Consider the following 56,775-nt stretch of genomic DNA (forward strand, 5'->3'; position numbering starts at 1 on the left):
CCGGGATGCGGATCGGCATCATGCACGACCTGGCCGTCGGCGCCCACCCGCAGGGTGCGGACGCCTGGGCGCACCGCGACGTGCTGGCCCGCGACGTGTCCGTCGGCGCGCCGCCGGACATGTACAACCAGCAGGGGCAGGCCTGGTCGCAGCCGCCGTGGAACCCGCGGGCGCTCGCGCGTGCCGGCTACGCGCCGTACCGCGACATGCTGCGCACCGTGCTGCGGCACGCGGGCGCGCTGCGGGTCGACCACGTGCTCGGGCTCTTCCGCCAGTGGTGGGTGCCGGAGGGCGCCTCGCCCGCGGCCGGCGCGTACGTGCGCTACGACCACGAGGCGCTGCTCGGCATCCTGTGCCTGGAGGCGCACCGCGCGGGCGCGGTCGTCGTGGGGGAGGACCTGGGCGTCTTCGAGCCGTGGGTGCGCGACGAGCTCGCCGACCGCGGCGTCCTCGGCACCTCCGTGCTGTGGTTCGAGAAGGAGGACGGCCGGCCGCTCGAGCCGGAGAAGTACCGGCGCGCGTCGCTCGCCACCGTCGGCACGCACGACATGCCGCCCGCCGCGGGGTACCTGGCGGGCGAGCATGTGGACCTGCGCGAGCGGCTCGGCCTGCTGACCGAGGACGCGCAGGAGCTGCGCGCCGCCGCGCGCGCCGAGCGGGACCAGGCGGTGCTCGCGCTCGCGATGCGCGGGCTGGTCGGCGACCACCCGTCCGAGCGCGAGATCGTCGAGGGGCTGCACCGGTACCTGCGGAAGTCGCCGGCCGCGCTGGTGGGCGTGCAGCTCACGGACGCCGTCGGCGAGCGGCGCACGCAGAACCAGCCCGGCACGGACACCGAGTACCCGAACTGGAAGGTGCCGCTGGCCGACGGGTCGGGGAACGTCGTCCTCGTCGACGACCTCTTCGACAACGCGCGACTGCGGTCCCTCGTCCAGGCGGTCCGCACCGCCCGCTAGGCGCGACCTCGCTGGGTGAGCTTGTCGAGACCCGTCGCCGTTGGTTGAGCTTGTCGAAACCCGGTGAGGTGTCGACAAGCTCAACCGACGAGTGCCATCAGGCGTCGGCGGCCTGCGCGGCGAGCGCCCGCTCGGTGCCGGCGAGCTGCTCGACGACCATGCGCCGCAGGGCCGCGGGGGCGTCGGCGTTCGCGTCCAGCCAGCCGCGGACGGCGTCGCGGAGCTCGACCGAGGCGAGCGGGGCCGGGTACAGCCCCTCGATGAGCTCCTCGGCGATGTGGTAGCTGCGCGTCGTCCAGATGGGCAGCAGCGCGTCGACGTACCGGGCGGCGAACGGCTCCAGCACGGCCGGGTCGGTCACGTGCACGAAGCCGGACGCGGTGGACCGGATGATCGCGTTGGGCACGTCCGCCTGGTCGACGACGGACGCGAACGCGGCCTCCTTGCCCTCGACGGTCGGCGTCGCCGCGCGGGCGCGGGCGGCGGCCTGCCGGCCGGTGGCCGTGTCGTCCTGCGCGAGCGCCGCGTCGATCTCCGCGCCGTCGGCGGCGCCGAGCAGCACGAGGCTCTCCAGCAGCTCCCACCGCAGGTCGGTGTCCACCGTGAGCCCGTCGAGGGCGACGGAGCCGTCGAGCAGGCCGCGCAGCGGGGCGACGTGGTCCGGCGTGGAGGCGAGCTGCGCGAAGAACTTCACGAGCTGCAGCTGCAGGTCGGAGCCCGCGGCCGCCTCCTGCGCGAGGACCCACAGCCGGTCGGCGATGCGCGCCAGCGTGGCGGCCCGGCGCTCGGGCGCCACGTACGAGCGGGCGGCCAGGCCGAGCTGATTGAGCGTGGTGCGGACCGTCGTCGACTCCGTCTCGGCGGCGATGTTGCCGAGCACGAGGTCCACGTACGCCGACGCCGGGGTCTCGCCGTCGCGCACGGCGTCCCACACGGAGCCCCACACGAGGGAGCGGGCCAGCGGGTCGGAGATGCGCGACAGGTGCTCGACCGCGGCGGCGAGCGAGGCGTCGTCGAGGCGGATCTTCGCGTACGCGAGGTCCTCGTCGTTGAGCAGCACGAGGTCGGGACGCTCGCGGCCGACGAGCTCGGCCACGTCGGTGCGCTCGCCGTCGACGTCGATGACGACCTGGTGCGTGCGGGTGAGCGCGCCGTCGACGAGGTCGTAGAAGCCGATGCCGAGACGGTGCGGCCGGATGGTCGGGTAGTCGGCGGGGGCGGACTGCAGGACGGCGAAGGCGCTGATCCGGCCTGCGTCGTCGAGCTCGATCTCGGGGCGCAGCGTGTTCACGCCCGCCGTCTCGAGCCACGCCTTCGACCAGGCGGCGAGGTCGCGGCCGCTGGTGGCCTCGAGCTCGACGAGCAGGTCGCGCAGCTCGGTGTTCGACCAGGCGTGCTTGCGGAAGTACGCCGACACGCCACCGAGGAACTCGTCGCGGCCGACCCACGCGGCAAGCTGCTTGAGCACGGAGGCGCCCTTGGCGTAGGTGATGCCGTCGAAGTTGACCTGCACGTCCTCGAGGTCGCGGATCTCGGCGACGATCGGGTGCGTGGAGGGCAGCTGGTCCTGCCGGTAGGCCCACGTCTTCTCCATCGCGGAGAACGTGGTCCAGGCGGCCTCCCACTCGGTGGCCTCGGCGGTGGCGAGCGTGGACGCGTACTCGGCGAACGACTCGTTGAGCCACAGGTCGTTCCACCACTTCATGGTGACCAGGTCGCCGAACCACATGTGCGCCAGCTCGTGCAGGATCGTCACGACGCGGCGCTCGCGCACGGCGTCGGTCACCTGGGAGCGGAAGACGTAGGACTCGGTGAACGTGACGCAGCCCGGGTTCTCCATCGCGCCCATGTTGTACTCGGGCACGAACAGCTGGTCGTACTTGTCGAACGGGTACGGCACGCCGAAGGTCGACTCGTAGAAGGCGAAGCCCTTGCGGGTGGTCTCCATGATGTAGTCGGCGTCCAGGTGCTCGGCGAGCGACGAGCGGCAGAACACGCCGAGCGGGATCGTGCGGCCGTCGGACGACGTCAGCTCGCCGCGCTGCACGGCGTACGGGCCGGCGACGAGGGCGACGAGGTAGGACGAGATGCGCGGCGTCGGCTCGAACGTCCACGTCGCGGTGGGGACGTCGGCGTCCGTCGCGTGCGTGGCCGGGGTGGGCTCCGGCGTGGGCTGGTTCGACACGACCTGCCAGGCGGCGGGGGCGGTGACGGTCAGCTGGTACGGCGCCTTGAGGTCGGGCTGCTCGAAGGTGGCGAAGACGCGGCGGGCGTCGGGCACCTCGAACTGGGTGTAGAGGTAGACCTCGCCGTCGACCGGGTCGACGAAGCGGTGCAGGCCCTCGCCGGTGTTCATGTACGCGCAGTCGGCGACGACGCGCAGCTCGTTCGTCGCCGCCAGGCCGGTCAGCGCGATGCGGGAGTCGGCGAACACCTCGGCCGGGTCCAGGGCGACGCCGTTGAGCACGACCTCGCGCACCGCGGGCGCGACCAGGTCGACGAACGTGCTCGCGCCGGGGGTCGCGGAGAACCGGATGACGGTGGTGGACGCGAACGTGGTCGGTCCGGTGGTGAGGTCGAGGTCGACGGCGTACGACTCGACGTCGGTGACGACGTCGGCGCGCTCGATCGCCTCGGCGCGGGTCAGGTTCTCTCCGGGCACGGGTTCTCCCTCGTCTCAAGATGGTGCAGCGCGTGATGGGCGCGCAGGCTCGCGCACGATGATGCCACCTCCGGCCTGCTGCGACGCACGGGAATCCCGCGCTCCCGCGGGCACGGGTTCGACCGTCGAGACCCGATCGTGACATCCTGCCCGGTGCGTCGCCGCCGCGCGGGTGGCCGCCACACCGTGCGCGACGCCCGAGGAGTGACTGGAGGGAGTCCAGATGTCCGGCACCGTTCCGCCGCCCCCGCCGGGGTCCGACGGCAGGCCGCCGACCGTGCCGCCCGCCGTGCCGTCGGCATCGCCGGCCGCCGGCGTGCGCCGCGTCGCGTCCGCGTACCAGCGCCCCGCCGCGGTCGACCCCATGGCCGAGGTGCCGCTGCAGCAGGTGACGGCACCCGCGCCCGCCACGCCCCCCGCCGGTGCGGCGACGGTGCACGCTCCCGTGCCCCCGCCGCCCGGCGCGGCCGATGCGGCGCCGCAGCCGCCGACCCAGCCCGCGTACCAGCCCGCCGCCCAGCACACGCAGCAGATGCCGCCGGCCGTGCCCTCCGGGCAGCAGCCCGCGCCCTACCCGCCGGCCTACGCGGCACAGCCCGCGTACCCGCCGCAGCCCGCGTACGCCCCGGCACCGGTGGCGGCCGCGGCGACGCAGGTGCAGCAGCCGGTCTACGCCCAGCCGGCGGCGCCACAGGCGGGGTACGCCGCGCCGGCCGGGGTCGGCGCGCCGCCCCCGCCCGCCGCGCCGCGCCGACGCCGTCGGCTCTCGGCGGGGTGGATCGCGTTCATCGCGGTCGACGCGGTGCTCATCGTGACGATGGTGGTGCTCGCCGTGCAGATGTTCGGCGCGCCCTCACCCACCGCTCCGCAGGCGGGCGGCGCCCCCGCGGCGTCGCAGGAGCCGTCGGCGTCCGCGTCCGAGGACGCGCCGATGCAGGGCGAGGCGCTGGCGCACTTCGCGGCGCCGTCCCAGAACATCACCTGCTCGATCTACGCCGACGGCGTGTCCTGCGGGATCGCGCAGCTCAACCAGCAGCCCGCGCCCACGGAGGGCTGCGACGGCACCACGGGGTACGTGGTGACGGTCGACGGCGAGGGCACCGTCGCGCAGCCGTGCGTGCCCCAGGGCGAGCAGCCGACGAAGGCCGGCTCGGACGTCGACGTCCTGGAGTACGGGGACTCGATCACCGAGGGCGACTTCACGTGCCGCAGCGAGGACACGGGCATGTCGTGCACCCACGACCCCACGGGCAAGGGCTTCTCGCTGGCCCGGGCGGGGATCGGCACGAGCTGAGTCGCTCCCGCCGCCCCGGCCCCGACGCGACGAAGCCGCCGACCGTGACCACGGCCGGCGGCTTCGTCGCGTCAGGTCCCCGGACGGGTCACCAGATGCGGACGCGCTCCTCGGGCGCCAGCCACAGCGCGTCGTCGGGGCCCACGCCGTAGGTGTCGTGGAACTCGTCGATGTTGCGGATCACGCCGTTGCAGCGGAACTCGTTGGGGGAGTGCGGGTCGGTGGCGATGCGCCGCACGACCTCCTCGTCGCGGCCCTTGGACTGCCACACCTGCGCCCAGCCGAGGAAGACGCGCTCGAGCCCGGTGAGCCCGTCGACGACGGGCGCGTCCTCGAGCGGCGTGCCGAGCGCGATGCGGTACGCCTTGATCGCGATGGACAGGCCGCCGAGGTCGCCGATGTTCTCGCCGATGGTCAGCGCGCCGTTGACGTGCGGGCCGTCCTCGGGCAGCTGCGCGGGGCGGAAGCCGTCGTACTGCGCGATGAGGGCCTGGGTGCGCTTCTCGAACTCGGTGCGGTCGGTCTCGGTCCACCAGTCCTCGAGGCGGCCGTCGCCGTCGTACTTCGAGCCCTGGTCGTCGAAGCCGTGGCCGATCTCGTGCCCGATGACGCCGCCGATGCCGCCGTAGTTCACGGCGTCGTCCGCGTCGGGGTCGAAGAACGGCGGCTGCAGGATCGCCGCGGGGAACACGATCTCGTTCATGCCCGGGTTGTAGTAGGCGTTGACCGTCTGCGGCGTCATGAACCACTCGTCGCGGTCGATCGGGCGCCCGATCTTGCCGAGCTCGTGGTCCTGCTCGAAGGCGTGCGCGCGGCGCACGTTGCCGACGAGGTCGGCGACGTCGACCTCGAGCGCGGAGTAGTCGCGCCACTTCACCGGGTAGCCCACCTTCGGCGTGAAGCGCTCGAGCTTCGCGAGCGCCTTGACCTTGGTCTCGGGCGTCATCCAGTCGAGCGCGTCGATGGACTCGCGGTAGGCGGCCACGAGGTTCGCGACCAGCGCGTCCATGCGCTCCTTGTGCTCCGGCGGGAAGTGGCGGGCCACGTACTGCTCGCCGACGGCCTCGCCGAGCGCCCGCTCGACGAGCGCGACGCCGCGCTTCCAGCGGTCCCGCACCTCCTGCGCGCCGGACAGCGTGCGGCCGTAGAAGTCGAAGTTGGCCTCGACGGTGGCGTCGTCGAGGTAGGCGGCGCGGGCCGTGATCAGGTGGTAGGCCGCCCACAGCTTCCAGTCGGCCAGCGGCTCCGACCGCCAGAGCTCCGCGAAGCCGGTCGCGAACGACGGTTCCCGCACGACCAGGGCGTCCAGCGAGCCCTCCGGCGCGCCGAGCGCCGTCGCCCAGGCACGCCAGTCGAAGCCCGGCGCCCGCTCGACGAGGTCGGCGAGCGTCATCGGGTTGTAGGTGAGGTCGGCGTCGCGGTCGCGCACCACGTCCCAGTGGTGGGCGGCGAGCTTCGTCTCGAGGGCGAGCACGCGGGCCGCGGCGTCCTCGGGGTCGGCGCCCCACGACGAGCCGGCGGTGACGCCGGCGAGCGTCAGCATGCGCGCCACGTGCGGCGCGTACTTGTCCCGGACGGGCGCGTACTGGTCCTCGCGGTAGTACGCCTCGTCGGGCAGGCCCAGGCCGCCCTGCACGAGGTACGTCACGTACGTCCCGGGGTCCTTGGCGTCGTTGTCCACGTAGAACGCGACCGCGCCGCCGCCTCCCGTGCGCTGGTGCGCACCGAGCACCTCGACGAGCTCGGCCTGCGACGTCGCCCCCGCGACCTGCGCGAGCTCGACGGCGATCGGCTCCGTGCCGAGCCGCTGCACGCGGTCGGTGTCGAGGAAGCTCGCGTAGAGGGCGCCGATCTTGGCGGGGGTGGACGCGGGGTCGAGGTCGTCCGTGGCGGCGAGGTCGGTGATGATCTCCCGGACCCGCTCCTCCGACAGGTCGTGCAGCTCGCGGAACGCGCCGTCCATCGCGCGGTCGGCGGGGATCTCGTGCTGGGCGATCCAGCGCCCGTTGACGTGGCGGTACAGGTCGTCCTGCGGGCGGACGTCATGGTCGAGGGCGCTGAGGTCGATACCGGACCGCAGCCCGGTGGCGTCGGCAGTCATGCCGTCACCCTACGGCGCACGTCCCACGTGCGGGGCGGAGCGGCGGCGGGGGACGCAGGTGAGGGACAATGACGCCATGCGTCTGCACATCGCCGCCGATCACGCCGGATACGAGCTCAAGACCCACCTCGTGGACCACCTGCGCGCCGCGGGCCACGACGTCGTCGACCACGGCGCCCACGAGTACGACCCGCAGGACGACTACCCCGCCTTCTGCATCGCCGCGGGCGAGGCCGTCGTCGCGGAGCCCGGCTCGCTGGGGATCGTCATCGGGGGCTCGGGCAACGGGGAGCAGATCGCGGCGAACAAGGTCGTCGGGGTGCGGGCCGTGCTGGCCTGGTCGCTCGAGACGGCGACGCTCGGCCGCCAGCACAACGACGCCAACGTCATCGCCGTCGGCGGCCGCATGCACAGCCTCGAGGAGGCGACGTCGTTCGTCGAGGCGTTCGTCGCGGAGCCCTTCAGCGGCGACGCCCGCCACCAGCGCCGCATCGACAAGCTGGCCACGTACGAGGCGTCCCGCGACGTCTCCACCATCTCCTGACGCGACCGCCCGACGTGCCCGAAGGTCACACCGTCCACCGGCTCGCGCGCGCCCTGGAGGGGCTGTTCGGCGGCGAGACGCTCGCCGTGTCCAGCCCGCAGGGCCGGTTCGCGGGCGGCGCCGCGCTGCTCGACGGGCGCCGGATGCTGGCCGCGGAGGCGTGGGGCAAGCAGCTCTTCTGCGCCTTCGCTCCCGACGGCGTCGACGACCCTGACGACCCCGACGGGGTCGGCGACGTGCGCTGGCTGCGGGTGCACCTGGGCCTGTACGGGGCGTGGACGTTCGCCGGCGACCCTTCGACAGGCTCAGGGGGGTCCGGCGGCAGGATCGTGCACGCGATCGGCGCGCCGCGCCGGCGCATCGGGGAGCGCGAGACGACGCCGCTCGACGGCGGCCCCGGTGCTGACCCGGTCCCCGGCGCGGCGGGGGAGTGGGGCCCGCCCGCGCCGCGCGGCGCCGTCCGGCTGCGCCTGCTCGGCACGCACGCCGTCGCGGACCTCACCGGCCCGACGGCGTGCGAGGTGCTGACCGGCGCGGAGAAGGCGGCCGTCGAGGCGCGGCTGGGCCCGGACCCGATCCGGCCGGACGGCGGACGGGCGTCGCTCGACGACGCCCGCTCGGCCTTCGTGGCCCGCGTGCGCCGCTCGCGCGTGACGGTCGGGCAGCAGCTCATGGACCAGGCGGTGATCGCCGGCGTCGGCAACATCTACCGGGCCGAGGCGCTGTTCCGGGCCGGCGTGGACCCCCTGCGCCCCGGCCGGGACGTGCCGGCGGCGGCGCTCGCCGCGATCTGGGACGACCTGGTCGTGCTCATGCGCGACGGCGCCGCCACGGGTGCGATCGTCACGACGCGGCCGGAGCACCGGGTGCCGGACGGGGGCGGCGGCCGCGTGACGCGGCAGAACACCGACGGCGACGCCGACGCCGTGCCCCGGGACGCGTCGTTCTACGTGTACCACCGCGACGGCCTGCCGTGCCGCGTCTGCGGCGCCCCGGTGCTCACCAAGGAGCTCGCCGGCCGCAACCTGTTCTGGTGCGGGGTCTGCCAGGCCTGACCCGGTCCCGTCAGGGCACCCGTCAGAACACCCAGCCGCAGGCGGGCGCGAGCGGCCAGCCGAACGCCGCGCTCGCGCGGACGAGGGCGCCCGGCGTGCGCTCGGCGACGAGCCCGGCACCGGCCAGTGCGACGAGCGACGTGCCGCCCAGGTAGGCGGCCCCGAGCTCGCGCACGTCCAGCTCCAGGTCGGGCGCGGCGTCGGTGCGCTCGCACGTCGCGGCCCCGAACGCCGTCGCGCGCAGGCGCCACGACCCGGCGTTGTCGGGCAGCCGGGCGTCGGAGACCCCCAGCACGACGTCGACGTCGGCCTGGTAGCGGCGGCCGGCCAGGGCGGCGGGGACGTCGACGACGCGCACCCACACGTTGTCGGTGATCCGGGCGCCCGCGGCCCGCGGGTCGACGAGGAGGCTCATGATCGCGTCGTCGACCGGGAGCAGGAACGGGTCCGTGCTGCTCATGAGGTCGAGGTCGAGCAGCACGCCCCACAGGGCGCGTGCGGCCGCGGCGTCGAGGGCCACGACGTCGCCCAGGTGCACGGTGCCGCGGGGGCCGGTCACCTGCCAGTCCATGCTGCGGCGGAACGTCGCGTAGCCGCGCGCCTCGCCGTCGCGCTCGACGACGACGATCCGCAGCGACTCGCGCCCGCTCGCGCGGAACGACTTCGGGTCCGCCCAGTAGCTCTCCCACAGCGCGTCGGTCTCCCGGGTGGCCCAGCCGGGCCGGTTGATCCCCGCCGGGCCCGCAGGCAGGCCGGGGGCGCGGTGCAGGCGCGCGACGAGGTCGCCGTGGCGTGCCCGGTCGGCGTGCTCCACGCGCACGGTGTGCTCCGCGGCGCCGGGGACGTCGCGCAGGGCCGCGCCGCGCGGGACGGTGAGGCGCAGGTCGTCGGCCGCCTTGCCGTACCCGAACCGGCCGTAGATGGCGGTCTCGGCGGCGAACAGCGCCGACAGGGCCTCGCCGCGCTCGCGGCACCGCTCCAGGTGGTGGTCGATCATGGCCGTGAGCAACCCTCGGCGGCGGTGCTGCGGGTGCACGCCCACCCAGGTCAGGCCCGCCGTCGGCAGCGTGGCGCCCGGGACGGGGAACTCGCTGAACGGGTAGGACGCGTGCATCGCGGCCAGGCCGTCCGTCCCGCCCGAGGGGGCGCCGGCCTCGACGCCCACGGTCCGCTCCCAGGTCAGGGGGAGGGGGAGCTCGTCGAACTCGCCCGTCGAGTGCGGGTCCGGGAACGCCCAGGTGTCGAGGTCGACCAGGGCGCGGCGGTCGGCGGCGGTGAGCGGGCGCAGGCGGTACCCGGCGGGCAGGGCGGAGGAGGAGTGGTCGGAGGTCACCCGCCGATCGTCGCCCGAGGTGGACGCCCCGGCCAGCCCATTTCCGCGGTCGGTGCCGGGCGGCGCGGTCGTCGTAGGGTCGCCGTGTGCCTGCCGCCCCCGACGAGCCCCTGGACGCCCCCGACGAGTACGCCGTGGAGGTGCTCGCCCTGGTGCGCCGCATCCCGTCCGGCCGCGCGATGACGTACGGGCTGATCGCGGAGATCGTCGGGGAGCGCCTCGGCCGCGGCGGGCCGCGCCAGGTCGGCAACGTCATGGCGGGCTCCGGGGACCGCTACGCCCACCTCGTGCCGGACGGCGCCGCCGTGATCGGCCCCGTGCAGGACAACCACGCCGTCCCGTGGTGGCGCGTGGTCAACGCGGCCGGCGCGCCGCCGGCGCGGCACGTCACCGCGGCCCTCGACGCCCTGCGCGCCGAGGGCTGCCCGCTCACGCGCGACGGCCGCCGCGTGGACCTGCGCCGTGCCGTCTGGTTCCCCGACGACGACGGCGCGGGCCCCGAGGGGGAGTAGCGGTCAGGCCTTGCTCGGCGCCACCCGGGCGGCCACCGAGCCGGCCGACGCGCGGACCCGGGCGCCCAGCGGGGTGCTGCCACCCGCGTCCTTGCGCGCGGCCTGCGACGCGGCGAGCACGGTGAGCATCGAGGACGGGTCGCCCTGCAGCAGCATCGTGGTCAGCGCGGTGCCGTCCCAGCGGGCCAGGTCGCGCGCGACCTTGTCCGCCGGCCCGACGAGGGCGATCTCCTCGACCAGCTCCGTCGGCACGGCCCGCGCGGCGTCCTCCTTGCGGCCTGCCAGGTACAGCGCCTGCACCTCGTCGAGCTGGGCCGCGTAGCCGAGCCGGTCCAGCGAGGCCTTGTGGAAGTTGGCCTCCTTCGAGCCCATGCCCCCGGCGTACAGGGCGATGTGCGGGCGGATGACGTCCGCGGCCGCCTCGACGTCGTCGCGCACGACGACGGGCACGGTCGCGAGCACCTCGAACGACGAGGACGGCGTCCGCTCGTCGGCGCGCTGCGCGAACCCGGAGGCGAGCAGCTCGCGGTGCTCGGCGTCGGCCCGCGGGGCGTAGAAGCCCGCCATCCAGCCGTCGGCGATCTCGGCGGCGAGCGTCACGTTCTTCGGGCCCTGGGCCGCCAGCACGATCGGGATGTCGGCGCGGCGCGGGTGCACGGTCGGCTTGAGCGCCTTGCCGAGGCCGGTGGCGCCGGGGGTGTCCGCGGGGAGGGGGAGCCGGAAGAACTCGCCGTCCGCCGACACGGGCCGCTCGCGGGCGAAGACCTGTCGCACGACGTCGACGTACTCGCGGGTGCGGGCCAGCGGGCGGCGGTACGGCTGGCCGTACCAGCCCTCGACCACCTGCGGGCCGGACGCGCCGAGCCCCAGCACGAACCGCCCGCCGGAGAGGTGGTCGAGCGTGATCGCCTGCATGGCGGTGGCGGTCGGGGTGCGGGCCGCCATCTGCGCGATGCCGGTGCCGAGCCGCAGGCGGCGCGTGCGGGACCCCCACCAGGCCAGGGGGGTGAACGCGTCCGAGCCGTACGCCTCCGCGGTCCAGACCGAGTCGAGGCCCAGCGCCTCGGCCGCGACGAGCGCGGGCACGATGCCCTTCGGAGGCTTGCGGGACCAGTAGCCGGTCTGGATGCCGATGCGCAGGGTGCTCATGGGGCGGGTGCTCCTCGTCGAGATGGGACCGTCGCGGCGCCCCGATCTTCCCGGTACCGGGAGTACGGGGTAATGCCCGTCACACCATAGCCGACGCCGTGCGTGCGGCGGGATCGCGGCTACGTTCGGGGGATGGCGACGATCGAGGACGCGGCCCGCGCCGCGGCGGCGCTGCCCGAGGTCACGGAGACGACGACGTTCCGCAACCGCGCGTGGGCCGTGGCCGGCCGCGTCTTCGCGTGGGACCGGCCGTTCAGCAAGGCGGACGTGCGGCGGTTCGGGGACGAGCCCGTGCCGTCCGGGCCGATCCTCGCCGTCATGGTCGATGACCTGGGCGAGAAGGAGGCCGTGCTCGCCGCCCGCCCGGAGACGCTGACGATCCCGCACCTCGACGGGGTTCCCGTCGTGCTCGTGCGGCTCGAGGCGGTCGACGACGCCGTGCTGCGCGAGCTGCTCGTGGACGCCTGGTTCGCGAAGGCCCCGCGGCGGGTGGCGGACGCGCACCGCGACCTGCTCGGGTGAGCGGGCCGGGCGTCAGCCGCGCCGGGCGCGGTCGGCCATCGCGTTGAGCAGCGCGGCGGCCCCCGCGGCGTCGTCGACCGTCACCGTGAACGACCGCCCGCCCGTGCGCTCGACGAGCAGCGCCTCGCCGGCGCGCAGCACCACGCCCACGCGCCCGTCGCGGGCCGTGCGCCAGCCCCACCCGCCGTAGTCGCGCAGCGGACGCACCTGCGTCACCGAGGCGCGCACCACCTCGTCCGCCGGGACGCGGGTGCCGGGCCAGCCCGCCGTCGACCGCACGGTGAGGCCCGCGGCGTCGACGCGCACGGTGAAGGCGAACATCGCCACGAAGATCGCCGCGAGCACCGCGGGGACCACGAGCATCGTCCACTCGTCCGTCACGACCGCGAGCGCGGCTGTCACGACCACCGCGACCGCTCCGACGGCGAGCCCGGTGCCGCCGGCCGCCCGGCGCAGCCAGACCACGCGCTCCCCGTCCCGCAGCGCGGCGCGGGGAGCGTCGGCGGGCACCGGCGCCTCGGCGGGCATCGCGGGGTCGCCCGGGACGAGCGCGGCCGCGATCCCTGCCGGGACGAGGGGCAGGAGGATGCTCGCCGCCAGCGTGGCGCCGGACAGCTCGACCTGGGAGGCGTCGGCCAGGCCGCGCTGGGGCGCGAGCGTCCCGACGACGATCGCCGCCATGAACGCGCCCGACCACACGCAGCCTCCCGCCGCGACGCGACGCGTGGAGGCGGCTGCTCCCTGCGTGAGGCCGATAAGCGCGAAGACGCCGCAGAGCACGACCGTGGTCACGACACCCACCAGCGCGATCGTGGCCGGCGCCATGAATCCGTCCGGCGCGCCGCCGTCGCTCCAGTGCGACGCGATCCGCGGCGGCAGCTCGTCGCGCCACGTCCAGACGACCGCGGCCGCGCCGAGCGCGAGGAGCAGCCCCGCGAGCGACGACCATGCCATCGCGCGGCGCGCGCGGGGGCGCCAGACCTCCGTAGCGGTGCGCGCTCGCGGGGTGCCGGGCGGGGGAGCGGTGGTCATCGGTGCATCGCCTCCGTGACGAGGGTGGTGGTGGTCTGCGCGGACAGTCCCGCCCGGCGGGCCGCGGCGGCCAGCTCGGCGACCGCCCGCTCGACGTCCGAGAGGTCGGCCGCCGCGGCGGCGACGACGGCGCCGCGCCCGCGGCGGAGCTCGACGACGCCGTCGTCGCGCAGCACCTGGTAGGCCCGCAGGACGGTGTGCATGTTGAGCTCCAGCGAGGCCGCCAGGTCGCGGGCGGCGGGGAGCCGTTCGCCCGGCCGCAGCGTGCCGTGGGCGACGCCGAGGCGCACCTGGGCGACCAGCTGCGCGTACAGCGGCTCGTCGCTCGCGGGGTCGATGCGCCACATCATGGTCCGCAGCCTAGTTGTTCTACGACTACTAGAACAACTAGGCGAACAACTCCGTCGGCCCGTCCGGGTACGACGACGGCCCGTGCCCGCCGTCGCGGTGCACGGGCCGTGTCGGGCCGAGCCGCTCAGATCACGTACTCGAGCAGCTCGGAGGCGTCCTCGACGTGCTGGCCGTGGTCCGGCCGGTGGCCGGGGGTGCGCGCGTGCGCGGGGATCCCCACGGCCACCATGCCGGTCGGCACGTCGCGGGTGACGACGGCGTTCGCGCCGATCTGCGCGTCGTCGCCGATCCACAGCGGGCCGAGGACCTTGGCGCCGGCGCCCACCATGACCCGGTCGCCCAGGGTCGGGTGCCGCTTGCCCCGCGTCATCGAGCGGCCGCCCAGCGTGGAGCCGTGGAACAGCACGCAGTCGTCGCCGACGACCGCCGTCTGCCCGATCACCACGCCCATGCCGTGGTCGATGAAGAGCCGCCGCCCGATCCGCGCCCCGGGGTGGATCTCGATCCCGGTGATCCACCGCGCGACCTGGGACAGCAGCCGCGCCGGCAGCCGCAGGCCCGGGCGGTGCCACATCCGGTGCGTCACCCGGTGCGCCCAGACTGCGTGCACGCCCGGGTAGCCGAGCGCGACCTCGAACCGGGAGCGCGCCGCCGGGTCGTGGGCGTGCGCGGCCTCGAGGTCCTCGGCGAGGATCTCGACCAGGTGGCGCAGGCCCGGGCGGTGCCCGGCCGGCATCGGGTGGTCGACGGTCCCGTCGAGATCCTCGCGAGGTGCGCTCGTCGAGCGGGCGGCCGGGCCGGTGCGGTGGCTCGTCACGTCAGTCCAGCAGGTCCGAGTACAGGATCGTGGACAGGTACCGCTCGCCGAAGTCCGGGATGACGACGACGATCAGCTTGCCCGCGTTCTCCGGCCGCTTCGCGACCTCGAGCGCCCCGGCGATCGCGGCGCCCGAGGAGATGCCGACCAGCAGGCCCTCCTCCTTCGCCGCGCGGCGGGCGAGCTCGACCGACGTCTCGGCGTCGACGTCGAGCACCTCGTCGTAGACGGAGGTGTCGAGGATCTCCGGCACGAAGTTGGCGCCCAGGCCCTGGATCTTGTGGGGGCCGGGGGTGCCGCCGGTGAGGATCGGCGACTCGGCGGGCTCGACCGCGACGATCCGCACCTCGGGCTTGCGCTCCTTGAGGACCTGGCCGACGCCGGTGATGGTGCCGCCGGTGCCGATGCCGGACACCACGACGTCGACCTCGCCGTCGGTGTCGGCCCAGATCTCCTCGGCGGTGGTCTCACGGTGGATCTTCGGGTTGGCCTCGTTGGCGAACTGCCGGGCGAGGATGGCGCCGGGCCGCTCGGCGGCGATCTTCTCCGCCGCGGCGACGGCGCCCTTCATGCCCTCCGCGCCCGGCGAGAGCACGAGCTCCGCGCCGTACGCGCGCAGCAGGGCGCGGCGCTCCTTCGACATCGTCTCGGGCATCGCCAGGACGACCTGGTAGCCGCGCGCGGCGCCGACCCAGGCGAGCGCGATGCCGGTGTTGCCGGAGGTGCCCTCGACGATGGTGCCGCCCGGCTGCAGGGCGCCGGAGGCCTCCGCGGCGTCGATGATCGAGACGCCGATGCGGTCCTTCACGGAGTTGGCCGGGTTGTAGAACTCGAGCTTCGCGACGACCGTCGCGTCGAGGCCGGCGGCGAGACGGTTCAGCCGGACGAGCGGGGTGCGGCCGATGAGCTTCGTCGCGTCGTCGTAGATGCGTGCCATGAGTTGTCCTTCTCCAGGAGTTCGTGCGGGCGAGGTGGTGCGGGGGTGCCGCCGCGTGCGGTGCGGGCCGTCGAGCGGATCGCCGGGGGAGCGCAGCGCGGGAGCGTCGGCGGGTGGGTGCGAGCGCCGCACGATCGCCGGGGGCCCCGCCGTGGTGCGGGCCGGGCGTGACGTGGACGCTCTATCGACAGCATCGCGGCGTCGTCGCCGCGACGCACGCCGGGGTGCGGGGCGTCGACGCCGGCGTCGTCCCGCGGGAGGACGACCGGGCGGACGAGAAGGCGGCGCGGCGGACGATCGTCATGCCCCGGCCCTCCTCGTCGTGTTCCTGATGGTGCTGTCGCGCCTGTCTCAGGCTGCGGCGCCGAGCCTAACCAGGTGGCGACCGATCGACAAGGAGCATCTCATCCATCGGCGTCGTCGATCGGTCGACCGACACCTGTCCCAGGGCCGGGCGAGCAGGGCCGGGCGAGCGCGAGGGAGCCGAGACGGCGGAGAGGGAAGGGAGGGGAGCGGGCGACGGGAATCGAACCCGCGTAGCCAGTTTGGAAGACTGGGGCTCTACCATTGAGCTACGCCCGCACGGCCACCCCGCGACGTCGTCGCCGGGTGGGAACGCGGGCCAACCCTAGCAAAGGTGCGGAGCCCTCCCGCCCGGTCGCCATGACCCGCCGCGTGGCCCGCCGTCGCACCGTCCGTGCACGTCGTGGCCTCGCCTCGGGGAGGCGGCACTACACTGACCGAGGCCCCGCCCGACGGCGGGCCGCGGGGTGTGGCGCAGCTTGGTAGCGCATCTGCTTTGGGAGCAGAGGGTCGCTGGTTCGAATCCAGTCACCCCGACACGGAGGCACGGCGCCGGACGACGCGGTCCGGCGCGGCTCGCCCGCGGATCGACCCGCGCGCCGCGCGCCGATCTGGAAGGATCAGCCCCCGATCGCCGACGGACGGCGACCGACGTGCGAGGAGAACTGATGACCACCCCGGACCCCTACACGCCAGGCACGCCCGAGCCGGGGGCGACGCCCCCCGGCGGCACCGAGCCCCAGCAGCCCGCCGCCGGCCAGCCGGGGCAGGGCCAGCCCTACCCCGGGCAGCAGGCCCCCGGGCAGCCGTACCCGGCTCCCGGCCAGGCGTACCCCGCCGCGCCGCCCGCCGGGCAGTACGCGCCCGCCTACGGCCAGCCGCCGCAGAACCCGGGCAAGACGCTCGGCATCGTCGGCCTGGTCCTCGGCTTCTTCGGCCCGCTCTCGCTCGTCGGCCTGATCCTGTCGATCGTCGGCCTCGTGAAGTCGCGCAAGGTGGGCCAGCCGAACGGCGTCGCCGTCGCCGGCATCATCGTGAGCGGCCTGGTGCTGCTCGGCACGATCATCGTGGGCATCGTCGCCGGTATCGGCATCGCCCACGTCATCGAGACGTGCGGGGACCTCGGCCCGGGTACCCACTCCGTGGACGGCGTCACGTACACCTGCTCCTGAGCACCCGTCCTGACGGCTGCGGCGAGGCCGCCCGGCGACGCGCGTCCGTGTGACGCGGGCGTCAGCCGGGCGGCCTTCGTCGTGACGTAGGATGGACGGGTTGCCCGTACGCCTGTCGTACGGTCCCCGCACCCCGCGCCGCAGCAACCAGGCCGGCTCGCGCCGGTGAGACGCGCGCGCAGCACCCGAACCGTTGGAGACCATCGAAGTGAAGAGCGCCGTCGAGACCCTGGAGCCCACCAAGGTCAAGCTGACCGTCGAGGTGGAGTACGACGAGCTCAAGCCGAGCATCGACCACGCGTACAAGCACATCGCCGAGCAGGTGAACATCCCGGGGTTCCGCAAGGGCAAGGTTCCCCCGCGCATCATCGACCAGCGCGTCGGCTGGGGTGCGGTCGTCGAGCACGCGGTGAACGACGCTCTGTCGAACTTCTACCGCGACGCCGTCACGGCCGAGTCGCTGCGCCCCCTGGGCCAGCCCGAGGTCGAGGTGACCGAGATCCCCGCCAAGGCCGGCGAGGGCCAGCTCGCGTTCACCGCCGAGGTCGAGGTCCGCCCCGAGATCACCCTCCCGGAGCTGTCCGGCATCGACATCACGGTGGACTCCACCGAGGTGACCGACGAGGACGTCACCGAGCGCCTGGACGCGCTGCGCGAGCGCTTCGGCACCCTCGTGGGCGTCGACCGCCCCGCCGCCGAGGGCGACTACGTCGTCATCGACCTCAAGGCCGTCATCGGCGACGAGGAGATCGACTCGGTCTCCGGCGTCTCCTACCAGATCGGCGCCGGCAACATGCTGGAGGGCCTCGACGAGGCGCTCACCGGCCTGTCGACGGACGAGACCACGACCTTCGCCACCAAGCTCGCCGGCGGCGAGCACGAGGGCGAGGAGGCGCAGGTCACCGTCACGGCCACGGCCGTCAAGGAGCGCGACCTGCCGACGGCGGACGACGACTTCGCCCAGCTCGCGTCCGAGTTCGACACCCTCGAGGAGCTGACCGCGGACCTGCGCGAGCAGGTCGCGTCGATCAAGACGTCGAACCAGGCCGTCGCCGCCCGCGACCTGCTGCTCGAGAAGCTGCTCGAGGCCGTCGAGGTCCCGGTGCCGTCGGGCGCCGTCGAGGCCGAGGTGCACCGCCACCTGGAGTCGGAGAACCGGCTCGAGGACGACGAGCACCGCGCCGAGGTCACCGAGGACGCCACCAAGGCCCTCAAGAACCAGATCCTGCTCGACACGCTGGCCGAGAAGCTCGAGGTCCAGGTCGGTCAGGGCGAGCTCGTGGAGTACCTGGTCCAGGCCTCGCAGCAGTACGGGATGGACCCGAACCAGTTCATCTCCACCCTCGACCAGGGCGGCCAGATCCCCGCCATGGTCGGCGAGGTCGCCCGCTCGAAGGCCCTCGCCGTCGCGCTGCGGGAGATCGAGGTCAAGGACTCCGACGGCAACGCCGTCGACCTGACCGAGTTCATCGGCACCGAGGAGGAGGACGCCGCGGCCGCCGAGGCCGAGGGCGCCGCCGAGTCCACCGGATCGGACGAGGCCGCCGCCTCCGACGACGCGGAGGACGCCTCCGAGGAGACGGCCAAGGCCTGACCCAGGAGCGTTCCCACGCCCCACGACGGCCCGCATCGTCCGTACGGACGGTGCGGGCCGTCGTCGTCCCGCCAGGACGCTCGGGGGCAGCGTGTGCGCCCGCAGCGAAAAGGCCCTGCACCGGGACGTTTCGCGTGGCTGCTGCACGTTAGGGTCGATCGACGGCGATGACGAAGGAGACCGACGTGAACGACTTGCTGCGGATGGACGGTGCCACGCCGACGGCGCGCGCCGACGGCCAGGGCCTCGGGCTCAACGACTCCATCTACAACCGGCTCCTCAAGGAGCGCATCATCTGGCTGGGCTCGGAGGTGCGCGACGAGAACGCGAACGCCATCTGCGCACAGATGATGCTGCTGGCCGCGGAGGACCCGGACAAGGACATCTGGCTGTACATCAACAGCCCCGGCGGCTCCATCACGGCCGGCATGGCGATCTACGACACGATGCAGTACATCAAGCCCGACGTCGCGACCATCGCGATGGGGATGGCCGCCTCGATGGGGCAGTTCCTGCTCTCCTCGGGCGCGAAGGGCAAGCGCTACATCACCCCGCACGCCCGCGTGCTCATGCACCAGCCCTCGGGCGGAGTCGGCGGCACCGCGACCGACGTGCGGATCGGTGCGCAGCTGATCATGCACATGAAGAAGGTGCTCTCCGAGCTGACGGCCGAGCAGACCGGGCAGTCGCTGGAGACGATCCTCAAGGACAACGACCGCGACAAGTGGTTCACCGCGGACGAGGCCCTCGAGTACGGCTTCGTCGACCACGTGGTCACCAACGCCGCCTCGGTCTCGGGGGGTGGCGGCACGTCGGGCTCCTGACGCCGAGCCCACCCGCCCCCCGGAACCCACCGACTTCCCACCCGAGGAGAACACCGTGAGCTACTCAGACGAGTACCAGTTCGCACAGCGGGCCCAGCGCCTCGCGGGCGCCGCGGCGCGGCCCGGCGGCGTCGCGCTCCCGTACGGGTCCAGCACCGACGCGCCGTCCGCGCGCTACGTGCTGCCCCAGTTCGAGGAGCGCACCGCGTACGGCTTCAAGCGCCAGGACCCGTACACCAAGCTGTTCGAGGACCGCATCATATTCATGGGCGTCCAGGTCGACGACGCGTCGGCGGACGACATCATGGCGCAGCTGCTGGTCCTGGAGAGCCAGGACCCCGACCGCGACATCATGATCTACATCAACTCGCCCGGCGGCTCGTTCACGGCCATGACGGCGCTGTACGACACGATGCAGTTCATCAAGCCGCAGATCCAGACGGTGTGCCTCGGCCAGGCGGCGTCCGCCGCCGCCGTGCTGCTCGCCGCCGGCCAGCCGGGCAAGCGCCTCGCGCTGCCGAACGCCCGCGTGCTGATCCACCAGCCCGCGATGGAGGGCGGCGGCTACGCCCAGGCGTCCGACATCGAGATCCACGCCAACGAGCTGATCCGCATGCGCGAGTGGCTGGAGTTCACGCTGGCTGCGCACACGGGCAAGTCCGAGGAGCAGGTGCGCGAGGACATCGAGCGCGACAAGATCCTCACCGCCGCGCAGGCGAAGGACTACGGCCTGGTCGACCAGGTGCTCGAGAGCCGCAAGCCCGCGGCCCTGGCGCCTCGCTGACCTGCACGTTCGCGGGGCCCACGACCTCCCGAGGGAGACGTCGTGGGCCCCGTGACACGACGCACCGGGCTGCTCGGCTGACAACGACGCCCCCGTGGTGTGGAATGGACGCAGGACCCAGCACTCAGGACATGGAGGCTCCCGGTGGCTCGGATCGGTGACGGCGCAGACCTGCTCAAGTGCTCGTTCTGCGGGAAGTCGCAGAAGCAGGTCAAAAAGCTGATCGCCGGCCCCGGCGTGTACATCTGCGACGAGTGCATCGACCTGTGCAACGAGATCATCGAGGAGGAGCTCGGCGAGGCGGCGGAGCTGGGGCTCACCGAGCTGCCGAAGCCGCGCGAGATCTTCGACTTCCTCGAGCAGTACGTCATCGGGCAGGAGCCGGCCAAGCGGGCCCTCGCGGTGGCGGTCTACAACCACTACAAGCGGGTCCAGGCGGGCGAGGCGCAGCGCGACGGTGACGACGCCGTCGAGATCGCGAAGTCCAACATCCTGCTCATCGGGCCCACGGGCACCGGCAAGACCTACCTGGCGCAGACGTTGGCGAAGATGCTCAACGTGCCGTTCGCCATCGCCGACGCCACGGCCCTCACGGAGGCCGGGTACGTGGGCGAGGACGTCGAGAACATCCTCCTCAAGCTCATCCAGGCCGCGGACTACGACGTCAAGAAGGCCGAGACGGGCATCATCTACATCGACGAGGTCGACAAGGTGGCCCGCAAGGCGGAGAACCCGTCGATCACGCGGGACGTCTCCGGCGAGGGCGTGCAGCAGGCGCTCCTGAAGATCATCGAGGGCACGACGGCGTCGGTGCCCCCGCAGGGCGGGCGCAAGCACCCCCACCAGGAGTTCATCCAGATCGACACCACGAACGTGCTGTTCATCGTGGCCGGCGCGTTCGCCGGTCTCGACGACATCGTGGCCTCCCGCGCCCGCAAGCGCGGCATCGGGTTCAGCGCCCCCATGGAGACCGTCGTCGACGACGACCTATTCGCCGAGGTGCGCCCCGAGGACCTGCAGAAGTACGGCCTCATCCCCGAGTTCATCGGGCGGCTGCCCGTCATCGCGTCCGTGTCGCCGCTGGACCGCGAGGCCCTGGTGCGGATCCTCACCGAGCCGCGCAACGCGCTCGTCAAGCAGTTCCAGCGCATGTTCGAGATCGACGGCGTGGAGCTCGAGTTCGAGCAGGAGGCCGTCGAGGCGATCGCCGAGCAGGCGCTGCTGCGCGGCACCGGCGCCCGAGGCCTGCGGGCGATCATGGAGGAGGTCCTCCAGCAGGTGATGTTCGACGTGCCCAGCCGGGACGATGTCGAGCGGGTCGTCGTGAGCCGCGAGGTGGTGCTGGAGAACGTCAACCCGACGCTCGTGCCGCGCACCTCGCCGGTGCGCCGCCGCACCCCGCGCGAGAAGAGCGCCTGACCGGCCTCAGCGCGCGTACAGCGCGTCGACCTCGTCCGCGAAGTCGCGCAGGACGAGGTCCCGCTTCACCTTGAGCGACGGGGTGAGGTACTCGTTGGCCTCCGTGAAGTCGCCCTCGAGCACGCGGAACTTGCGGATGGACTCGGCCCGGGACACGGCCGTGTTGGCCTCCTCGACCGCGGCGTCGAGGGCCGCGAGCACCCGGGGGTCGGTCCGGGCGGCGCCCACCGACATCGGCGGGATGCCCTGCGTGGCCAACCAGCCGGGCAGCATCTCGGCGTCCAGGGTGATCAGGGCCCCGATGAAGGGGCGTTTGTCGCCCACGACGACCACCTGGGACACCAGCGGGTGCGCGCGCACCCGGTCCTCCAGGGGCGCGGGGGCCACGTTCTTGCCGCCGGCGGTGACGATGATCTCCTTGGTGCGGCCCGTGATGCGCAGGTGGCCCTGGTCCAGCGCGCCCAGGTCGCCGGTGCGGAACCAGCCGTCCGTCATCGCGTCGGCGGTCAGGTCGGGGCGGCCGCGGTAGCCGCGGAACAGGTGCGGGCCCGCGACGAAGACCGCGCCGTCGTCGTCGATCCGCACCGACGTGCCCGGGAAGGGCGGGCCGACGGTGCCGATCCGCAGGTCGGAGGGCAGGTTGACGGCCGTCGGGGCGGTGGTCTCGGTGAGCCCGTAGCCCTCGAGGACCGTCAGCCCCGCGCCGCGGAAGAAGTGGCCGAGCCGGTCGCCGAGCGGCGCGCCGCCCGAGATCGCGTAGCGCAGGTCCCCGCCCATCGCCGCGCGCAGCTGTGCCAGCACCAGCCGGTCGGCGACGGCGTGCCGGGCGCGCAGCGCCGCAGGGACGCGCCCGGTGTCGAGGGCGCGGGAGTACTGCCCGGAGACGCGCGCGGCCCACCCGAACACCCGACGCTTCGTGCGCGACCCGGCCCGCTGCTCGGCCGAGTTGTAGACCTTCTCGAACACGCGGGGCACGGCCAGCAGGAACGTGGGCCGGAACGTCTTGAGGTCGTCGGTGAGCGTCTTGACGTCCGGGAGGTGTCCGAGGACCGAGCCGCTCGCGATCACCGCGACCTGGATGAGCCGGGCGAAGACGTGCGCGAGCGGCAGGAAGAGCACGGTGCGCGCGCCGTCGGCCTCCAGCAGCTCCGGCAGGACGAGGCGGGCGTTCATCGCGAGGTGCGCGAAGTTGCCGTGGGTGAGCTCGGCGCCCTTGGGACGGCCGGTGGAGCCGGAGGTGTAGACGATCGTCGCCAGGTCGTCGCGCCCTACGGCGTCGCGGCGCGCCGCGACGTCCCGCGCGGGCACCGACCCGGCGGCCTCGCGCAGGTCGTCGACGGCGCCCGTCGCGATGACGAGGACGTCCTCGAGGCCGGGCAGCTCGTCGCGCACCTGGCGGACGGCGTCGGCGTGCGCGGGCGTCTCCACGACGACGAGCCGGGCGCCGGAGTCCTCGAGGATCCAGCGCACCTGGTCGGGGGAGGACGTCTCGTAGACCGGCACGACGACCGCGCCGGCCGCCCAGGCGGCGAAGTCGAGGAGCGTCCACTCGTACCGGGTGCGCGACATGATGGCGACGCGGTCGCCGGGCTCGATCCCGCGCGCGACGAGGCCGCGCGCCACGACCATGACGTCGGCCTGGAACTCGCCGGCGGACACCGGCACCCAGGGGCCGCCGGACGAGGCCCGCCGCTCGACGAGCGTGCGGTCGCCGGCCCGGGCGACCCGGTCGGCCAGCAGCGTGCTGATGCTCGTGCCCGCGGGCACGTCCACGAGGCTCGGCGTCGTCGCGACCGTCATCTGCTCTCTCTCCGTGCTGGCTGACGTGGGTGGGCGTCCGGCGTCGTGCCGCGACGTGGCGGCCGACGGGTGCCCGACCAGTGTCCGGTCGTCGTCCGGGCCGACGTGGGACCTTACACGGTCGGCGCGCCTCGTAGGATCGAGGCATGCCCGACACCCCTCACGATCCCGCACCCCGGCCTGCGACGGACGAGATGCCCCAGGAGATCCTCGACCTGCGCGCCAGCATCGACAACATCGACGCCGCGCTCGTGCACCTGCTGGCCGAGCGCTTCAAGATGACCCGACGCGTGGGCGAGCTGAAGGCGGTGGGCGGCCTCCCGCCCGCCGACCCGTCGCGCGACCGCCAGCAGGTCGACCGGCTCAAGGGGCTCGCGGAGGGCGCCGGGCTCGACCCGGAGTTCACCGAGCAGTTCCGCAACTTCATCGTCTCCGAGGTGATCCGCCACCACGAGCGCATCGCCGAGGAGCACGCCGCCGGGCGGCTCAAGGGCGAGCTGCCGCCCCTGGACACCTACGCTTGAAGGGGTGAGATCTGACCCGCTGACACGGGTCCGGGATCTTCGCGCGACGCGGTGGCGTCCGCCGCGTTTCCGTCGCACGCTGGGGGCTACAGCCGACGACGGACACCTGGGGGACCACGGATGAAGATCGACTGGCTCAAGCCCCTCGTCGGACGCCCCGGACCGTTCGCGACCGTCTACCTGGACGCGACGCCCTCGGCCGAGGCGGGCGACAGGGACGTCGCGAACCGGTGGCGGGCCGTGCGGCGCTCGTTGGAACGCCAGGGCGCGCCCACGGGCGTGCTCGACGCGCTCGAGACCGCCGTGCTGCGACCGACGCGCGCGACGGGGGCCCACGGCAGGGTGCTCATCGCCGAGGACGGGGGCGTCGCGGTGGACCGCGTGCTGCGCAACCCGCCCGCCGTCGCGACGGGCGTGTGGCTGCCGGTGCCGGTGCTGCTGCAGGCGGCGCAGGCGGCGGACGAGGCGGTCGACGCCCTGTGCGTCGCCGTCGACCGCAGCGGCGCGGACTTCTGGCCGTGCGACGCGGGCGGCCGGGCGAGCGGCGGCCGCGAGTCGTTCACCGGCCCGGACGACGAGGTGAGCAAGACCTCGAGCCCGGGCACGAAGCGGGCGACGATCGAGTCGCGTGCCGAGGACTCGTGGGGGCGCAACGCCGAGGCGGTGGCCGCGGAGATCGACCGGCGCGTGGCGGAGAGCCGCCCGGAGGTCGTGGTCCTCACGGGCGACGTCCGCGCCGTGAAGCTGGTGCGCGCCTCGCTCGGGCAGGAGGCCGCACGACGCACCGTGGAGGTCGCGGGCGGCGGCCGCGGGCCGGGGGTGCGGGAGGCCGACTTCGCCGCGAGCGTGGAGGACGCGCTCGACTCCTACCGGGAGCGGCGGCGCGAGGTGGTGCTCGCCGAGTACCGGCAGGACCAGGGCCGCGAGGAGGGGGCCGTGTCCTCGATCGACGACGTGGTCGCCGTCCTGGCGCGCGGGCAGGTCAAGGCCCTGGTGCTGGCCGAGCAGATCGCCCTCGACTCGGCGTCCGCGCTCGCCGGCACGGGGGGTGGCGCCGGCGCGGCGGGCGGCGTCGACGGCCTGCTCGGCGGGCGGACCCTGTGGATCGGGCCGGACCCGATGCACATCGCGACCTCGCGCGCGGACCTGGCGGACCTCGGCGTCACCGACGGGCTGGAGGAGCTGCCGGCGACGTCCGCGCTGCTGCGTGCCGCCATCGGGCAGGACGCCGGGCTGACCTTCGCGCCCGAGGGGTCCGTGGACCTCGTGGACGGCGTCGGCGCCACCCTGCGGTGGCACGACGACGGGACGCCCAAGGAGGTCGCCGCCACCATGAGCGGCGACGGCGACCGGTTCACCACGCCGAGGTAGTTCGAAAAGTGCCGAGGTAGTTCGAGGGACGTCCCGCAGAGATGCGGGCCGTCCCTCGAACTACCTCGGCAAATTGTGAACTACCTCGGCGTGGGTCAGGCCTTCGGCTTGCGGGCCGGGGGCTCGCCCAGCTCGGACGCGGTGACGACGATGCCGCCCTGCACGTCGGGGTTGCCCTGGCCCTCGGCGGCCTCGACGACGTCGAGCGTGCCGGTGGCGCGGCCGGCGCCGCGCACGTCGTCCAGGGCGGACCGGACGCCGTCGAGCAGCGCGGCCGGGACCGCCATCGACGCCGAGAGGATCGGCGTGCGCATCGAGACCTTGGCCTCGGACTTGATCTTGCGCAGCGCGGCGAGCGCGTGCCCCGCGGCGGTGAGCTGCACGGGCTCGGCGTCGCCGGACGCCGCGCGCAGCGGCTCGGCCACGGGCCAGGCGGCGTGGTGCACCGACCCGGTGCGCCACCACGACCAGACCTCCTCGGTGGCGAACGGCAGGAAGGGCGCCAGCAGCCGCAGCAGCGTGTCCACGGCCAGGGCGAGAGCGGTGCGGGCCGACTCCGTCTCGGCGGTCACCTCGGTGGCCGCCGCGCCCGCGCCGTACGCGCGGTCCTTGACCAGCTCGAGGTAGTCGTCGCAGAACGTCCAGAAGAACGTCTCCGTGACCTCGAGCGCGCGGGTGTGGTCGTACGCCTCGAACGCGGCGGTGGCCTGCTCGACGACGTCGGCCAGCCCGGCGAGCATCGCGCGGTCCAGGGGCACCGTGACGCGGGCCGGGTCCAGCACGATCTCGCCGGCGCCGGTCTCGGGGTCCACGCCGAACGTCAGCGCGAACTTCGACGCGTTGAGCACCTTGATCGCGAGGCGGCGGCCGATCTTCATCTGGCCGACCTCGAACGCGGCGTCCGTGCCCAGGCGCGCGGCGGCGGCCCAGTAGCGCACGGCGTCCGCGCCGTGCTCCTCGAGCAGCGCCATCGGCGTGACGACGTTGCCCTTGGACTTGGACATCTTCTTGCGGTCCGGGTCGAGGATCCAGCCGCTGATCGCCGCGTGCTTCCACGGCAGCACCCCGCACTCGAGGTGCGAGCGCACGACCGACGAGAACAGCCAGGTGCGGATGATGTCCTGGCCCTGGGGGCGCAGGTCCATCGGGTACACCCGGGAGAAGAGGTCCGCGTCGCGCTCCCAGCCGGACACGATGAGCGGCGACAGGGACGACGTCGCCCACGTGTCCATCACGTCCGCGTCACCGACGAAGCCGCCGGGCGCGCCGCGCTGCGACTCGTCGTAGCCGGCGGGGGCCTGCGAGGTGGGGTCGACGGGGAGCTCGGCCTCGGTCGGCACGATCGGGTGCTCGTGGTCGACCTCGCCCGCCTCGGTCACCGGGTACCAGAGCGGCACGGCCACGCCGAAGAAGCGCTGGCGCGAGATGAGCCAGTCGCCGTTGAGGCCGTTCACCCAGTTCTCGTAGCGCACGCGCATGAAGTCGGGGTGGAAGTCGAGCTCCTTGCCGCGCGCGAGCAGCTCGGCCTTGAGGTCACGCTGGTCCCAGTCGCGCCCGCCGTTGCGGATGTACCACTGGCGCGAGGTGACGATCTCGAGGGGCTTGTCGCCCTTCTCGTAGAAGTTCGTCATGCGCTGGGTGGGCTTCGGCTCGCCGTCCAGGTCGCCCGACGCGACGAGCGCCTCGACGACCGCCTTGCGGGCGCTGAACGTCGTCTTGCCCGCGAGCTCGGCGGCGTACAGCTCCTCGCCGGGGCCGCCGGAGATCCAGGCGGGCGTCTCGCGGGACAGGCGGCCGTCGCGCTGGATGACCGAGCGCGTGGCGAGCTGCAGCTCGCGCCACCACTGCACGTCGGTGAGGTCGCCGAAGGTGCAGCACATGGCGATGCCCGCGCCCTTGTCCATCGCGGCGGCCGGGTGCGCGAGCACCGGCACCTCCACGCCGAACAGCGGGGAGGTCACGGTGGTGCCGAACAGGCCCTGGTACCGCTCGTCGTCCGGGTGGGCGATGAGCGCCACGACGGCGGGGATGAGCTCGGGGCGGGTGGTCTCGATGTAGACGGGCTCGCCGTCCGGGCGGTGGAACGCGACCCGGTGGTAGTGCCCCGGGTACTCGCGGGCCTCGAGCTCGGCCTGCGCCACGGCGGTCTGGAACGTCACGTCCCACAGGCCCGGCGCCTCCGCCTGGTAGGCCTCGCCGCGGGCGAGGTTGCGCAGGAAGGCGCGCTGCGACGCGGCGCGCGAGGTGGCGTCGATGGTCTGGTAGTTCTGCGCCCAGTCCACGGACAGGCCGAGGCGGCGCCACAGCTCCTCGAACTGGCGCTCGTCGTCGGCGGTGAGCCGCTCGCACAGCTCGATGAAGTTGCGGCGGCTGACCGGCACCTGGTCGGCGGGCTTGACGTTCTTGCCGTCGGTGCCCTGGTGCGGGGGCTCGAAGCCCTCGACGTACGGCAGCGACGGGTCGCAGCGCACGCCGTAGTAGTTCTGCACGCGACGCTCGGTGGGCAGGCCGTTGTCGTCCCAGCCCATCGGGTAGAAGACCTTCTTGCCGCGCATCCGCTGGAAGCGCGCGACGGTGTCGGTGTGCGTGTAACTGAACACGTGGCCCACGTGCAGCGAGCCGGAGACCGTGGGGGGCGGGGTGTCGATCGAGTACACCTGCTCGCGCGTGGCGGTGCGGTCGAACGCGTAGGTGCCCTCGGCCGTCCAGCGCTCGTCGAAGCGCTGCTCCAGGCCCTCCAGGCTCACCTTGTCCGGTACCTCCCGGACCACCGCGCGCACGACGTCGCCGGCTACCTGAGCAACAGAGCTGCCGGCGGGCGGGGTCGCTGCGGGGGTCTGCGCGGGCGCGGTCGGCGCCTCGGGGGTCGGGAAGTCGCTCATGGTCGCCCATTCTCCCAGATCCGCGGTGGCGCTCCGCGCAGGATGATCTCACTCACCGGACATGGATGCCACGATGTGGACAGGCGTACGGAGCGGCCGCGGAACCGTCGTACTGTGACGGCCGGCGGCGCCTCAGGTGCCGCTCTCGAACGTCCGGCGCGCTCCGCGTAGCCGGCTCCAGGGTCCCGGGAGGACGAGATGCAGGCGATGTGTTGTCGGTGCTGTTGCCGCCACGTCGCCCTGCCCGTCTGACACCCGAGGAGCTCCCATGACGCTCGACCACGCCGACGAGCTGGTCGTGCCGGAAGGTCAGCCCGCGCCCGCTGCCGGGCGCCGCACGTTCTGGCGCCGATTCGCCCAGGACCGTTTCGCCGTCGTAGGCGCGGTCGTCGTGGTCGGCTACGTCGTCGTCGCGTTGCTCGCCCCGCTGATCACGCGCGTGCTCGGCGTCGACCCGTACACCTACGACCTGGACGCCCTCGACCCGACGGGCGCCCCGGCCGGCTGGGGCGGCGGCATCAGCGCCGAGCACTGGTTCGGCGTCGAGCCGCTGACCGGGCGCGACCTGTTCGCGATCGTGCTCATGGGCTCCCGGACGTCGCTGGTGGTGGGCCTCGGCGCCACGGTGGTCTCGATGCTCATCGGCACGCTGCTCGGGCTGCTCGCGGGCTACCTCGGCGGCTGGGTCGACTGGGTGGTCAGCCGCGGCGTGGACATCATGCTCGGGCTGCCCGCGCTGATCTTCATGATCGCGATCGGCGCCGTGGCGCCGGAGTCCTTCCCCCGCCTCCTGCTGCTCGTGCTGGTCATCGGGTTCTTCAGCTGGTCGTCCGTGGCCCGCGTCGTGCGCGGTCAGGCCCTCGGCCTGCGCTCGCGCGGCTTCGTGCGCGCCTCCCAGGCCCTCGGTGCCGGGCACGCGCACGTGCTGTTCCGCCAGGTGCTGCCGAACCTGGCCGCCACCGTGGTCGTGTTCGCGACCATCAGCATCCCCGGCGCGATCGGAGCCGAGGCCGCGCTGTCGTTCCTCGGGGTCGGCGTGCCGCCGCCGACGCCGTCCTGGGGACGGTCCATCGGCGACGCCGTGACCTGGTTCAGCTCCGACCCGATGTACCTGCTCTTCCCCGGCATCGCGCTGTTCGGCATCACGCTCGCGTTCAACGCGTTCGGCGACGGCCTGCGCGACGCTCTCGACCCGCGCTCCGGAGGTCGCCGGTGAACGCCCTGCGGTTCGCCGGCACGCGTCTGGCGAGCATGGTCTTCGTCCTGCTCGCCGTCTCGCTGCTGACCTACGCGATCTTCGTGCTGCTGCCCGCCGACCCCGCGCAGCTCGCCTGCGGGCGCCCGTGCACCCCCGAGCGCCTCGAGACGGCTCGCGCGTTCATGGGGCTGGACCAGAACTTCCTGGTGCAGTGGTGGAACTTCATCACGGGGATCTTCACAGGCCGCACCTACGGCTCGGCCGGCGCGCAGATCGACTGCCCGGCCCCCTGCCTCGGCTACTCCTTCGTCCTGCGCCAGCCGGTGACCGACCTGATCCTCGGTCGCCTGCCGGTCACGTTCTCCATCGCGATCGGCGCGGCCGTCCTCTGGCTGCTGGCCGGCGTCGCGGCGGGCGTCGTGGCCGCGGTGCGCCGCGGCACCGCGGTCGACCGCGCGATCATGGTCACGGCGATCACCGGGGTCTCGGCCCCCAGCTACCTCGTGGGGCTGCTCGGCATCCTGCTCTTCGGCTTCACGCTCGACATGGTGCCCGTGAACGGCTATGTGCCGCTGACCACCAGCCCCGTCGACTGGGCCTGGCACCTGGTGCTGCCGTGGTGCGTGCTCGCCTTCCTCTCGGCGGCGATCTACGCGCGGCTCACCCGCGCCCAGATGCTCGACGCCCTCGGGTCGGAGTACGTGCGCACGGCCCGCGCCAAGGGGATCACCGAGCGGCGCGTCGTGACCCGGCACGCGCTGCGCAACGTCATGGTTCCGGTGGTCACGCTGTTCGGCCTCGACCTGGGCGTGCTGCTGGGCGGGACCGTGATCACCGAGAAGGTGTTCTCGATGGCGGGGCTGGGCGCCCTGCTGCTCGACGCCGTCGGGAACACCGACGTCCCGCTGCTCGTGGGCGTCACCTTCTTCTCCGCGGCCCTCATCGTGGTCGCCAACCTGCTCGTCGACGTCGTCTACGGCGTCATGGACCCGCGGGTGCGCGCGTGAGCGCCGTGCCGTACGCCGGGCGATGTCCGCGTACCCGCGCCAACCCCGTCACGACGCTCTTCCTCGAGAGGCCCTGAACCCATGACCCGCAACACCCTCCGCAGCCGACGGCGTTCCGTCGGCGCCGTCTCCGCCGTCGCCACGCTCGCGCTGGTCCTCACCGCGTGCGGGGCGAACGACCCGGACACCGGCTCGTCCGGGAGCGCTGCCGCCGTCCAGCAGGGCGGCACCCTGCACATCCTCACCTCCGCGCCGTCGATCAACTGGGACCCGGCCACGAGCCAGAACCTCGCGATCACGACGCTCGGGCTGGTGGAGCGCCGCCTCACGGCATGGCAGACCAACCCCGACGGCAGCACCGAGGTGGTGCCCGACCTCGCCACCGACACCGGCACCGTGTCCGACGACGGCAAGACCTGGACGTACACGCTCAAGGACGGCGTCACGTTCGAGGACGGGACGCCGATCACGTCGCAGGACGTCAAGTACTCCGTCGAGCGGTCCTTCGCCCCCGAGCTCACCGGCGGCCTGAGCTACCACAAGAGCCTGCTGACCGGCGGCGACGACTACGCGGGCCCGTACGACGGCAAGGAGCTCGACTCGATCGAGACGCCGGACGACAAGACCATCGTCTTCCACCTGGACAGCGCGTACGGCGACTGGCCGTGGGTCGTGTCGATGCCGGCGTTCGGCGCGGTGCCCGAGGACAAGGACGACGTGTCGACGTACACCACGACCCCTGTGGCGACGGGGCCGTACAAGGTCGCCGAGACGCAGGAGGGGACCTCGGTCACCCTCGAGCGCAACGACGCCTGGGACCAGGCGACCGACGACGCCCGCACCGCCGGCCCCGACTCGATCGTCTTCGAGCTGGGGCAGGACGAGACCGTCGTCGCCCAGCGGCTCATCGCCGACGCCGGTGACGACCAGAACGCCTTCGGCGCGACGTTCGTGCCCGCGGCGCAGCTCGCGCAGGTGCAGAACGACGCGAAGGCCAAGGAGCGCCTCGTGACGTCCGGGCCGGGCGCGCTCGCGTACCTGGCGATCAACACCGAGGCCGAGGGGCTCGACGACGTCAAGGTGCGGCAGGCGATCCAGTACGCCGTGGACAAGCAGGCGTTCCAGGTGGCGTCCGGCGGGGCGATCGCGGGCGACCTGGCGACGACGCTCATCACGCCGGGGATCCCGGGGCGCGAGGACTACGACCTGTACCCGGCGGAGCCGTCCGGCGACCCGGACAAGGCGAAGGATCTTCTCGCCGAGGCGGGCTGGAAGGACCGGGCGCTGCGCCTCGTCGTCACCGACGACGCACCCACGCTGGCCAAGGCGCAGGCCGTCCAGCAGGGTCTCGAGCGCGCCGGCCTCACGGTGAAGATCGTGTCGCAGCCGTCCGAGGTCTGGACGCAGACCGTGACGCAGGGCGACGGGTCGAAGTACGACCTCACGATCTCGTCGTGGCAGCCCGACTTCCCGAGCGCGAACGGCAACATCCAGCCGCTGTTCGCCTCGTCGCAGATCGGGGACGGCGGGTACAACCTGTCGCGCTACTCGAACGAGGACGTGGACGCCCTGATCGAGCAGGCGACCCAGGAGACCGACCCCGATGCGGCGGCCGGCGTCTGGGCCCAGGCCGACAAGGCGATCCTCGAGGACGCCCCGGTGGTGCCGCTGATCTTCACGAAGAACTCCTTCCTGCACGGCTCCAAGGTGCAGAACTTCGAGATCCCGGACTTCCCGGCGTACCCGAACTACCTCAAGGTCTCGCTGGCCCAGTGAGCACCGACACGCGCGACGGGCGGCCCCTCCTGCAGGTGGAGGGGCTGTCCGTGGTGTTCGACGAGGCAAGCGGGCCGGCGGTCGACGGGTCGTCGTGGGCGCTGTGGCCGGGGCAGGTGACCGCGCTGGTCGGCGAGTCCGGCTCCGGGAAGTCGGTCTCCGCGATGGCGGTGCTCGGGCTCCTGCCCCCGTCCGCGACGGTGACGGGCAGCATCCGGTACGACGGCGACGAGCTGGTCGGCGCCTCGCCCGACGAGTTCAGGGCCGTGCGTGGCGCGGTCTTCTCGCTGGTCTCCCAGGAGCCGATGGGCGCGTGGAACCCCGTGCTCACCATCGGCGACCAGGTGGCGGAGGCGGTCGGGGCGCACGCCCGGGTCTCCCGGTCCGTCTCCCGCGGCCGGGTGCTGGAGCTGCTGAGAGAGGCCGGGCTGGCCGACGCGGAACGGATCGCGCGGTCGTTCCCGCACCAGCTGTCCGGCGGGCAGCTCCAGCGCGCCCTCATCGCGATGGCGCTCTCGCAGGACCCGGTGGCGATCGTGGCCGACGAGCCGACGACCGCCCTGGACGTCACGGTGCAGGCCGACATCCTCGACCTGCTGCGACGGCTGCGTGACACCCGCGGCACGGCGGTGCTGCTCATCACGCACGACATGGGCGTGGTCGCCGACCTCGCGGACGACGTCGTCGTGATGCGCGACGGGACGGTCGTCGAGCACGCTCCGGTGCGCGAGCTGTTCTCCGCGCCGCGCGAGGAGTACACGCGCACGTTGCTCGACGCCGTCCCGCACCTCGGGCGCGCGCTCGAGCCGTCGTCGCCCGAGGTACGGGAGCCCGCGCCGGCCGGCGGAGCCGCTCCGGGCGGTGCCGACGTCGTCGTGCTGGAGGACGTCGACGTCGTGTACGGCGGGAGGCGCCGGCGTGCGGCCGTGCACGCCGCGGACGGCGTGAGCCTGCGTATCGCGGCCGGCGAGGTGCTGGGCCTGGTGGGCGAGTCGGGCTCGGGCAAGTCCACGCTGGGCCAGGTGGTCTCGGGGCTGCTCGCACCGGATCGCGGCCGGGTCGTGGTGGACGGCCTCGAGCTGGCCGGCGCGCGGCGCGCGGACCTGCGCGCGGTGCGGCGGCGCACGGGCATCGTCTTCCAGGACCCGGCGTCCACGCTCAACCCCCGCTGGTCGGTGGGCGCCTGCGTCGCCGAGCCGCTGCGCCTGCACGCCCGGCTCGGCGACGCCGAGACCCGGGCCCGGGTGCTCGAGCTGCTGGCGATGGTGGGCCTGACCGCGGAGCATGCCGCCCGGTACCCCCACGAGCTCTCCGGCGGCCAGCGGCAGCGGGTCGCCATCGCCCGGGCGGTCGCGCTCGACCCGGCCGTGCTGGTGGCGGACGAGCCGACCAGCGCCCTCGACGTCTCGGTGCAGGCCCGGGTGCTGGAGGTGTTCGCCGAGCTGCAGGCGCGCCTGGGCTTCGCGTGCCTGTTCGTGTCGCACAACCTGGCGGTCGTGGAGCGGGTCAGCGACCGCGTCGCCGTCATGCAGGCGGGCCGCATCGTCGAGACCGGCCCGACGTCGCGCGTGCTGGGCGCCCCGCGGGAGGAGTACACGCGCCGGCTCGTGGGCGCCGCCCCCGTCGCCGACCCGGCCCTGCAGGAGCGCCGACGGCGGGAGCGGGCGGGCGTCTGACGCTTCCTCCGGACACTTTCTCTGACTAAGGTCAGAGGTATGGCGAACCGGGGCGAGGTGTCGAGTGGGGACGACGACGGCGTCGAGGTCGTGCGGAGGTTCAACCGCAGCTACACGCAGCGCGTGGGGGCGCTCGAGGACTCGTTCCTCGGCACCGGGATGCCGCTGGGCACGGCCCGCCTGCTGTTCGAGATCGGCACGGAGCCGGGCACGACGCGAGACCTGCGCGCGCGGCTCGGGCTGGACTCGGGGTACCTCAGCCGCCTGCTGCGCCGGCTCGAGGCCGACGGGCTCGTCGCCGTCGTGCCCGACGCCGACGACCGGCGCCGGCGACGCGTCGACCTCACCGCCGCCGGGCGGAGGGCCTGGGACGACCTGGAACGCCGGTCGGTGGACAGGGCCCGCGAGCTGGTCGCGCCGCTCACGGCGCGCCAGCGGGGCCGGCTGGCGGCGGCCCTCGCCGAGGCGGACCTGCTGGTGCGGGCCGCGACGGTGACGCTCGAGCGCGTGGACCCGTGGTCGGAGCTCGCGCGACGGGCGGTCGCCGCGTACGTGGCGGAGCTCGACGAGCGGTTCCCGGGCGGCTTCGATCCCGGCCCCTCGCCGGCGCCCGGCGAGCGTGACCCCGAGGACGCGCGCCTCGCGCCGCCGTCGGGCGCGTTCGTCGTCGCGACGAGCGACGGCGAGCCCGTCGCGTGCGGGGGAGTGCGCACGCTGTCGGACGGCGCGCCCGACGGCGCGCGCGGGTCGGTGGGCGAGATCAAGCGGATGTGGGTGCACCCCGGCTGGCGGGGGGCCGGGCTCGGCTCCCGGCTGCTGCGCCACCTGGAGGGGGTGAGTCGTGACCTCGGGCACCGCGAGGTGCGCCTCGACACGAACGGGACGCTCGCGGAGGCGGTCGCGATGTACGAGCGGGCGGGCTACCGGCGCATCGCGCGCTACAACGACAACCCCTACGCGGAGCACTTCTTCGCCAAGCGCCTCGCGTGACGGCGGCGCACGGCGGTACCACGTATCCGGTCGGCGGCCGGGGATAGGGTCGGAACCATGGCTGCCAACCCCGACCTGACCATCGGCTATGCCGCGATGCTCGAGCAGTTCCACCCCACCGACGTCGTCGACTACTCGGCCTACGCGGAGGAGCACGGCTTCTCCGGCGTCATGGCCGCCGACCACTTCCAGCCGTGGGTGCCGCAGCAGGGCGAGGCGGCGTTCGTCTGGAACGTGCTGACGGCGCTCGGCGAGCGCACCCGCGGCGACCTCGGCCCGGGCGTCACCGCCCCGACGTTCCGCTGGCACCCCGCGATGGTGGCGCAGGCGTCGGCCACGCTCGCCGCGATGTACCCCGGGCGTCACTGGCTCGGCCTGGGGTCCGGCGAGGCGCTCAACGAGCACGTGGTGGCCGGCTACTGGCCCGAGGCCCCCGAGCGGATCAACCGGATGTTCGAGGCCATCGACATCATCAAGAAGCTGTTCGCGTCCGGCATCGACGGCAAGGACGTCAAGCACTCGGGGCAGTACTACAAGATGGAGTCCACGCGGCTGTGGACCATGCCCGAGGTGCCGCCGGAGATCCTTGTCGCCACCGCCGGCCCGATCACCGCCAAGCGCGCGGGCAAGCACGCCGACGGCCTCATCACCGTCGGGGCGCCGCTGGAGAAGATCGAGATGCTGTTCGGCAAGTTCGACGACGGCGTCCGCGAGTCCGGTCGGGACCCGCAGGGGATGCCCAAGGTGCTGCAGGTGCACATGTCGTGGGCGTCCACCGACGAGGAGGCGCTCGCGAACGCGATGACCGAGTGGCCCAACGGCGGCATGAAGTTCCCGAAGGCGGACATCCGCTCGCCGCACGACTTCGCGCAGATGGCCAAGCTGGTGCGCCCGGAGGACTTCGAGGGTCGCATGGTGATCTCCGCCGACCCCGACAAGCACCGCGAGGCGATCCAGAAGTACGTCGACCTGGGCTTCGACCGCATCTACCTGCACAACGTGGGGCGCAACCAGAAGGAGTGGATCGAGGTCTTCGGCCGCGAGGTGCTCCCGAAGCTGGTGCGGTGAGCGCTCGGCTCACCGTCTGGGCGCCCGCCGGGTTCCCGGAGGTGCGGCCCGGGGACGACCTTTCACGGCTGGTCGGCGACGCCCTGGACGCCGACGGCGCCGCGTCGGGCGACCCGCTCGCCGAGGGCGACGTCGTGGTCGTCACGTCCAAGATCGTCTCGAAGGCCGAGGGGCGCGTGGTGCGCGCCGCCGACCGCGAGCAGGCGATCACCGACGAGACGGTGCGCGTGGTCGCGACGCGCGCGCGGCCCGGCGGCCTGCCGCCGCTGCGCATCGTGGAGAACCGGCTCGGCCTGGTCATGGCTGCGGCGGGCGTCGACGCGTCGAACACTCCCGACGGCACGGTGCTGCTGCTCCCCGTCGACCCGGACGCCTCCGCCCGCGCGCTGCGGGCCGCCCTGCGCGCGCGGTTCGGCCTGGACCGGCTCGGCGTCGTCGTCACCGACACGGCCGGTCGGACGTGGCGGGACGGTCTGACGGACATCGCGATCGGCGCCGCCGGGGTGGACGTCGTCGACGACCTCCGTGGCGGCGTCGACGCGCACGGGCGGCCGCTGTCGGTCACCGTGACCGCCGTGGCCGACGAGGTCGCCGCCGCCTCCGAGCTGGTGCGCGGCAAGGCGGAGGGGCGCCCGGTCGCGGTGGTGCGCGGCCTGGCGCGGCACGTGCGTGCGGGCGAGGGCCCGGACGCGGACGGGCCCGGCGCCCGCGTCCTGGTGCGCCCCAGCGCGGACGACCTGTTCCGCGAGGGCAGCGCCGAGGCCTACGCCCGCGGCCTCGCCGACGGCCGGGCCGAGGCGCCGAGGTAGCCGGGCAGCCCGCGAGGTAGTTCGCGAATCCTGTCGCGCGGGCGGCCGGGGGTCGCCTACGGTGCCGGCATGGCTGCTCCCGAGACTCCTGCCGGCCCGCGCGCGGACTGGATCGAGCACCGCCGGCCCGACGACCGCGAGGCGTTGGGCTGGTTGCGCCCCGAGGGCGACTGCTGGGTCGCCGTGTCGCTGCTCGGCCGCGACGTGAGCGGTCCGGTCGACTGGTCCGACGCCGAGGAGGCGCTCGAGTCGACGGGGCTGTCGTGGATGGCGGACGTCTGGATGCTCGAGAGGGACGACGACGAGCCGCTGCGCGTGAAGCTCGTCGAGGTCACGCCCGACCACGTGGTCGTGCAGACGGACGACTTCGGCGCGATCGACGTCGCCGTCGAGCGGTTCGAGCTGCCGTGGCCGGCCCCGGCGGCGCTGCGCCCGCGCCGGCAGGGCGACCCCGACGGCCGGGTGCTGTTCTCCCGCTGACGGCCGGGCTCAGCCGGCGTCCGTCGTGCCCTCGTAGAGGCCGATCCGGTTGCCGTCCGGATCCTCGAGCACCGCCCACCAGCTGGTGGGGCTGATCTCGGACTTCTCCATGAGCACCGCGCCGCCCAGCTCGCGCACCTTGGCGAGGGCGTCGTCGATGGAGTCCACCTCGACGTAGCTGCGCGGTTGGTCGAACCCGCCGTCGCGCGGCGCCAGCCCGCCGCCGCTGATCTGGTTGGGCGCCCGCCACATCGGGTAGTCCTCGAACCCGGGCGGGGCGTCGATCTGCCAGCCGAACAGGCCGGAGTAGAACCCCTTGGCGCGCTCCTTGTCCGTCACCGGGATGTCGATGTGCGTGATGTCGCCGTGAGCCATCGTCGTGCTCCTCGCTGGGGTGGTGGGGACGTCGACGTCCCGGAGCACCACGCTAGTCGCGACGCGATCACCGGCAGGGCGGGTGCCGGGGGCAAGGATTCCCGGCGCGTCGGCTGGTAGACGGCGTCGCACGTCGTGACACTCGGTCTCGGCGCTCACCGTCGAGCGCCTGCGGACACACAAGGGAGTTGTCATGCACCTCGCACGTCGCACTCGCCGTACCGCCCTCGCCGCGGCCTCCGCCGCCGCGGTCGCCGTCGCCGGCCTCGTCGCCACGGCGGCGCCCGCCGGGGCGGCCCCCGACCCGGAGAAGTACGTCGCCCTCGGCGACTCGTACTCCGCCGGGTCGGGCATCCTGCCACCCGATCCCGACGCGCCGCTCGCCTGCCTGCGCACCACCCTGAACTACCCGCACTTCCTCGCCGACCGCCTGGGCGCGGACCTCGTCGACGTCACCTGCGGGGCCGCCCAGACCAAGGACCTCGCCCAGTCGCAGTCCCCGGGCGTGGCCCCGCAGCTCGACGCCGTGACCGAGGACACCGACCTGGTCACCCTCACCATCGGCGGCAACGACAACAACACCTTCATCGGGGCGCTGCTGGCCTGCGGCTCGGCCGGCGCCCTCACCGGCGGGCGCGGCAACCCGTGCGAGCGCACGTACGGCGACCGGTTCACGAGCCAGGTCGAGGAGACCACGTACCCGGCCGTCCGGCAGGCGCTCGAGGAGATCAAGGCCCGGGCCCCGCACGCCGACGTCGCGATCCTCGGCTACCCGTGGATCCTGCCCGCCGAGAAGGGCTGCTTCGCCAAGCTTCCCGTCGCGGCCGGCGACGTGCCCTACCTCCGCGACCTGCAGGCCACCCTCAACGGCGTCATCGAGCGCGCGGCCGACGAGACGGGGGCGACGTTCGTCGACCTGGCGGAGCGCAGCGAGGGTCGTGACGCGTGCGCGCCCGCCGGCGAGCGGTGGGTGGAGCCGCTGCTGTTCGGCACCAACGTGGTGCCGGTGCACCCCAACGCGCGCGGCGAGAGCGCGATGGCCGACGCCGCCCTGGACGCGCTGGGCTACTGACCGGAGGGCTGCCCCACCGGGATCACTCCGCGGGCGGCACGACCGGCGTCGGCGTGCCGCCCGTGATCCGTACCAGCTCGTCGTACGAGGTCGGGAACACCGTCTTCGCGTGGCCGGCCGCGGCCCACACGACCTCGTGGGCCCCCAGGTCGACGTCGACGAGCGTGCGCACGGGGGCGGGGTGGCCCACGGGCGCGACGCCGCCGATCACCTGGCCGGTGGCGTCGCGCACCGTCTCCTTGCTCGCGCGCGCGAGTCGGCCGCCGAGGCGCGCGCCCAGGTACTCGGTGTCGACCCGGTGGGCGCCGCTCGTCAGGACGAGCACCGGGTCGTCGTCGAGCGTGAAGACCAGCGAGTTCGCGATCGCGCCGACCGGGACGCCGAGCGCCTCGGCCGCGCGGGCGGCGGTCGTGGCGTGGTCGTCGAGCCAGCGGATCTCCCCACCGGCCCCGGCGTCGTCGAGCGCGGCGCGGACGCGGTCGACGGCGGGGTGCGAGGGGGCAGGATCCGCGCGGGGGGTCGCCGCGGCGGGGCGCTCGTCGTCAGGCGTGACGTCGTCGCCGGAGAGCCACCGCAGCCACACCGTGCGGGGGTCGCCCTCGAGCACGAGCGCCCGCACCAGCAGGGTCAGCGGGATCGCGAGGATGGCGCCGAGCGGGCCGATGACGAAGGTCCAGAAGACCACCGACATGAAGCTCAGCGTGAGGCTGAGGCTGACGGCGTCGGACACGAACTTGGGCTGCACCAGCACCTGCAGCACCACGTTGACGACGCAGTAGACCGCCGCGACGGCGAGCGCCAGCGGCCAGCCGCCGACGACGAACGCCATGATGAGCGGCGGGATCAGGCCCAGCACGAAGCCGATGTTCGGGATGAAGTTGGTGACGAAGGCGAGGATCGCCCACACCATGGGGGCGGGCACGTCGAGCAGCGCGAGCGCGAACCCGTCGACGATCGCGACGATCGCACCGAAGGACGCGTTGACCACGAAGTAGCGCCGCACCCCGGTGCTGAACCGGGTCGCGCGGCCGATCTGCTCGGCGTGCGTCGCGCCGAAGACGCGGGACGCGGTGGCGTACCGGGCGGCGTCGGCGGCCATGAAGATCGCGTACGCGAGCACGAAGAAGAAGGCCGTCGCGATCGACAGGACCATGCCGCTCACGCTGCCCGCGAGGGACAGCAGCCGCGAGGGCTCCAGGAACGACGTCGCGGCGTCGGCGACCTGCGTGTCCAGGCCCAGGTCGGACAGCTGCGCGGCGATCTGGGTCACCGACTGCTCGAGGTCGCGGAAGTACTCGGTCACCAGGTCCGCGAACTGGAAGCCGGCGAAGACGAGCATCGCGAGCAGCGCGGCGAGGATGAGGTACGCGACGACGATCACGGCCGTCGTCGCGGCCCAGCGCGGCCAGCCCCGGGCCTCGAGGGGCCGGCGCACCGGGTGGCAGATGATGACGATCACCGCGGCGAGGAACACGGGCGCCAGCACGTCCGAGGCCCAGTGCACGCCGGCGAGGACGAGGACGGCCGCGCCGAGGGACAGGAGCGTGCGGGTGGCGGGGTTGAGCCCGCCGGGATCGGTGGTCGGGCTGCCGGTGGTGGTCGCCGGGGTCGAGTTCACCCCGCGACCCTAGCGACCACGACCGGCGACGGCGCGCGCGACCACGCGTCGGAGGGGACCCTGCTCAGATCCAGCGCTTCCAGCGGAAGACGGCGAACAGGGCCACGCTCACGCTGAGCATGGCCACCAGCGCGGCCGGGTAGCCCCACGCCCAGTGCAGCTCGGGCATGTCGTCGAAGTTCATGCCGTACACGGTGCCGACCAGGGTCGGGGCGAAGAGGATGGCCGCCCAGCCGGAGATCTTCTTGACCTCCTCGCCCTGGCGGATGCTCACCTCGGTGAGGTGCGTCATCTCCTCGTTCTGCCGCCGCGCCACGAGGGTGGCGTTCACGGTGAGGATGTCGCGCAGGGCGGCGCGGAACGACTCGACCCGGTCCGCGACCTCGGTGAGGTGGTCGGCGACGTCGCGCAGGTAGGCCTGCATCTCCTCGGTGACGCCGTACTTCTCCGCGCCCTTGGCGAGAGAGCCGCACACGCGCTGCAGCGGCCGCACCGCCCGCTGGAACTCGACCACCTCGCGCGAGAGCTCGTAGATACGCCGCGACACGGCGGCGTCGCCGCCGAACACCTCGGACTCGATCTCGTCGATGTCGCCGTCGAGGCCGGCGACGACCGGCGCGTAGTCGTCGACGACGCGGTCCACGATCGCGTAGAGCACGGACTCCGGGCCGCGGGCGAGCATGGTCGGGTGCGCCTCGAGGTGCGTGCGCACGGCGGAGAGGTCGGGGCACGCGCCGTGCCGCACGGTGACGACGAAGTCGGGGCCGACGAAGACGTGCAGCTCGGAGAACTCCACCTCCTCCGCCTGGTCGACGTACCGGGCGGCGTGCAGCACCACGAACAGGGTGTCGCCGTAGCGCTCGATCTTGGGGCGCTGGTGAGCGACGATCGCGTCCTCGACGGCGAGCGGGTGCAGGTCGAACTCGCGGGCCAGCTGGGCCAGCTCGGTCTCGTCCGGCCGCTCCAGGCCGATCCACGCCATCCCGCCGGGGTGGGCGCGCAGCTCGCGGAACGTGTCCGCGAGGCGGGTGAAGCTCGCGACCCGGCGGCCGTCGGCGTCGTACAGGGCGGACTCGACGATGGACGAGCGCGCCGGCACGTCGCGCCGACCCTGCGGGGTGTCGGCCGGGGCGCTGCCCAGGCGACCGCCCGCGCCGCTGGCCGGGGTGGCGCGGCGGGGGCGCAGGGCGCCGAGCAGCGGACGGTTGCGGACCGCGCGGGAGGCGGCGGTGCGGGGGGAGGTGACGGACATGGCGGACTCCGAGGCAGCAGGGCGTGCAGGGACGGTGATCGGTCCCGCGACTGCGGCTGGGGGGCGCCCCGGATGATCGGGGGCGCTCGGAGAACGGTGGCGCCGGTTCAGGAGAGCGTGCGCCACGGCCGCCCGGCGACGGCCGGGCGGGGAGCCGTCAGTCGCGGCTCGGACTACTGGGAGGCTCGCTACGGGTCATGTGCGCGCACCTCCCTCGTCGTCTGCGGCGGTCGCCGCTGCTGCTCAGGCCACCCGCCAGCATAGCCTCGAGCAGGCGGCCGGGCCACGACCGGGAGGGCGCGGGCAGGGTGATCTCGAAACGTCGAGCGCTCAGCGCCGTGGGTCGACGACGACCATCCCGGAGCGCGGGGTGCCGGCCAGCCCGGGCAGGAGGCGCGCGCCCTCGTCGAGCCCGACGACCCGGTCGACGAGGTCGGCCGGCCGCAGCGTGCCGTCGGCCACGCGCGCGAGCATCTCGGGGTAGTCGGCGGCGGCCATGCCGTGGCTGCCCAGCACGTCCAGCTCCCAGCCGATCACGCGCGACATCGGCACGCGCGGGTGGCCGTCGACCGGCGGGAGCAGGCCGACCTGCACGTGCCGTCCGCGCCGCCGCAGGCTGCCGATCGCGTCGGCGCACGTGCGCTCGCTGCCGACGGCGTCGACGCTGACGTGGCAGCCGCCGGTGAGGTCCTGCACTGCGGCGGGCACGTCGACCCCGTCGCCGGCGCGGACGGTGCGCGCCGCACCGGCCCGGCGTGCGGCCTCGAGCGCGCCGTCGTGCCGGTCGACGGCGACCACCTGCGCGCCCAGCGCGGCGGCGACCATGACCGCGCTGAGGCCCACGCCGCCCGCGCCGACCACGACCACCTGCTCGCCCGGCCGCACGCGGGCGCGCCCCGCGACCGCGCGGTACGCCGTGGCGAAGCGGCAGCCCAGGCTCGCGGCGGTGGCGTCGTCGACGTCGTCGGGCAGGGTGACGAGGTTGGTGTCGGCGGCGTGCAGCACGACGAGCTCGGCGAACGACCCGGCGTGCGTGAACCCCGGCTGGGTCTGGTCCGGGCAGACCTGCGCCTGCCCGGAGCGGCACCAGTCGCAGCGCCCGCAGCCGCAGACGAACGGCGACGTCACCCGGTCGCCGACGCGCCAGCGCTCGACGCCCTCGCCGACGGCGGCCACGACGCCCGCCAGCTCGTGGCCCGGCACGTGGGGGAGCGTGGTGATGTCGGTGTCGTGACCCGCCCAGGCGTGCCAGTCGCTGAGGCACAGCCCGCTCGCGTGGACGCGCACGACGACGCCCCCCGGCGGGGCCGCGGGGTCGGGCACCTCGCGGACCGTGACGGGGCCGCCGAACCGGTCGAACGTCATCGCGCGCACGGGGCGATCCAACCACCGATCCGCCGGTCGGTCGGGCGGCGGTCCAGGCGACGGTCCGGGTATCGGTCCACCTGAGACGGCGCGTATCACGATTGGGCCACGGCGCGCGGGCGCCGCTAGCGTGCCCGGGTGACCCAGACCCGGTCGCGGGCGACGTCGCTCGCATGCGCACTGTTCCTGCTCGTCCTGGCGGCGCTCGCCGTCTGGTCGGTGCTGCCGCCGTCGCCGCGGCCGGCGGACGCCGCCGCAGACGAGTTCAGCGCCGAGCGTGCGTTCGCGACGGTCGAGGCGGTCGGCGGCGAGGTGCACCCGCACGGCACGGCCGCGGCGGCGGACGTCCGCGACACGATCGTCGCGGACCTCCGCGACCTCGGCCTCGACCCGGAGGTGACCGACGGCGTCGGCATGTCCGGGCGGCTGGGCGACCAGAGCCGCGTCGCGGCCACCAAGAACGTCGTCGCGACCATCCCGGGCACCGACTCCACCGGGCCGGTGTTCCTCGTCGCCCACTACGACTCCGCCGAGGTGTCGCACGGCGCCAACGACGACGGCGCCGGCGTCGCGACCCTGCTGGAGACCGCGCGCGCCCTGGGCGCCGGCGAGCCGCTGCGCAACGACCTCGTGCTCGTCTTCACCGACGCCGAGGAGGCGTGCCTGTGCGGTGCGGAGGCCTTCGCGCACGCCGACCCGCGGGCCGCCGACGGGGGCGTCGTGGTCAACGTCGAGGCCCGCGGCTCGTCCGGCCCGGCGATCATGTTCGAGACGTCCGAGGGCAACGCCGCCCTCGTCGACGCCTACTCCCACGTGCCGTACCCCGTGGGCAGCTCGATGGCGGTCGAGGTCTACCGCATCCTGCCGAACGACACCGACTTCTCGCCGTTCCTCGACGACCCGGAAGGGCGCTTCACCGGGCTCAACTCCGCGTACATCGACGGGTCGGCCACCTACCACGCGCCGCAGGACACCCCCGAGCGGATGTCGCTGGCGAGCCTGCAGCACCACGGCGCCAACATGCTCGCCCTGGCGCGCGAGCTCGGGGACGGCGACGCCGCCGCGCTCGCCACGCCGTCCGCCGACGACGCCACGTACTTCCCGCTGCCGGGCGGGGTGCTCGCGCGCTACCCGGGGTGGCTCGTGTGGCCGCTCGCCGTGGTCGCGCTGCTCGCGGTCGGAGCCCTCGCCGTGGTCCTCGTCCGGCGCGGCGAGGTGCGCGGCGACCGGACCACGGCCGGCACCCTCGCCCTCGGCTTCGCGTCCGCGCTGCTCCCGCTGGCCGGTGCCGTCGGCGGGTCGATCGCCCTCGGGTGGGTCATGGGCCTGGTGCGGCCCGGCTACGACGAGATGCTCGACCCGTGGCGGCCCTGGGGCTTCCGCGTCGCCCTGCTCGGCATCGTCGCGACCGTGTGGACCGCCTGGTTCCTCGGGCTGCGCCGCTCGCTCGGCGGGGCGGCGCTCGCGGTGGGGGCGCTCGGCTGGCTCGCCGTCCTCGGCGTCGTCCTCGCCGCCGTCACCCCCGGCGGCTCCTACCTCGCCGCGCTGCCGGCGCTCGCGGGCGCGGTGGCCTGGCTGCTCACCCTGCGGGTGGCGCGGGGCGTCGTGGGCCGCCGGGTGGTCGTGACCCTGGGCGCGGCCGTGGGCGTCCTCGTCCTCGTGCCGATCGTGCTGCTGTTCTTCCCGGCCTTGGGCCTGGCGACGGGCGCCGCGCCGGCGGTGGTCGCCGCGCTGCTCGGGCTCGCCCTCACCCCCGTCCTCGCGGTGCTGTGGCCGCGCGGCCGGCGCCGCGCGCTCGGCCTGGTCGGCGGGTGCGCCGCGGTGGGCGTCGTCGCGCTGGTCGTGGGCTTCGCCGTCGACCCGTTCGACGCCGAGCACCCCGAGCCCACCCGCCTTGCGTACGCGCTGGACGCCGACACGGGATCCGCGCACTGGGTCTCCGACGAGGACACCCCCAGCGACTGGACCGCACGGTACGTCGACACCGAGACCGACCTGTCCGAGCCGTTCCCCATGTTCTCCGGCGAGGTGCAGGCCGGCGACGCCCAGGCGGTCGACCTGCCCGCCCCCGTCGTCGACGTGGCCGACGCCGAGCCCGACGGGGACTCCCGTGTCCTCACGCTGCGCGTCACCCCGGGCCGGGGAGCCCCGATCGGCACCGCGGGCGCGCTCCGGTACGTGCAGCTGAACGCCCCCGGGGTGGAGCGTGCGACCGTCGCCGGCCGGGAGGTGCCGATCGCGGGCGGCGCCCTCGACACCCGCTTCTACGCGCCGGGCGACGACGGGTTCGAGGTCGAGCTCACCGTGCCGGCCGGGCAGCCGCTGGACCTGCGCGTCGTCGCCGCCGGCGGCGGGCTGGAGGGCCTGCCCGGCTTCGTCGAGCGGCCGGACGGCGTCGGCGTGGCCGGGTCGCACACCTCCGAGCTGGTGCTGGTCGGGACGTCGGTCACGCTCTGACGCAGGGCGTCAAAGGGTGCCGTCCGCAGGGTCCGGGCGGTCGACAGCCGCGGCCAGGTGCTGCGGCGCCTGGATGCAGTAGGAGTCGGTGAGCAGCTCGGCCATCTCGCCCCAGTCGGTGCCGTCGTCGAGGACCACGCCGACGACGTTGCCGCCCCACCCGGCGCGGAAGTACGGGTGGCCGAGGTGCTCGAACGCCCGGACCTCCTGCGGCTCGGCGCGGAAGGTGACGCGGAAGAGCTGGTCCTCGCCGCCGAAGACGTGCGCCACCGTGGCCTTGCGCACCCGCCAGCGGACGCCGGTCCACGCATCCTCCTCGCGGCACTCCGGGAAGCCGAGCAGGCCGCGCAGGCGTGCCACGAGCACGGGCGGGACGTCCGGACGGTCGGGCACGAGGCCAATCTGCCACGGCGGACCGACACGTCTGCTCGAGCTTCGGCGCGGGAGCGCCGGCCGCACTGTGAGGCCAGGGTCGTACGCCGTGGTTCATTGACTAGGCCACTGGTCCATGGTGGCCTGCTGCGTGCGGCCGGCTCCGCCGGCCGAGACCGCTCGTCCTTCGGAAAGGCAATGACGCTATGACCGAGACACACTCGACCACCTCGCCCGGCGACCACGGGGCGGGCAGACTCTCCCGGCGCGGCGTGCTCACGGGTGGCGCGCTGCTGGCGGGCGCCGCGATGATCGCGCCGACCGGTGCGTCGGCCGCCGAACGGGGCCACGACTCCCGTCCCGCGCGGCGTCCTGGCGACCTGCGCGACCTGGTCACCCTCGACGCGCTGGCGCTCTCCGGGCTCATCCGCCGACGGCAGGTCAGCTGCGTCGAGGTGATGACCACCTACCTGGACCACATCGAGGAGCACAACCCGGCCGTCAACGCCATCGTCGCGCTGCGATCACGGGCCGAGCTCGTCGCCGAGGCGCGCGAGAAGGACCGGCAGCTGCGGCGCGGCGACCGAGCAGGCTGGATGCACGGCTTCCCCCACGCCGTGAAGGACCTGGCCGCCGCGAAGGGGATCCGTTTCACCTCCGGCTCGCCCATCTATGCGGACCGGGTAGCCGACACAGACGACCTCTTCGTGCGTCGCATCAAGGAGGCCGGAGCGATCGTCATCGGCAAGACCAACACACCGGAGTTCGGGCTCGGCTCGCAGACCTACAACCCCGTCTACGGAGCCACCGCGACGCCGTACGACACCGAACGGACGTCAGGCGGCAGCAGCGGCGGTGCGGCGTCCGCGCTGGCGCTGCGCATGCTGCCCGTGGCGGACGGCAGCGACTACATGGGTTCCCTGCGCAACCCGGCGGCGTTCTGCAACGTGATGGGCTTCCGCCCGTCCTGGGGGCGGGTGCCGGGGCCGGGGTTCGTGGCACAGGGCGGCGTGAGCGGCCCGATGGGGCGCAGCGCGGCCGACGTCGCGATGCTCCTGTCGACGATGGCCGGCCCGGACCGGAGCGCACCGCTGGCGATCGACGAGGATCCGGCCGTGTTCACCCGGACGCTGCAGCGCGACTTCCGCGGCACCCGCATCGCGTACGTCGGGGACTGGGACGGCCACCTCGCCACCGAGCCCGGGGTGCTCGACCTGGTGGAGTCGTCCTTCGGCGCCTTCGAGGCGCTCGGTTGCACGGTCGAGCGTGCGCTCCCGGCGTTCGACCCCGCCCGGGTCTGGGACCTGTTCCTCACGTGGCGGTGGTGGAGCATGCTCGGCTACGGGGACCTCTACGACGACCCGAGCACCCGCCGGAAGATGAAGCCCGAGCTGGTCTGGGAGATCGAGAACGGCCTGCGACTCTCCGCGCGGGACGTCGCAGAGGCCGTGGAGGCGCGGACGGCGTGGTACGGGGCCGTGAGCGACCTGTTCGCCGAGTACGACTTCGTGCTCGCGCCGAGCGCCCAGGTGTTCCCATTCGACAAGGAGACGCACTGGCCCTCGTCCGTGGACGGGCGGGAGATGGACACCTACCACCGCTGGATGGAGACGGTGGCACCGTGGACCATGTCGGCGCACCCCGTGGCCGGCGTCCCGGTCGGGTTCGACGACCGAGGCCTGCCCATGGGTGTGCAGATCATCGGCCCGGACAACGGGGACCGGGCGGTGCTCCAGCTCGCCCACGCCTATGAGCAGCGGACCCGGTGGACCGCGCGGGTGCTGCCCCCGGCGCTGCGGGACGGCTGACCGGCGGCGCCGCGCGGGTTCGGGGTGCCCCGGCCCGCGCGGCGCCGGTCACACGAGCATGACGACGGCAGTGACCACGCCGGCGATCACGATGAGACTGCGGAAGAGGGTGGGCGGCAGCCGCCGCCCGACGCGCGCGCCCACGTACCCGCCGACCACCGAGCCGCCGGCGAGCAGGAGGATCGCCGTCCAGTCGAGGTCGGCCACGACCAGGAAGATGACGGTGGCGACGAGGTTCGACGCCATGACGGCGAGAGTCTTGAGGGCGTTGACGAATCGCAGCTCGAGGTCCGTGCCGAGGCCCAGGACGGCGACCATCATCACGCCGGAGCCGGCGCCGAAGTAGCCGCCGTAGACGCCCGTGAGCAGCGAGAACGCCGACGTCACGGGAGACATCTGGTGGCGGGGCCCGGTGTTCGCGGCGCGCCGGCGCGCGAGCCATCGCGAGATCGGCGGCTGAGCGCCCACCAACAGGCAGGTGAGAAGGATGAGCCAGGGCACGACCGCCTCGAACACTCCGGGCGGCAGCTTGAGGAGGAGGAAGGCGCCGGCCACGGCGCCGACGGCGCAGGTGGCGATCACCGTGGCGGCGACTCGCGGGTGGGCACGCAGCTCTGCCCGGTACCCGTACGACCCGGAGATACCGGCGGGGAGCAGCCCGACCGTGTTCGAGGCGTTCGCGACGACCGGCGGGAGGCCCACCGCCAGCAGCACGGGAAAGCTCAGCAGCGACGCCACTCCGACGGTCGACGTCAGCACTCCGGCACCGAGGCCGGCGGCCAGCACGGCCAGGTGTTCGAGGCCGGTCACGGGCGGATCATGCCTCGGGGTGCCCGGACAGCATGGCGACGTCGGAGACCAGCTCGACGTGCGCGTGCATCGCGGCCGCCGCGGCGGAGGGGTCGCCGGCGCGGATCGCGTCGGCGATCGCACGGTGCCCGGCGAGGGAGTTGCGCGGGCGTCCGGGCTGCGACAAGGACTCGATGCGGGTCTCGCGGATCAGCCCTCCGATCTCGGCCATGAGCCGGGCGAGCAGCGGCGAGTGGGCGGCGGCCGTGACCGCGGCGTGGAACTCCTCGTCGCCCTCGACGCCGCGGTCGCCCTGCTCCACGGCACGGGCCATGGCCGTCAGGGCGAGGTCGATCCGGGCCAGGTCCTCGTCGGTGCGTCGTGTCGCTGCGAGCGAGGCGATCTTGGTCTCGAGGGCGTCGCGCGTGTCGATGATCTCGGGGAGGCGGTCCGCGTGGGCCCGCACCGCGTCGACGATGCGCCGCCCGCCGGTCGCTCCGGTGACGACGGTGCCGTCCCCGTGCCGGACGGCGACGGCCCCGACGACCTCGAGCGCGACGAGCGCCTGGGCCAGCGTCGCCCGTGAGACGCCGAGCTGCGCGGCGAGCTCCCGCTCGGGGGGCAGCTTGTCACCCGCGGTGAGTCCGTTGGTGCTGATCCATCCCGTGAGCTGTTCGGCGACCTGCTCGTAGAGGCGGGTGCGCGGCGGGCGCGGGGGGAAGGCGGGCGGCGGCGTCGGCGACGAGGACACGGCCACGACACTACTCGAACGACTCCTACTTGACAGGTGACCCGCTGGCATATTGGCTAGGCCACTGGTCCATCCGGGTGTGATGTCGGTCATAGGCGACCGCGGCCCGCGAGACGAGGGGGTTGAGATGGGTCCGGAACTGGTGGCGATCATCGCCCTGGTGGCGTTGTTCGTCGTCGGCACGCTGCTGCCGATCAACATGGGTGCCCTGGCGTACGTGGCGGCGTGGTTCGTCGGCGTGTACGCGCTGGGCATGGACGAGAAGGAGATCCTCGGCGGGATCAGCGGCGATCTCGTCCTGACGCTCATCGGCGTCACCTACCTGTTCGCGATCGCCAAGAACAACGGGACCGTGGACCTCATCGTCCGGAAGGCCGTCCAGGCGGTGGGCGGCAGGGTCGCGCTCATCCCGTGGGTGATGTTCGGGGTCACCGCGCTGCTCACCGCGATCGGTGCCGCGAGCCCCGCGGCGTGCGCGATCATCGGCCCGATCGCGCTGGGCTTCGCCGGCCGGTACAAGATCAACGCGCTCATGATGGGCATGTTCGTCGTCCACGGCGCGCAGGCGGGCGGGTTCTCACCCATCAGCATCTACGGCACCATCACCAACTCCGTGATGCGGGACGCGGGCTACGCCAACACCGACGTAGTCGTCTTCGTGTCGAGCATCGCGGTGAACCTGGTGCTCGCGATCGTGCTGTTCCTCGCCCTCGGCGGGCGCAAGTTGATGAGCCAGCGCATCGACGTGCTCGACACGGGCGAGGTTACCGAGTCCTTGCACTCCGGCGGCAACACCGTCTCCGGGCGTGGCCTCGGCGCGAGCATCCCGACGATGACGCGGTCCGTCGGCGTCAAGCGCGACCAGGTCGTCACGCTGGTCGCGTTCGTCGCCGTCGCGGTGGTGGCTCTCGCGTTCGACCAGAACATCGGCTTCGCCGCCATCACGGCCGCGGTGCTCCTGGCGATCCTCTCGCCACAGGAGCACAAGGACGCCGTGCGCCAGATCGCCTGGCCCACCGTGCTCCTCGTCGCCGGTGTGACCACCTACGCGTCGGTCCTGACGGCGGCGGGGTCGCCCGAGTACGTGGGCACCTGGGCCGCCGGCCTGGGCGTCGCGGCCATCGGCGCGCTGATCCTCTGCTACGTGGGCGGGATCACCTCCGCCTTCGCGTCGTCCACGGCGCTGCTGCCGGTGCTCATCCCGATCGCTCTGCCCCTCGTCGCGACCGGACACATCAGCCCGGCCCTGCTCGCCGCGGCGCTCGCGGTGTCCTCGACGATCGTCGACGTGAGCCCGTTCTCCACGAACGGTGCCCTGATGGTGGCGAACCGCCCGGACACCATCAGCGAGCAGGCCTACTACAAGCAGGTGCTCACCTACTCCGTCATCGTCACGCTCGTCGGCCCGCTGCTCGTGTGGGCCGTCCTGATCCTGCCTGGTTGGTGATCCTCTTGACCTCTGCCGAGACCTCCGCTGCTGCCGGACCTCTGGACGACGTGCTCGTCGTCGACCTCTCCCGTGCGCTCGCCGGGCCGCACGCCACGATGATGCTGGGCGACCTCGGCGCCCGCGTCATCAAGGTGGAGTCGCCCGGCAAGGGCGACGACACCCGCGGGTGGGGGCCGCCGTTCGTCGGGGAGGGTGACGGTGTGCAGTCGACGTACTTCCTCTCCGCGAACCGCAACAAGGAGTCGATCACGCTCGACCTCAAGGCCGAGGCCGATCACGCGATCCTTCTCGAGATGGTGGACCGCGCCGACGTCCTGGTGGAGAACTTCCGTCCGGGTGTGCTCGACCGGCTCGGCCTCGGGGTCGACACGCTGCAGGCCCGCAACCCGCGTCTGATCGTCCTGTCGATCACCGGGTTCGGCCACGACGGCCCGGAAGGCGGACGGGCCGGCTACGACCAGATCGCCCAGGGCGAGGCCGGGCTGATGTCCCTCACCGGATCCGGGCCGGACGACCCGCAGCGGGTCGGGGTGCCGATCGGCGACCTCCTCGCCGGCATCTACGGCACCACCGGCGTGCTCGCCGCGCTGCACGAGCGCGAGCGCACGGGCCTCGGCCAGGTGGTCCGGACGTCGCTGCTCGCGGCGGTCGTCGGGGTGCACGCGTTCCAGGGCACCCGCTGGACCGTGGCGGGCGAGGTGGGCCGGGCCCAGGGGAACCATCACCCGTCCATCGCGCCGTACGGTCTGTTCCGGTGCCGGGACACCGCGGTGCAGATCGCCGTCGGCTCGGAGGCCCTCTGGCGGAGGTTCTGCGCCGCGTTCGCCCTCGACCCGGACGCGCCGGGCTTCGCCTCCAACGGGGAGCGCGTCGCGCGTCGCGAGGAGCTCGTCGAGATCGTGGAGAAGGCCTTCGCCGACTTCGACGGCGAGGAGCTGCTGGCCCGGCTCGCGGAGGCGGGGATTCCCGCCGGTCGAGTCCGCACGCTCGACGAGGTGTACGACTGGGAGCAGACCCGCAGCCAGGGGCTCCTGGTCGACGTCGAGCACCCCACGCTCGGCACGGTGACCCTCCCCGGGCCGCCGCTGCGCTTCTTCGGTGCCGACGGCTCGGAGAGCACCCGCCGCGACCACGCCGCGCCCCCCACCCTCGACGAGGACGGCGCGGCGATCCGTCGCTGGCTCGCGGAGCAGGCGTGACGGCGCGGCGGCTCGGCGCACGGCAGGTCCTCGACCTCGTGCTCGACCCTGGGTCGTTCGAGTCCTGGGACCAGCCGATCGACATCTCCGGGCACGCGCCGGCGTACCAGGAGGCGCTGCGGGCCGCCGCTGCCACGGCAGGCACTGACGAGTCCGTCGTCACCGGCCGGGGTCTGGTGCGAGGGCGGGCCGTGGCGGTCGTCGTGAACGAGTTCCGGTTCCTCGGTGGGTCCGTCGGCGTGGACGCGGCGGGCCGGATCGCCGACGCCGTCCGGCGTGCGACCGCACACGGCCTGCCGTTGCTGGCCACGACGGCGTCCGGCGGCACGCGCATGCAGGAGGGCACGCCCGCGTTCCTGCGGATGGTCGAGATCGGACGCGCGGTCATGGCGCACCGGGCGGCCGGCCTGCCGTACCTCGTGTACCTCCGGCATCCGACCACGGGCGGCGTCTTCGCGTCCTGGGGATCGCTCGCGCACCTCACGGTGGCCGAGCCGGGGGCGCTCGTCGGGTTCCTCGGGCCGAAGGTCATCGAGGCGCTCACGGGCGAGGCGCTCCCCGCCGGCGTGCAGGGCGCCGAGAACCTCGCGGCGAAGGGCGTCATCGACGGGGTGGTTGCGCCGGAGAACCTGTCGGGCCTGCTGGAGCGGACCCTGGCCGTGCTCGTGGACGAGCCGTCGCCGTCGAGCCTGCCGCGCCGCGGCGACGAGGTCGCGTCGACGGGCGCGGCCTGGCCCTCGATCCTCCGCACTCGCCGGGACGACCGGGCGGGAGTCCGGGACCTGCTGCGCTACGGGGCGCAGGGCACGGTGCGGCTCAGCGGAACCGACGAGGGCGAGCGCGACGAGTCGATGCTGGTGGCGCTCACGCGCCTGGACGGACAGCCGTGCGTGGTCGTCGGACAGGACCGCAGCCGGCAGAGCGCGACGTCGCCGATGGGACCGGCCGCCCTGCGGGTCGCCCGCCGGGCGATGGTGCTCGCCGAGGAGCTGCGCCTCCCGCTGGTGGCGGTGATCGACACGCCTGGCGCGGAGCTCTCGCGAGAGGCGGAGGAGGGCGCCGTCGCGGGTGAGATCGCCCGCTGCATGGCGCTCCTGACCCGCCTGACGGTGCCGACGCTGTCGGTGATCCTGGGCCAGGGCTGCGGCGGGGGCGCGCTCGCGCTGCTACCGGCGCAGCGGGTCGTCGCGGCGCAGCACGCCTGGCTCGCCCCGCTGCCGCCGGAGGGTGCGAGCGTCATCGTGCACGGCGACACGCGTCACGCCGCCGAGATGGCTGAGGCGCAGCACGTACGCGCGGTGGACCTGCGGGCCGAGGGAGCCGTGCACCACGTGGTACCCGAGCGTGACGGGGACACGCCGCGGGACCTCGCGGTCGCCGTCGCGGCCGAGTGCGCGCGGCAGCTCCGGGAGATGACGGACGCCGCGCACTGACGGCGGTCAGCCGAGCCGGGCCGTGAGCACGAGCTCCTCGCCGACATCGAGCCGCACGTCCACGAGCCGGACGCCGGGAGGCAGCGCGGCGGCGAGGGCGATGCGGCGGTTCGCGGCGGCCTCGACGCGGCCGCGGACGGCGCCGAGCATCGCGGCGACCAGCGGGTTGCCGCTGGAGATCCGCACCTCTCCGACCGTCAGCACCATCGCCGCGTCGACCGACGCGGACGCCGTGGCGGAGACGCCCGCGGAGAGGAAGCCCTTGCGGATCTTGGCCTCGATCCGCAGGCCCACCGCACGCGGGCCGTGCGACTCGAGCTGCACGTCGAGGTCGCTCAGCGTGATGCCCTGCGACTGCAGGGACACGGCGAGCAGCCCGTGCACGGTCGCGACCAGGCCGGCGCGGGAGACCGCGACGCGGGCGTGCCCTGTCACCGGGTGCGCGTCGTCGGGCTCGACGGGCTCGAACCCGACCCGGCCGTCGCTGCCCTCGACCCAGACGAACCGCAGCCCCTCGGCCTCGGCGGTGACGTCCACGGGCAGGTCGACGGCGGTGAGCGGGTGGGCGTCGACGCGCAGGCGCCGGACGGCGCCGTCCTCGCGCGCGACGACCGACGCGGGCGACCACGAGGCGCCGGGAGCCTTCTGCTGCGCGCCGAACGCCACGCCGGTCAGGTCGACGTCGAGCGAGGCGACGTCCGCCCCGTCGAGCTCCGCGGCGACGCGGGCACGCTCGAGCCCGGCCACGCCCGGTCCGGCCGCCTCGGTGGCGAGCGTGCGCAGCCGGGCGGCGAGGTCGTCGCCGGTGGTGGGACGCGGGGCAGGGCCGAGCGGCAAGGGTTGTGCTGAGGTCATGCGGCGAGCGTAGTCGGAGGCCCGGAGTTCAGGTGCTCCTCGATCAGGTCGGCCGCGGCGCGCGTCCCGCCGAGCCCACGCAGCTCCGCGCCCAGGCGAGCGGCGGTCGCGCGATACCGGGGGTCCGTCGTGACGTCCCGGTACGCCGCGGCGATCGATGCCGATCGCGGCCGGCCGGTGCGGAGGTTCACCCCGGCGCCGTGCCAACCGATGCGAGCCGCGATCTCCGGCTTGTCGAGGTCGCCGCCCGCGACCACGAGCGGGACGTCGTGCCGCAGGGCCTGCAGCACCCCGCCGTAGCCCCCGTTGGTGATCATCACCGATGTGAGCGGCAAGAGCGCGGGGTAGGGGACCATCGGTGCGACCCGGGCGTTCCGGGGCAGGGGGCCGGGGACCGGAGCCGTGCGGTGGCCGAGACCGACGACGACCAGCACGTCCTCGTCGGCCAGGGCCTCGAGGGCGGGCAGCACGAGGTCGGCGGGGTCGACGTTCTCCGTGCCCTGTGTGACGTGCACGACCGGGACCTCGGACCGGAGGACGTCGTCCCACCAGTCCGGCAGGAGCCCCGGCCGTGGTGGGCGGCCGTCGTCGGTGAGGTCGCCCACGAACCGGACGGTCGCGGGGATGTCGTCGCGCGGGTAGTCCAGGCCAGGGGACCCAGCGGTCACGACGAGATCCGGCGAGTGAAAGATGCCGTCGAAGGGGGTGCGGTCGGGCGCGAGGCCTGCACGACGGCGTTCCCGCCGGTAGCGGCGCGTCACGGCGGCACCGCCCGCCCGCACCGCGGCGCGCAGCACCGCGTCGCGTCCCCGGCCGAACGGCCCGCGCGCCGGGGTGAGGCCAAGCCCCATGGGCGGGACAGTCTTGCCGGGCGGCCAGTACGCGAGCGGGGAGACGGTCGCCCACCGGGAGCCGAGCCGCTCCGCGACGAACCGGGTGCCGAGCGCCATGGGGTCGCCGGCGATCAGGTCCCACGGCTCGTCCTCGTGCAGGGCGACGAGGTCGGCGGTCTGGGCGGCGGCGGTGCCGAGGAAGAGGTCCTCGACGTTGACGAGCATCTGGCGGAACCCCTTCGCGCCCCGCATGCGCGGGAACGTCGCGGCGGGATGCCGCTCGTCGAAGTCCGGCGCCCGCTGCCACGCCACCGGCCGGGCGCCCACCTCGGCGAAGATCGCCCCGTGCCGGCGCCCCGTGTACGCGCGGACGTCGTGGCCGCGCCGAACGAGCTCCGCCGCGACCGCGCGGAGCGGCAGCGTGTGCCCGGCGAACGGCATCGCCGTCAGCATGATCGAGGCCACGGCTCCAGTGTCGGCCCGCCCGGCGTGGCCCGAGCGGTGCGGACGGAACTTCATCCGCCCGTGCACCGCCCGAGCGTCAGCGCGGGGCAGCCAGCAGGTCGGCGTCGATGGACGCGGCGGCGAGCTGGCCGGCCGCCATCGCCGCGGTCACGGAGCTCACGGGCATGGGGAAGTCGGCGGTGTGGGCCAGGTCGCCCGCGGCGAAGACGCCCGGCAGGCTGGTGCGGGCCATCGCGTCGACCGCGACGCAGCCGGAGTCGCGCAGCTCCAGGCCGAGCCGCGCGGCGAACGGCGCCGCCTGGCGCATCGTCGGCGCGACCATGAGGCCGCCGAGCTCTTCGTCCGCGCCGTCGTCCAGCACGGCCCGCGCGCCCGCGTGGCCGCCGGGGAGCGTCAGCGGCTCCAGGCGCAGCACCTTCTCGGGCCGGACGGCGACGCCGCGGGCGTCGAGCGACGCGCGCACCTGCGGGTCGACGTCGGCGCCGTCGGCGAGCACGACCAGGCGGCTCGCGATCCGCTCCATCAGTCCCGCGACGCGCGGGGCGTGCGGGCCGGCGCCCAGGATCGCCACCGGGGTGCCGGAGAACTCGTGCCCGTGGCAGTACGGGCAGTGCGCCGCGACGGTGCCGAACAGCTCCGCCAGCCCGGGCGTCACGGGCAGCTCGTCGCGCACGCCGGTGGCCAGCAGCAGGCGCCGGGCGGCGACGTCGCCGTCGTCGGCGCGCACGACGAACCCGTCGGCCGGCGCCGCCGGGTCGAGCGGCGCGACGTCGTGCGCGGTGGTGCGTCGCAGCTCGACCGTGTCGTAGGCGGCAAGCGTGCGGTGCGCGGCGGCGCGGAACTCCGCGGGCGCCGCGCCGTCGAAGCCGAGCACGTTGTGCATCGCGTCGGTGGGGTCGTTGCGGTAGGTGCCGGAGTCGAGCACGACGACGTCGCGGTGGGTGCGGCCGAGCATCAGCGCGGCGGCGAGCCCGGCGGGGCCGGCGCCGACGACGATCGCGTCGTGCAGATCGGGGCGGAGGGCGTTCATGGGTGCTCCTTGCGGGGTCGGGTTGCGTCCTGACCCCAGGCTGTGACTTCATGTCAACATGAAGTCAAGCGGGGTGGCGGAGCCGACGTGGAGCGTCGGCGAGCTGGCGGAGCGGTTCGGGCTGGAGACGCACGTGCTGCGGTACTGGGAAGAGGTCGGCCTGCTCGACCCCGCCCGCGACGGCGCCGGGCGGCGGCGCTACGGGTCCGACGACGTGGTGCGCGTCGCGACGATCCTCAGCTCCAAGGTGGCGGGCATGAGCCTGGAGCAGATCCAGGTGCTGCTGGACGCCGGGTCCACGGGGCGCGGCGCACGGGACCGGCACGAGGTGCTCACCGCCCATCTCGCGGAGCTCGACCGGCGCCAGGAGGAGATCGACCGCTCCCGGCACATGACCGAGCACGCCCTGTCGTGCCGGTCGCACGACATCGCCGCCTGCCCCCGGTTCCGCGAGCACGTGCAGGACCTCGTCGACGGCACCCGCACCTGGCGCGACGTGCACCCGGCGCGACTCGTCCCCGCGGGCCGGGCATGAGCGGCGTGCGGCCGGGGCCGCGCGAGCTCGGCGTCGTCGTCGGGGGACTGCCCACGGGCACGGCGAACGCGATCACCGACGTCGCGGGGGTGCGCGTCGGCCACACCACACTGCACGAGGGCGAGCGCCTGCACACGGGCGTCACCGCCGTCGTCCCCGACGCGCTCGGCGCCC

Annotated in this window: 50 protein-coding genes, 2 tRNA genes and 1 pseudogene (2 of these 53 running past the window's edge); 31 read left to right on the forward strand and 22 right to left on the reverse strand. The window is 74.0% G+C overall.

The window, feature by feature from the left end:
• On the forward strand, positions 1–956 hold the 3' end of the coding sequence (gene malQ / locus AAG589_RS09095) for a 4-alpha-glucanotransferase (RefSeq protein WP_446719718.1). It extends 1,237 nt beyond the left edge of the window; 956 of the gene's 2,193 nt are visible here — the last part of the coding sequence; its start codon lies beyond the left edge, outside the window; its stop codon occupies positions 954–956.
• Positions 957–1,053: 97 nt separating this feature from the next.
• Here malQ and pepN read toward each other — a convergent pair whose 3' ends face one another.
• On the reverse strand, positions 1,054–3,618 hold the full coding sequence (gene pepN / locus AAG589_RS09100) for an aminopeptidase N (RefSeq protein ID WP_430566912.1): 2,565 nt from the start codon (positions 3,616–3,618) through the stop codon (positions 1,054–1,056).
• 223 nt (positions 3,619–3,841) lie between these two features.
• Here pepN and AAG589_RS09105 point away from each other — a divergent pair, with 223 nt between their 5' ends.
• Entirely contained in the window at positions 3,842–4,912 is a 1,071-nt protein-coding gene (locus AAG589_RS09105; RefSeq protein ID WP_430566913.1) for a hypothetical protein, read from the forward strand.
• A gap of 88 nt (positions 4,913–5,000) precedes the next feature.
• On the opposite strand, the gene AAG589_RS09110 is transcribed toward AAG589_RS09105, so the two are convergent.
• Positions 5,001–7,013, reverse strand: coding sequence for a M13 family metallopeptidase (locus tag AAG589_RS09110; RefSeq protein ID WP_430566914.1), 2,013 nt, complete (start codon positions 7,011–7,013; stop codon positions 5,001–5,003).
• Positions 7,014–7,089: 76 nt separating this feature from the next.
• Between AAG589_RS09110 and AAG589_RS09115 the strand changes: the two genes are divergently transcribed.
• Both AAG589_RS09115 and AAG589_RS09120 read left to right on the forward strand, forming a co-directional pair.
• Positions 7,090–7,557 (forward strand): ribose-5-phosphate isomerase, encoded by a 468-nt coding sequence (locus AAG589_RS09115; RefSeq protein WP_430566915.1) that lies wholly within the window; start codon positions 7,090–7,092, stop codon positions 7,555–7,557.
• Positions 7,558–7,571: 14 nt separating this feature from the next.
• Positions 7,572–8,612 (forward strand): Fpg/Nei family DNA glycosylase, encoded by a 1,041-nt coding sequence (locus AAG589_RS09120; RefSeq protein ID WP_430566916.1) that lies wholly within the window; start codon positions 7,572–7,574, stop codon positions 8,610–8,612.
• A gap of 22 nt (positions 8,613–8,634) precedes the next feature.
• Here the strand turns inward: AAG589_RS09120 and AAG589_RS09125 are convergent, their stop codons facing one another.
• On the reverse strand, positions 8,635–9,945 hold the full coding sequence (locus AAG589_RS09125; protein ID WP_430566917.1) for a GNAT family N-acetyltransferase: 1,311 nt from the start codon (positions 9,943–9,945) through the stop codon (positions 8,635–8,637).
• A gap of 86 nt (positions 9,946–10,031) precedes the next feature.
• Between AAG589_RS09125 and AAG589_RS09130 the strand changes: the two genes are divergently transcribed.
• Positions 10,032–10,457, forward strand: a complete 426-nt coding sequence (locus tag AAG589_RS09130) for an MGMT family protein (RefSeq protein ID WP_430566918.1) — start codon at positions 10,032–10,034, stop codon at positions 10,455–10,457.
• 3 nt (positions 10,458–10,460) lie between these two features.
• Here AAG589_RS09130 and AAG589_RS09135 read toward each other — a convergent pair whose 3' ends face one another.
• The gene (locus AAG589_RS09135; RefSeq protein ID WP_430567182.1) at positions 10,461–11,597 is read right to left on the reverse strand and encodes an LLM class F420-dependent oxidoreductase; all 1,137 of its coding nucleotides are present in this window, start codon (positions 11,595–11,597) and stop codon (positions 10,461–10,463) included.
• Between the two features lie 141 nt (positions 11,598–11,738).
• Here AAG589_RS09135 and AAG589_RS09140 point away from each other — a divergent pair, with 141 nt between their 5' ends.
• Positions 11,739–12,128 (forward strand): MmcQ/YjbR family DNA-binding protein, encoded by a 390-nt coding sequence (locus AAG589_RS09140; RefSeq protein WP_430566919.1) that lies wholly within the window; start codon positions 11,739–11,741, stop codon positions 12,126–12,128.
• Between the two features lie 12 nt (positions 12,129–12,140).
• Here the strand turns inward: AAG589_RS09140 and AAG589_RS09145 are convergent, their stop codons facing one another.
• From AAG589_RS09145 to cysK, 4 genes are all read right to left on the reverse strand, one after another.
• The gene (locus AAG589_RS09145) at positions 12,141–13,160 is read right to left on the reverse strand and encodes a DUF1648 domain-containing protein (protein WP_430566920.1); all 1,020 of its coding nucleotides are present in this window, start codon (positions 13,158–13,160) and stop codon (positions 12,141–12,143) included.
• Positions 13,157–13,510, reverse strand: a complete 354-nt coding sequence (locus AAG589_RS09150) for a GntR family transcriptional regulator (RefSeq protein ID WP_430566921.1) — start codon at positions 13,508–13,510, stop codon at positions 13,157–13,159. The genes AAG589_RS09145 and AAG589_RS09150 overlap by 4 nt, the downstream gene beginning before the upstream one ends.
• A gap of 125 nt (positions 13,511–13,635) precedes the next feature.
• Entirely contained in the window at positions 13,636–14,247 is a 612-nt protein-coding gene (gene epsC, locus AAG589_RS09155) for a serine O-acetyltransferase EpsC (protein WP_430567183.1), read from the reverse strand.
• Positions 14,248–14,329: 82 nt separating this feature from the next.
• Positions 14,330–15,265, reverse strand: a complete 936-nt coding sequence (cysK, locus tag AAG589_RS09160) for a cysteine synthase A (protein ID WP_430566922.1) — start codon at positions 15,263–15,265, stop codon at positions 14,330–14,332.
• A gap of 167 nt (positions 15,266–15,432) precedes the next feature.
• On the opposite strand from cysK, the gene AAG589_RS09165 reads away from it, so the two are divergent.
• Complete coding sequence (locus tag AAG589_RS09165; protein ID WP_430566923.1) at positions 15,433–15,597, forward strand: hypothetical protein; 165 nt, start codon at positions 15,433–15,435, stop codon at positions 15,595–15,597.
• A gap of 179 nt (positions 15,598–15,776) precedes the next feature.
• On the opposite strand, the gene AAG589_RS09170 is transcribed toward AAG589_RS09165, so the two are convergent.
• Positions 15,777–15,847: transfer RNA gene (locus AAG589_RS09170), tRNA-Gly, on the reverse strand.
• A 184-nt stretch (positions 15,848–16,031) separates the two neighbouring features.
• Between AAG589_RS09170 and AAG589_RS09175 the strand changes: the two genes are divergently transcribed.
• The 6 genes from AAG589_RS09175 to clpX all read left to right on the forward strand — a co-directional run bounded on the left by AAG589_RS09175 (position 16,032) and on the right by clpX (position 21,361).
• A tRNA-Pro gene (locus tag AAG589_RS09175) sits at positions 16,032–16,105 on the forward strand.
• A gap of 131 nt (positions 16,106–16,236) precedes the next feature.
• Positions 16,237–16,740: a DUF4190 domain-containing protein gene (locus tag AAG589_RS09180; protein WP_430566924.1), complete on the forward strand. Its 504-nt coding sequence runs from the start codon at positions 16,237–16,239 to the stop codon at positions 16,738–16,740.
• A 208-nt stretch (positions 16,741–16,948) separates the two neighbouring features.
• The gene (tig, locus tag AAG589_RS09185; protein WP_430567184.1) at positions 16,949–18,334 is read left to right on the forward strand and encodes a trigger factor; all 1,386 of its coding nucleotides are present in this window, start codon (positions 16,949–16,951) and stop codon (positions 18,332–18,334) included.
• Positions 18,335–18,537: 203 nt separating this feature from the next.
• Positions 18,538–19,158, forward strand: coding sequence for an ATP-dependent Clp protease proteolytic subunit (locus AAG589_RS09190; protein ID WP_430567185.1), 621 nt, complete (start codon positions 18,538–18,540; stop codon positions 19,156–19,158).
• Between the two features lie 55 nt (positions 19,159–19,213).
• Positions 19,214–19,942: an ATP-dependent Clp protease proteolytic subunit gene (locus AAG589_RS09195; protein ID WP_430566925.1), complete on the forward strand. Its 729-nt coding sequence runs from the start codon at positions 19,214–19,216 to the stop codon at positions 19,940–19,942.
• A 144-nt stretch (positions 19,943–20,086) separates the two neighbouring features.
• Positions 20,087–21,361: an ATP-dependent Clp protease ATP-binding subunit ClpX gene (gene clpX / locus AAG589_RS09200; protein WP_430566926.1), complete on the forward strand. Its 1,275-nt coding sequence runs from the start codon at positions 20,087–20,089 to the stop codon at positions 21,359–21,361.
• Positions 21,362–21,367: 6 nt separating this feature from the next.
• Here clpX and AAG589_RS09205 read toward each other — a convergent pair whose 3' ends face one another.
• The gene (locus tag AAG589_RS09205; protein WP_430566927.1) at positions 21,368–23,161 is read right to left on the reverse strand and encodes an AMP-dependent synthetase/ligase; all 1,794 of its coding nucleotides are present in this window, start codon (positions 23,159–23,161) and stop codon (positions 21,368–21,370) included.
• Positions 23,162–23,307: 146 nt separating this feature from the next.
• Between AAG589_RS09205 and AAG589_RS09210 the strand changes: the two genes are divergently transcribed.
• Complete coding sequence (locus AAG589_RS09210; protein ID WP_430566928.1) at positions 23,308–23,685, forward strand: chorismate mutase; 378 nt, start codon at positions 23,308–23,310, stop codon at positions 23,683–23,685.
• 120 nt (positions 23,686–23,805) lie between these two features.
• Positions 23,806–25,056, forward strand: coding sequence for a baeRF2 domain-containing protein (locus tag AAG589_RS09215; RefSeq protein ID WP_430566929.1), 1,251 nt, complete (start codon positions 23,806–23,808; stop codon positions 25,054–25,056).
• Between the two features lie 95 nt (positions 25,057–25,151).
• Here the strand turns inward: AAG589_RS09215 and valS are convergent, their stop codons facing one another.
• Positions 25,152–27,938 (reverse strand): valine--tRNA ligase, encoded by a 2,787-nt coding sequence (gene valS / locus AAG589_RS09220; protein ID WP_430566930.1) that lies wholly within the window; start codon positions 27,936–27,938, stop codon positions 25,152–25,154.
• A gap of 268 nt (positions 27,939–28,206) precedes the next feature.
• Between valS and AAG589_RS09225 the strand changes: the two genes are divergently transcribed.
• The 8 genes from AAG589_RS09225 (at position 28,207) to AAG589_RS09260 (ending at position 36,942) form a co-directional block, all read left to right on the forward strand.
• Positions 28,207–29,154: an ABC transporter permease gene (locus tag AAG589_RS09225; protein WP_430566931.1), complete on the forward strand. Its 948-nt coding sequence runs from the start codon at positions 28,207–28,209 to the stop codon at positions 29,152–29,154.
• The gene (locus AAG589_RS09230; RefSeq protein WP_430566932.1) at positions 29,151–30,143 is read left to right on the forward strand and encodes an ABC transporter permease; all 993 of its coding nucleotides are present in this window, start codon (positions 29,151–29,153) and stop codon (positions 30,141–30,143) included. The genes AAG589_RS09225 and AAG589_RS09230 overlap by 4 nt, the downstream gene beginning before the upstream one ends.
• A gap of 81 nt (positions 30,144–30,224) precedes the next feature.
• Positions 30,225–31,919 carry an ABC transporter substrate-binding protein gene (locus AAG589_RS09235; protein WP_430566933.1) on the forward strand — a complete coding sequence of 565 codons (1,695 nt, stop codon included), beginning with the start codon at positions 30,225–30,227 and terminating at the stop codon, positions 31,917–31,919.
• Positions 31,916–33,595, forward strand: coding sequence for an ABC transporter ATP-binding protein (locus AAG589_RS09240; protein WP_430566934.1), 1,680 nt, complete (start codon positions 31,916–31,918; stop codon positions 33,593–33,595). The genes AAG589_RS09235 and AAG589_RS09240 overlap by 4 nt, the downstream gene beginning before the upstream one ends.
• A 39-nt stretch (positions 33,596–33,634) precedes the next feature.
• Positions 33,635–34,585: a bifunctional helix-turn-helix transcriptional regulator/GNAT family N-acetyltransferase gene (locus AAG589_RS09245; RefSeq protein WP_430566935.1), complete on the forward strand. Its 951-nt coding sequence runs from the start codon at positions 33,635–33,637 to the stop codon at positions 34,583–34,585.
• 57 nt (positions 34,586–34,642) lie between these two features.
• The gene (locus tag AAG589_RS09250) at positions 34,643–35,653 is read left to right on the forward strand and encodes a TIGR03557 family F420-dependent LLM class oxidoreductase (RefSeq protein ID WP_430566936.1); all 1,011 of its coding nucleotides are present in this window, start codon (positions 34,643–34,645) and stop codon (positions 35,651–35,653) included.
• Positions 35,650–36,462, forward strand: coding sequence for a coenzyme F420-0:L-glutamate ligase (gene cofE / locus AAG589_RS09255; RefSeq protein WP_430566937.1), 813 nt, complete (start codon positions 35,650–35,652; stop codon positions 36,460–36,462). Before AAG589_RS09250 ends, cofE begins: the two co-directional genes overlap by 4 nt.
• A gap of 69 nt (positions 36,463–36,531) precedes the next feature.
• Positions 36,532–36,942 (forward strand): hypothetical protein, encoded by a 411-nt coding sequence (locus tag AAG589_RS09260; protein WP_430566938.1) that lies wholly within the window; start codon positions 36,532–36,534, stop codon positions 36,940–36,942.
• Between the two features lie 9 nt (positions 36,943–36,951).
• Here AAG589_RS09260 and AAG589_RS09265 read toward each other — a convergent pair whose 3' ends face one another.
• A complete protein-coding gene (locus AAG589_RS09265) occupies positions 36,952–37,317 on the reverse strand; it encodes a VOC family protein (RefSeq protein ID WP_430566939.1) in 366 nt (121 codons plus the stop codon).
• Between the two features lie 193 nt (positions 37,318–37,510).
• Here AAG589_RS09265 and AAG589_RS09270 point away from each other — a divergent pair, with 193 nt between their 5' ends.
• A complete protein-coding gene (locus AAG589_RS09270; protein WP_430566940.1) occupies positions 37,511–38,389 on the forward strand; it encodes an SGNH/GDSL hydrolase family protein in 879 nt (292 codons plus the stop codon).
• A 22-nt stretch (positions 38,390–38,411) separates the two neighbouring features.
• On the opposite strand, the gene AAG589_RS09275 is transcribed toward AAG589_RS09270, so the two are convergent.
• The 4 genes and pseudogenes from AAG589_RS09275 to AAG589_RS09290 all read right to left on the reverse strand — a co-directional run bounded on the left by AAG589_RS09275 (position 38,412) and on the right by AAG589_RS09290 (position 42,633).
• On the reverse strand, positions 38,412–38,966 hold the full coding sequence (locus AAG589_RS09275) for a YbaK/EbsC family protein (protein WP_446719719.1): 555 nt from the start codon (positions 38,964–38,966) through the stop codon (positions 38,412–38,414).
• Between the two features lie 39 nt (positions 38,967–39,005).
• Positions 39,006–40,007, reverse strand: a pseudogene (locus AAG589_RS09280) (AI-2E family transporter); the annotation flags it as partial.
• 64 nt (positions 40,008–40,071) lie between these two features.
• Positions 40,072–41,259 carry a magnesium/cobalt transporter CorA gene (gene corA, locus AAG589_RS09285; protein ID WP_430566941.1) on the reverse strand — a complete coding sequence of 396 codons (1,188 nt, stop codon included), beginning with the start codon at positions 41,257–41,259 and terminating at the stop codon, positions 40,072–40,074.
• Between the two features lie 330 nt (positions 41,260–41,589).
• Positions 41,590–42,633: an alcohol dehydrogenase catalytic domain-containing protein gene (locus AAG589_RS09290; protein WP_446719693.1), complete on the reverse strand. Its 1,044-nt coding sequence runs from the start codon at positions 42,631–42,633 to the stop codon at positions 41,590–41,592.
• Between the two features lie 129 nt (positions 42,634–42,762).
• Between AAG589_RS09290 and AAG589_RS09295 the strand changes: the two genes are divergently transcribed.
• Positions 42,763–45,081 carry a M28 family peptidase gene (locus AAG589_RS09295; protein ID WP_430566942.1) on the forward strand — a complete coding sequence of 773 codons (2,319 nt, stop codon included), beginning with the start codon at positions 42,763–42,765 and terminating at the stop codon, positions 45,079–45,081.
• Between the two features lie 9 nt (positions 45,082–45,090).
• On the opposite strand, the gene AAG589_RS09300 is transcribed toward AAG589_RS09295, so the two are convergent.
• Positions 45,091–45,474: an MmcQ/YjbR family DNA-binding protein gene (locus tag AAG589_RS09300; protein ID WP_430566943.1), complete on the reverse strand. Its 384-nt coding sequence runs from the start codon at positions 45,472–45,474 to the stop codon at positions 45,091–45,093.
• A 185-nt stretch (positions 45,475–45,659) separates the two neighbouring features.
• Between AAG589_RS09300 and AAG589_RS09305 the strand changes: the two genes are divergently transcribed.
• Positions 45,660–47,261: an amidase gene (locus tag AAG589_RS09305; RefSeq protein ID WP_430566944.1), complete on the forward strand. Its 1,602-nt coding sequence runs from the start codon at positions 45,660–45,662 to the stop codon at positions 47,259–47,261.
• Between the two features lie 48 nt (positions 47,262–47,309).
• Here AAG589_RS09305 and AAG589_RS09310 read toward each other — a convergent pair whose 3' ends face one another.
• Both AAG589_RS09310 and AAG589_RS09315 read right to left on the reverse strand, forming a co-directional pair.
• A complete protein-coding gene (locus tag AAG589_RS09310; protein ID WP_430566945.1) occupies positions 47,310–48,071 on the reverse strand; it encodes a sulfite exporter TauE/SafE family protein in 762 nt (253 codons plus the stop codon).
• 7 nt (positions 48,072–48,078) lie between these two features.
• On the reverse strand, positions 48,079–48,801 hold the full coding sequence (locus AAG589_RS09315; RefSeq protein WP_430566946.1) for a FadR/GntR family transcriptional regulator: 723 nt from the start codon (positions 48,799–48,801) through the stop codon (positions 48,079–48,081).
• Positions 48,802–48,928: 127 nt separating this feature from the next.
• Here AAG589_RS09315 and AAG589_RS09320 point away from each other — a divergent pair, with 127 nt between their 5' ends.
• Genes AAG589_RS09320 through AAG589_RS09330 form a run of 3 tightly spaced genes read left to right on the forward strand, consistent with a single transcriptional unit; the run spans position 48,929 to position 52,883 of the window.
• Positions 48,929–50,248: an SLC13 family permease gene (locus tag AAG589_RS09320; RefSeq protein ID WP_430566947.1), complete on the forward strand. Its 1,320-nt coding sequence runs from the start codon at positions 48,929–48,931 to the stop codon at positions 50,246–50,248.
• Positions 50,249–50,253: 5 nt separating this feature from the next.
• Positions 50,254–51,450 (forward strand): CaiB/BaiF CoA transferase family protein, encoded by a 1,197-nt coding sequence (locus AAG589_RS09325; protein ID WP_430566948.1) that lies wholly within the window; start codon positions 50,254–50,256, stop codon positions 51,448–51,450.
• Positions 51,447–52,883 (forward strand): carboxyl transferase domain-containing protein, encoded by a 1,437-nt coding sequence (locus tag AAG589_RS09330; RefSeq protein ID WP_430566949.1) that lies wholly within the window; start codon positions 51,447–51,449, stop codon positions 52,881–52,883. Before AAG589_RS09325 ends, AAG589_RS09330 begins: the two co-directional genes overlap by 4 nt.
• 6 nt (positions 52,884–52,889) lie before the next feature.
• Here the strand turns inward: AAG589_RS09330 and AAG589_RS09335 are convergent, their stop codons facing one another.
• From AAG589_RS09335 to AAG589_RS09345, 3 genes are all read right to left on the reverse strand, one after another.
• Positions 52,890–53,738 (reverse strand): hypothetical protein, encoded by an 849-nt coding sequence (locus AAG589_RS09335; RefSeq protein ID WP_430566950.1) that lies wholly within the window; start codon positions 53,736–53,738, stop codon positions 52,890–52,892.
• On the reverse strand, positions 53,735–55,036 hold the full coding sequence (locus tag AAG589_RS09340; protein WP_430566951.1) for a glycosyltransferase: 1,302 nt from the start codon (positions 55,034–55,036) through the stop codon (positions 53,735–53,737). Before AAG589_RS09340 ends, AAG589_RS09335 begins: the two co-directional genes overlap by 4 nt.
• A gap of 76 nt (positions 55,037–55,112) precedes the next feature.
• Positions 55,113–56,066, reverse strand: a complete 954-nt coding sequence (locus AAG589_RS09345; protein WP_430566952.1) for an NAD(P)/FAD-dependent oxidoreductase — start codon at positions 56,064–56,066, stop codon at positions 55,113–55,115.
• 58 nt (positions 56,067–56,124) lie between these two features.
• Between AAG589_RS09345 and AAG589_RS09350 the strand changes: the two genes are divergently transcribed.
• Together AAG589_RS09350 and AAG589_RS09355 are read left to right on the forward strand one after the other, a co-directional pair.
• On the forward strand, positions 56,125–56,601 hold the full coding sequence (locus AAG589_RS09350; protein WP_430566953.1) for a MerR family transcriptional regulator: 477 nt from the start codon (positions 56,125–56,127) through the stop codon (positions 56,599–56,601).
• Positions 56,598–56,775, forward strand: partial view of a P1 family peptidase gene (locus tag AAG589_RS09355; protein ID WP_430566954.1) — the 5' end (the start) only. Its footprint extends 881 nt past the window's final position; the window shows 178 of its 1,059 coding nt (coding positions 1–178); the start codon lies at positions 56,598–56,600; its stop codon lies off the right edge, out of view. Before AAG589_RS09350 ends, AAG589_RS09355 begins: the two co-directional genes overlap by 4 nt.

It is taken from the genome of Isoptericola sp. F-RaC21, assembly GCF_038593535.1.
Lineage (GTDB): Bacteria > Actinomycetota > Actinomycetes > Actinomycetales > Cellulomonadaceae > Isoptericola.

What these genes read in the sequence shown, in the direction of transcription:
- AAG589_RS09265 (WP_430566939.1), bottom strand. Translation starts at nt 37,317, where the DNA reads ATGGCTCACGGCGACATCACGCACATCGACATCCCGGTGACGGACAAG.
- cysK (WP_430566922.1), bottom strand. Translation starts at nt 15,265, where the DNA reads ATGGCACGCATCTACGACGACGCGACGAAGCTCATCGGCCGCACCCCG.
- AAG589_RS09345 (WP_430566952.1), bottom strand. Translation starts at nt 56,066, where the DNA reads ATGAACGCCCTCCGCCCCGATCTGCACGACGCGATCGTCGTCGGCGCC.
- AAG589_RS09270 (WP_430566940.1), top strand. Translation starts at nt 37,511, where the DNA reads ATGCACCTCGCACGTCGCACTCGCCGTACCGCCCTCGCCGCGGCCTCC.
- AAG589_RS09140 (WP_430566919.1), top strand. Translation starts at nt 11,739, where the DNA reads ATGGCGACGATCGAGGACGCGGCCCGCGCCGCGGCGGCGCTGCCCGAG.
- AAG589_RS09350 (WP_430566953.1), top strand. Translation starts at nt 56,125, where the DNA reads ATGAAGTCAAGCGGGGTGGCGGAGCCGACGTGGAGCGTCGGCGAGCTG.
- AAG589_RS09235 (WP_430566933.1), top strand. Translation starts at nt 30,225, where the DNA reads ATGACCCGCAACACCCTCCGCAGCCGACGGCGTTCCGTCGGCGCCGTC.
- AAG589_RS09250 (WP_430566936.1), top strand. Translation starts at nt 34,643, where the DNA reads ATGGCTGCCAACCCCGACCTGACCATCGGCTATGCCGCGATGCTCGAG.
- AAG589_RS09180 (WP_430566924.1), top strand. Translation starts at nt 16,237, where the DNA reads ATGACCACCCCGGACCCCTACACGCCAGGCACGCCCGAGCCGGGGGCG.
- AAG589_RS09215 (WP_430566929.1), top strand. Translation starts at nt 23,806, where the DNA reads ATGAAGATCGACTGGCTCAAGCCCCTCGTCGGACGCCCCGGACCGTTC.
- AAG589_RS09320 (WP_430566947.1), top strand. Translation starts at nt 48,929, where the DNA reads ATGGGTCCGGAACTGGTGGCGATCATCGCCCTGGTGGCGTTGTTCGTC.
- AAG589_RS09110 (WP_430566914.1), bottom strand. Translation starts at nt 7,013, where the DNA reads ATGACTGCCGACGCCACCGGGCTGCGGTCCGGTATCGACCTCAGCGCC.
- AAG589_RS09210 (WP_430566928.1), top strand. Translation starts at nt 23,308, where the DNA reads ATGCCCGACACCCCTCACGATCCCGCACCCCGGCCTGCGACGGACGAG.
- AAG589_RS09335 (WP_430566950.1), bottom strand. Translation starts at nt 53,738, where the DNA reads ATGACCTCAGCACAACCCTTGCCGCTCGGCCCTGCCCCGCGTCCCACC.
- AAG589_RS09260 (WP_430566938.1), top strand. Translation starts at nt 36,532, where the DNA reads ATGGCTGCTCCCGAGACTCCTGCCGGCCCGCGCGCGGACTGGATCGAG.
- AAG589_RS09115 (WP_430566915.1), top strand. Translation starts at nt 7,090, where the DNA reads ATGCGTCTGCACATCGCCGCCGATCACGCCGGATACGAGCTCAAGACC.
- AAG589_RS09205 (WP_430566927.1), bottom strand. Translation starts at nt 23,161, where the DNA reads ATGACGGTCGCGACGACGCCGAGCCTCGTGGACGTGCCCGCGGGCACG.
- AAG589_RS09145 (WP_430566920.1), bottom strand. Translation starts at nt 13,160, where the DNA reads ATGACCACCGCTCCCCCGCCCGGCACCCCGCGAGCGCGCACCGCTACG.
- AAG589_RS09225 (WP_430566931.1), top strand. Translation starts at nt 28,207, where the DNA reads ATGACGCTCGACCACGCCGACGAGCTGGTCGTGCCGGAAGGTCAGCCC.
- AAG589_RS09150 (WP_430566921.1), bottom strand. Translation starts at nt 13,510, where the DNA reads ATGATGTGGCGCATCGACCCCGCGAGCGACGAGCCGCTGTACGCGCAG.
- AAG589_RS09105 (WP_430566913.1), top strand. Translation starts at nt 3,842, where the DNA reads ATGTCCGGCACCGTTCCGCCGCCCCCGCCGGGGTCCGACGGCAGGCCG.
- AAG589_RS09245 (WP_430566935.1), top strand. Translation starts at nt 33,635, where the DNA reads ATGGCGAACCGGGGCGAGGTGTCGAGTGGGGACGACGACGGCGTCGAG.
- AAG589_RS09190 (WP_430567185.1), top strand. Translation starts at nt 18,538, where the DNA reads ATGGACGGTGCCACGCCGACGGCGCGCGCCGACGGCCAGGGCCTCGGG.
- valS (WP_430566930.1), bottom strand. Translation starts at nt 27,938, where the DNA reads ATGAGCGACTTCCCGACCCCCGAGGCGCCGACCGCGCCCGCGCAGACC.
- corA (WP_430566941.1), bottom strand. Translation starts at nt 41,259, where the DNA reads ATGTCCGTCACCTCCCCCCGCACCGCCGCCTCCCGCGCGGTCCGCAAC.
- AAG589_RS09305 (WP_430566944.1), top strand. Translation starts at nt 45,660, where the DNA reads ATGACCGAGACACACTCGACCACCTCGCCCGGCGACCACGGGGCGGGC.
- epsC (WP_430567183.1), bottom strand. Translation starts at nt 14,247, where the DNA reads ATGCCGGCCGGGCACCGCCCGGGCCTGCGCCACCTGGTCGAGATCCTC.